Origin of the sequence: Sphingosinicella terrae (genome assembly GCF_003347635.1) — a bacterium.
Classification (GTDB): Bacteria; Pseudomonadota; Alphaproteobacteria; order Sphingomonadales; family Sphingomonadaceae; genus Allosphingosinicella; species Allosphingosinicella terrae.
Genome location: NZ_QDFY01000020.1, coordinates 1 through 48,857, shown reverse-complemented (window position 1 = coordinate 48,857; position 48,857 = coordinate 1). Strand labels below are relative to the sequence as shown.

The following is a 48,857-nucleotide window of genomic DNA, read 5'->3' as shown; positions in this document are numbered from 1 at the left end:
ATCACATTGGCCTTGGCATTGCCGTAGAGACGGTTGTCCAGCGCGTTGCCGGTGGCGTCCGTCACGCCAGCGCCGCCGAGTGCGAGCGCCTCGACATGGTCGGGAAGGCTGTAGCTCACATAGGTGCGGATCGTGTCCGTGCCCTCGCCGGCAGCCTCGATCACCGTGTCGCCCGCATTGTCGACGATATAGGTGTCGTGGCCCCTGCCGCCCCGCAGATCGTCGGCGCCGCCCGCGCCATCGAGCACGTCCTTGCCTGCGCCTCCGCTAAGGACATTGCCCGCGAAATTTCCGATGATGATGTTGTCGGAGCTATTGCCGGATCCACCGGTGGACGATGTTCCGGTGAGGACGAGCTTCTCCACATGCTTCGGGAGCACATAGCTCGTCGAGCTACTGACCTGATCCCAGCCTTCGCCCGCCCGCTCGACTATCTCGTCCGTGGGTTGATCGACGATATAGACGTCGTCGCCAGCGCCGCCCTGCATAAGATCGGCGCCGCCGGCGCCGTCGAGAATGTTCGCCGCGCTATTGCCTACTATCGTGTTTGACTGAGCGTTGCCGACGGCATCGGCAGCGGCGGCGCCCAGGAGAACCAGGTTCTCCACGTCTTCGGGCAATGTATAGGTCACGGAGCTCATGACGGTGTCGGTGCCCTCGGCGCTCATCTCGGTAACGTCGTCGCCGACATCGTCGACGACATAGGTATCGTCACCCGCGCTTCCCCTCATGACATCGGCGCCCCCTCCTCCGTCGATAACGTTGGCGGAGCTGCTCCCGGCCAGAATGTCGTCAAACCGACTGCCGGTAACATTCTCGATCCCAGTCAACACGTCGCCTTCGGCATGGCCGCCCGTTTGGCCGTCGGACCGGCCGAGATCCAGATTGACGCTGCTGTCCGATGCGGCGTAGCTGACCGTATCTACCCCGTCCCCGCCTTCGAGCAGGTCGGATCCGCCATCGCCCGCAAGAAGATCGTCGCCCGCGCCGCCGACGAGGTGGTTGGCCACCGAATTGCCGATGATCGTATCGTTGCCGCCGCCGCCGATCGCGTTCTCGATGATCGTTCCGTAGGCGATGGAGATGTTGTCATGGAGAAGTCCATCGGGCGAATTGTAGGCCGTCCGAAGCGCGTCATACTCCGCCTGCGTGAAGTCCGATGGCACCAGCCCCGCGGCCTTGAGGTCTTCGAGGGGGACGATTCCACTGCCGCCGCCGCTGCTGAAGGCGCCCGGATTGAGATCGATCGTCGAAGCCGTGTTCCAGCCGGAGAAGTCGAGCGTATCGATTCCACCCGCATCGTAGATGGAAATGACGGGCATCGTGTTCAGCCCGAAATCGAAGACGTTCAGATTCGCCGTGGAGTTGAAGCCGTAGATTGTCCCGTCTGCACGCGTCGTCGGATCTGCGCCGTAGATGGCCTGGATCGCGGCGATGTCGTGAAGCAGAGGCGTCTGTCCGTAGACTCGCTCGAGGCGTGACCAATCGACGTGAGCAGCATCGGTGAACTCCGCATTGAAATAGGACATCACGCTGTACTGACGCGAGTCCTGAAAATATTCCGCGTGGCTCGCATAGGTGAACGCCTCGTCGGAGGAAGCGTCATAATCGCCAGGGTGCATGAGGCCGAGCGCGTGGCCGGTCTCGTGCATGAGGGTGAGAAGACCATAGCCGCCATTGTCGAGTTCGAGATTGCTCGATGCCAGTCCATTGACCCAGATGTCGCCGGCCAGTTTCGCGTAAGGCTCGGAATAGCTGTAGGGCAGGAAGGCGAAGGCCTGCGTTCCGGGAAGTTTGGTATAGTTGCTGTAGGTGAGATCGGCTTGGTCGGCCGTCGTCTCGACGATGTCCAGGGCAACAAGTTCATTCCAGAGCGTGATCGTCTTGCGAGCCGCTTCCTGTTGCCCGACCGAAAACGCCTGAAACCCCACGGCGGAACCGAGATCGTAGACCTGGCCGTCGATCTCGAAATGATAGGGTGCGGCAGCGATCGTCTCGACGGTGTGAAAGCCGAAGGTCAGCTGGAGGAGGTCTCCGCTTGCCGGACGGGCATCGAAGCCCTCACTGCTCCAGCCCGCTCCCGGAATATCGGTCCAGGGAAAGGCGCTGCGGTTCAGATGTGCCGTGATTTCCGCGATCGACCAGACAGGCTTGTCGTCGATGAAGCCGCCCTGGCCATCGACATTGGCGGAAACGACGTAAGGTTCAGAGCCGGCGCACGCGCCGCAAACACAATGTACCGGATGGAGCTGCGCTCCCGATGCCACGAGCTGAGTCATGCTCGCGGACTAGAGAAGCATTCCTCCTCAAGAGGTTAATGCCACCCCTAGGTACAATCCGGAGCATCTAGTCTGGCCTTGCGGGCGCCTCCTCGACCATGGTCGATATTCGCGCTTATCCATCTCGACCCAGTCGCCGGCCAGCCGTCGTCACGACGTCCAATGGAGACTCAACTGGCCGGCGAAAGTCGGGTCGATCAAAAGACGGTGAAATCGCTGGCGGCTAGTTCGGCGGGCGGGTTGTCCAGTACCGCGAACCTGACAGCTGCGCCACTGCCGCTCCCATCCGCATCGTAAAGCAACGCGCCGGTCGACGGATCGTAGATGATCCGGTCCGCCGCGGACCCGGCCGCGCTTCCGCTGACGAATGCGCTGGGAGACAGTTCGCCTCTGCTCAGTCCGTCGAATACGGCGTCGTCGAGCAGGATCCGGTCCTCGCCGCGGGTGAAGTCGAGGATCGTGTCTACGTTGGACCCGCCGAGCGCAGCATCGAAGGAAAAGCGATCCGAGCCTTCGCCGCCTTCCAGCCGATCGCTGCCGGAGCCGCCGTAGAGCCAATCCGACCCGTCGCCGCCGAAAAGCGAATCGTTGCCGTCCTCGCCCCTCAATCGGTTCACTGCACGGTTGCCGACGAGCTGGTTGGCCAGCCCGTTGCCTTGGCCGTCGATGCGGGCGCTGCCTTCGAGGACGAGATTTTCGACATGGTCGGAAAGGGTGAATGTGACCGAGCTGCGCACGCGATCCACGCCTTCGCCGGCCTGCTCCACAACCTTGTCGCCGAAATGATCGACCTTGTAGGTGTCGTTGCCGCCACCGCCTTGCATCAGATCCGCACCGCGCTCGCCGTCGAGCAGGTTGGCCGCCGAGTTGCCGACTAGCCGGTTTCCGAGATAATTGCCGGTGCCGTCGATCGCGCTTGTGCCGGTGAGCACCAGATTCTCGACGTTAAGGGCGAGGCCATGGGTCACCGAGCTTCTCACGGTGTCGATGCCCTGGTTCTCCAGCTCGACCACAGAGTCGCCAGCATTGTCGACTACATAGGTGTCGTGGCCGTCTCGGCCATACATGGTGTCGATTCCGGCGCCGCCGTCGAGCACATTTGCCTTGGCGTTGCCGTAGAGACGGTTCGACAGTCCATTGCCCGTTCCGTCGATCACGCCCGCTCCGCCGAGCGCGAGGTTCTCGACATGATCGGGCAGGCTGAAGGTCACATAGGCGTGGATCGTGTCGTTGCCCTCGCCCGCAAGCTCGACCACCCGATCACTGGCATCGTGGACACGGTACTTGTCATGGCCGTCGCCGCCGTACATCGTGTCAGCGCCAGCCCCCCCGTCGAGCTCGTCCCTGCCTTTGCCGCCGCTGAGAATGTTCGCCGCACCGTTTCCGACGATCATATTGTCGCCGTTGTTGCCCGTCCCGTTGATCGCAGCCGTGCCGGTGAGCACCAGATTCTCGACATGCTCCGACAGTCTGAAGGTCACCGAGGCCCTGACCTCATCCGTGCCCTCACCGACCGCCTCGGCCGCTTGGTCGCGCCCATTGTCGACAATGTAGATATCGTCGCCGGCCCGACCCCGCATCACATCGGCGCCGCCCGCGCCATCGAGCGTGTTGGCGGCATCGTTGCCGACGAGCTCGTTGGCATGGCCGTTGCCCGTGCCGTTGAGCCTCGCCGTACCGGTGAGAACCAGGTTCTCGACCTGTGCGCCCAAGGTGTAGCTGATCGAGCTCCGCACCGTGTCGATGCCTCCCCCGGCTATTTCGATCACCTTGTCGCCCGCACGGTCGACCACGTAAGTGTCGCTGCCGCCGGCCCCGCGCATCGCATCGGCTCCACCGGCGCCGTTGAGGATGTTAGCGGCACCATTGCCGACCAGCACGTCGGCAAAGGCGCTGCCGGTGAGGTTCTCGACATTGGACAAAAGGTCACCCTGTGCGTGGCCTCCGGACTGGGCGGCCCGGGTCAGACTGACGTCCACGCCGGCATTTGAGCCTTGGTAGCTGGCCGTATCGATCCCACCGCCGCCGTCGAGGACGTCGGCGCTGGCACCGCCGATCAGCGTGTCGTTGCCGCCGCGCCCTTCGAGCCTATCTCCTGCCGAACCGCCGCGCATCGTCTGATTTGCGTCTGCGCCGATATAGTGGACGGCCGTCGTGGGGGCGGAACCATTGACGATGTAGACGGTCCCCGAGTTGGACCCATTTTCGTCGGAACCGGGCGCGCCGACGATGAGATCCGCGAACCCGTCGCAATTCGTATCGGCGGCACTGACATTCCCGGCCTTGTCTCCATCCTTTGCGCCCTGCAGGATGATGGCGGCATCGCTGAGCGATATGTCGGCGAAGCCGCTGGCTTTGCCGAGGATGACGTAAGAACTTCCCCGCCCGCCGGTCCTTCCGAGGATGATGTCGTCATATCCATCGGAATTGACGTCTCCGGCCGAGCCAAGCGAGGTGATCCCGCCGCCGGAGACCACAAAGTCGCGGGAGTTTGGATTGTCCTTGATGACATTGGCGCCCTTTGGCCGCCCGAGGACCCCATAGATGTCCGTCGCGCTGGCGACCAGAACGTCTGAGTGCCCATCAGCGTTCATGTCACCGGCCAGGGCGACTCCCGTCACCCTTGCTCCTGCGCCGAGATAGATGACAGTGGCCCGCACGTTGTCGAGACTCGTCACGTCCATGTCGGCAATGCCGCGCTTCCCGAAGATGACGTAAGCCTTGGAGTCATTCGCGGCTGCGACAAGCAGGTCGTCTACACCATCACGGTTGAAATCGCCGGCGGACGCAACATGAGTGCCCGCCCCCAAAATGGTGAACCCTTCAGAATCCTTCAGATTGTCGACGTTGATCGTGCCGAAGCCATCCTTCTTTCCGAATATGACGTGCGCGAGATCGATCCTCGTCCCGATGATGATGTCGTCGATACCATCCCCGTTGACGTCGCCCGCCAATGAGATCTGGGCCCCGATCCATTGCTGTGAAGAGGAAATGATCGTGAAGCCTTGGTCGGGGCGCATATTGGCAACGTCGATATCCGCGTCATACGATGGCTTCCCGAAGAATACGTGGACTCGTCCATTGATACCGCCGTAATCGGGATCGGCCATCATGACGTCGTCATAGCCGTCGCGATTGATATCGCCTGCAGACGCGACAACTTCCCCATTGATTGTGTCGCTGCCCCGAACGAAAAAGCCCTGCGAAGGAGAAAGCGACGTCAGATTGATTTCCGGTAGCCCACCGGCCTTTCCGAATATGATTGCCGGTCCGCCGGGCCCTCCGCCACCAAGGGTCTGCAATCTCGCGACGATGAAGTCTTCGACGCCGTCCCCGTTCACGTCGCCGGCCGAACTGACCGTGGAGCCCAACTGCGTCTGGGCACCGTTGCCGACCAGTTTGGTTCCGCGTGACCCGAGATTCCCCAGATTGATAGTTGCCATCGCCATTTCCCCCCCGGGTCTCGCAAGCTTCAACGATGGCTTTGAATGGTCGGATTGCAGCCGCCGCGCGAGCGCACGCGATGCGGAGCCCCGCCATCAATTTCCTGAAGATTGCCCCCGACCCGAATGTCGACTGGATAATATCACACGCGAAGATGCACAACCGGCCGACGAGCCCGCGATTTCGACGTTATCGACCCGTCGAGAACGATCGACCTACGCCAGCGGCAGTTCCCGCTGCTCCGGATCGAAGCGCCGCCATCCCCCAGGCCCTAGCTTCTCGAGCGGGCGGAAGCGGGACTTGTAGGCCATGCGTCGCGATTCCTCGACCCAATAGCCGAGATAGACATAAGGAAGGCTGGCGCGGGCGGCGCGCACGATATGGTCGAGGATGATGAAGGTTCCGAGTCCCGCGCGGCGATCGTCGTCCGGCTCGAAGAAGCTGTAGATCATCGACAGCCCGTCCGACTGGTGATCGGTCAGGCAGGCCCCGACCAGGCGGCCGGGCCGGCCATCGGTCGACGGCTCGCGATATTCGATGACATAGGTCTTGACCGGGCTCTGCTCGACCATGTCGGAGAAATCATGCTCGTCCATCTCGACCATCCCGCCGTCGGGATGTCGGGCGCGAAGGTAGCGGCGGAGCAGCTGATACTGCTCCTCGGTCGCCCAGGCCTTGCACGCGCTGACCTCGAGGTCGGCATTGCGCCGGAGCACGCGGCGCTGGGTCGCGCTCGGCTGGAACTCGCCGGCCACCACCCGAACCGAGACGCAGGCGGTGCAGTCGAGACAGCTCGGCCGATAGGCGACGTTCTGGCTTCGGCGGAATCCGATGCGGCCGAGCGCGTCGTTGAGATCGCTCGCGTGGGGGCCGCTCAGCTCGGTGAAGACCTTCCGCTCCGTCTTGCCCGTCAGATAGGGGCACGGCGCCGGCGTCGTCACGAAGAAGCGGGGAAATCGAAATGGTGCGCTCAAGGCGACTCCAGCCGGTCCAACATGGTTGCCTGAATCTTTATGAGACGTCGCGGCAACGTTGGAAAGGGCGCTTTGTGCCCGGTGCGGGCGATCGCGCCCATCGTTCCAGCCCGGGACGCAGCCGTGGCCGGACCTTACTCCATCGCCACCGGCTGGACGGCGAATCCTTCCGCCCTCAGGGTCTCGATCAGCCGGCTGATCTGCTCGGCATCGCGCGCCTCGCATTCGACGTCGATGGAGGCGTCCTTCGCCGGCAGGTGGGTGAAGATGCGCTGGTGGGAGATCTCGACGATATTGACCTGATGGTCGCTGAACAGCTTCATCACCGCGTGGAGCGCACCCGGCCGGTCCTGCAGCTCGATCCTGAGGCGGCTCATCCGCCCCGATCGGGCGAGGTCGCGCAGCAGCACGTTGGCGAGCAGGTGCGTGTCGATGTTTCCGCCGGTGACGATCAGGCCGACCCGCCGCCCGCGCAGCCGCTCCGGATTGGCGAGCAGGGCGGCGACGCCGACCGCGCCGGCCCCTTCCGCGACCGTCTTCTCGGACCGCACCAGCAACGCGATCGCGCTCTCGATGTCGCGCTCGGCGACGAGGAGGATGTCGTCGACGATATGATTGATGATGCCCGACGTCATCAGACCCGGCGACTTCACCGCTATGCCTTCCGCGATGGTGTCGCCGGCGCAGGGCAGGCTCGCCCGCGCGAACTTGGCGAACATCGACGGATAGAGCTCGGCCTGGACGCCGATCACCTCGATGCCGGGCCGGATCGTCTTGGCCGCGATGCCGGTGCCGGCAATGAGGCCGCCGCCGCCGATCGGGACCAGCAAGGTGTCCAGATCCGGCGCGTCGGCGAGCATTTCGAGCGCCACCGTCCCCTGCCCCGCCATCACCTCGAAATCGTCGAACGGATGGACGAAGGTGAGGCCGCGCGCGTCGGACAGGCGGAGCGCCTCGGCATAAGCGTCGTCGTACATCTCGCCGTGCAGCACCACCTCGGCGCCGTGGCCCTCGGTCTGGGTGACCTTCACGACCGGCGTCGGCTTCGGCATGACGATCACCGCGGGCACGCCGAGGCGCCGCGCATGATGGGCGACCGCCTGGGCATGATTTCCGGCCGACGCGGCGATGACGCCGCGGGCGCGCATCGCCTCGTCCATCAGCAGCAATTTGTTGAGTGCCCCGCGCTCCTTATAGGCGCCGCTATGCTGCAGATTCTCGAACTTGACCCAGATCTCGGCGCCGAAGCGTTCGGAAAGGGTGCGGCTGAGCAGGGTCGGCGTGCGCACCACCGCGCCCTCGATGCGGCGGGCGGCCGCTTCGATGTCGGCGAGGCCGATCGGCAGACCGGGATCGGAGACGAGGCTGGCCATGACAACTTCCGGAAGGGTGTGAGAGGGCGCCCTACCCTATCTGGCGCAACCGGCAAACAAGCCTTATCGCCTCAGGGTCCAAACTCAATCAGGAGGCGGTCGTGACGGGTTCGATTGTGTTGTCCGGCAAGGAGCAAGGAGGGAGCGATGCTGAATGCATCGTGACCGACGCAGTGACGCCGTCCGGGCGGCATAAGCGAGCCCGCCGCTTCGCGGTCGGCCGGAGGCGGCGGCTGGCTTCGTCGATCGGCTTGGCTGGGCGTCCAGCCCGCCCTGCACCTCTCTCCTATCCAGCCGCCGCCTCCGGCCGATCCCGATCCGCCTCCTGATTGAGTTTGGACCCTCTACCATGGCACGTATCGCATTTCTCGGGCTCGGCGTGATGGGCGCGCCGATGGCCCGCCACCTCGCCGCAGCCGGCCACGATCTCGTCGTCTTCAATCGGAGCGCCGACAAGGCCCGCGCGTGGGCGGCGCGCCACGGCGGCACGGCCGCTGTCTCGGCGCGCGAGGCAGCGCAGGGGGCGCAGGCGGTGATCGCCTGCGTCGGCGCCGACCGCGACGTCGAGGAGGTGACGCTCGGCGAAAACGGCGCCTTCGCCGCCATGACCGGCGGTGCCCTGTTCGTCGATCACACCACCGCCTCGGCCCATCTCGCCCGCCGGCTCGCCGACGAGGGCGCGGCGCGCGGCCTCGAGATTCTCGACGCGCCGGTCTCGGGCGGCCAGGCCGGCGCCGAAAAGGGCGCGCTCTCGATCATGTGCGGCGGCACCGACCGGGCCATGGCGGCGGCGCGGCCGCTGATGGAGGCCTATGCCGCCCGCATCGTCCATGTCGGTCCTGCCGGCCACGGCCAGCTCACCAAGATGGTGAACCAGGTCTGCATCGCCGGAATCGTCCAGGGCCTCGCCGAGGCGATCCATTTCGCCAAGGCGGCGGGCCTCGACACGGCCCGAGTGTTCGAAGCCGTCTCCGGCGGTGCCGCGCAGAGCTGGCAGATGGTCAATCGCTGGGAGACGATGGAACGGGGCGAATTCGATTTCGGATTCGCCGTCGACTGGATGCGCAAGGACCTCGGCCTGACGCTGGAGGAAGCGCGCACGAACGGCGCCCGCCTGCCCGTGACGGCCCTGGTCGACCAATTCTACGCCGACGTCCAGGCGATCGGCGGAAGTCGCCAGGACACCAGCTCGCTCATCCGGAGGCTCGAAGATTGAGACAGACACGTTTGCTCGGGCTGCTGGCGCTCCTTCTCGCCTTCGCCTCTCCCGCTTTCGCCGACGCGCTGGTCGACAATGTCAACGGCTACACCGTCCGCGAGGATGGCCGCCTGTTCCGCTTCACCGGCATGATCCTCGACGATGACGGCCGGGTGAAGCAGCTGCTCGGCCGCCGCGACCGCCGGCCCGAGCGGCCGCGCTATTTGCTGAATGGCCGCGGCCGCACCCTCATCCCCGGCCTGGTCGATGCCCACGGCCATGTCATGGGCCTCGGCTTCGGGGCGATCCAGCTCGACCTTTCGGACACGAATTCGCTCGAGGAGGCGCAGCGCCGGATCGCCGAATATGCCGCCGCCAATCCCAGCCCGCGCTGGATCGTCGGCCGCGGCTGGAACCAGGAGCGCTGGGGCCTCGGCCGCTTTCCGACCGCCGCCGATCTCGACGCGGTGGTCGGCGATCGGCCGGTCTGGCTGGAGCGGGTCGACGGTCATGCCGGCTGGGCCAACAGCGCGGCGATGCGCGAGGCCGGCGTGACCGCCCAGTCCGCGGCGCCAGAAGGCGGCCGGATCGAGAGGGCCGGCACCGGCCGCAATGCCGCGCCGACGGGGATCTTCGTCGATGCCGCCATGTCCCTGGTGGGCCAGGCGGTACCGCCGCCTCTACCAGTCCAGCGCGACCGCGCCCTGGTCGAGGCCCAGCGTATCCTCCTCTCCAACGGCATCACCGCGGTCGCCGACATGGGCACCAGCCTGGAGGATTGGAATACGATCCGGCGCGCCGGCGATCAGGGCCGGCTGTCGGTGCGGATCCTGTCTTATGCCTCGAGCGTGCCGGAGATGATCTCGGTCGCCGGGATCCGGCCGACGCCCTGGCTCTATGACGGCCGCCTGCGGATGGTCGGCGTCAAGCTCTACCTCGACGGTGCCCTGGGATCGCGCGGCGCCTGGCTGAAGCAGCCCTATCGCGATGCGCCGGAAGAGCGCGGCCTGCCTCTGGTCAGCGACACCGTGCTCAAGAATCTGATGAGCCGGGCGGCGATGGACCGCTTCCAGGTCGCCGTTCACGCCATCGGCGACGCCGCCAATGCCGAGCTGCTCGCGGCCATCGAGGATCTGTCCGACACTTATGAGGGCGACCGGCGATGGCGGGTAGAGCATGCCCAGATCATCGACCCAGCCGATCTCGCCCGCTTCTCGCGCCACGGCATCATCGCCTCGATGCAGCCGGTCCACCAGACCAGCGACCGGACGATGGCCGAGGCCCGGATGGGGCTCGATCGGCTCCAGGGCGCCTATGCCTGGCGCTCGATGCTCGACCATGACGTTCCCTTGGCCTTCGGCTCCGACTTTCCGGTCGAGAGCCCGAACCCGTTCCACGGGCTCGCCGCCGCGATCAGCCGCGAGGATTCCGAGGGCCAGCCGCCGGGGGGCTGGCTGCCGCAGCAGCGCGTGTCGCTCGAGCAGGCCTTCGCCGCCTTCACCCGCGGCGGCGCCTATGCCGGCTTCGCCGAGGACGTGATCGGGACGCTCGAGCCCGGCCGGATGGCGGACTTCCTGTTCATCGACCGCGACATCTTCGAGATCACCGACCAGCGCCAGCTGCGCGAGACCCGGGTGCTCGAGACCTGGATGGCCGGCCGCAAGGTGTGGGAGCGGGAGGAGTGAAACGGACCCTCGAGCCCGTTAGCGGATCGCTTCGCTCACCTGCCTGACCGGCCGCACATTGGTGAAGTTGGCGATGTCTGCGCCGATCTCCGCCATATGCGGCCCGTTCACGGCGGCGCCGAGCGACTCCATCGTATCGAAGCTGATCAGGGCGATGGCGAGGAACGGCGGCTCGCCGCCGTCCACGGCGACGCCGCGAAGGGCCTCGACGCCGGTGAGGCCGTTCCCCTTCCAGCGTGCCTCGACCAGCGGCAGATGGGTGCGCGCATAATAGTCGAAATCGAAGGTGGCGCCGTCCTGGCGCGGATAGAGAACGGTGATGGTCGGCATGTTTCCCCTCCCTGAGGTTTCCGCCATGAGCGCCTGCCAGCCGGTCCAAGTCAATCGCCGAGCTTGTTCACGCAGCTCGAGCGGGACAGTGGACGAACACTTCGACCGGCGAAATGGTGCCGGCACCCGAAATAAAAATGTGCACTGTCACCGTAATTCTTGCGCTTATCTCGTACGTCTTGACGGTCTCGTCAAATAGCGAGATTGCCTGCGTTCGAGTGATTTCGAAATTGAGGGCATCCAATCGGTAGAGAAGAGCGCGTGCGCCGATCTGCCCTGATCGAACTCCTGCATTGCTGCGAGAACTTGTGGGCTCAAGGGGATTCTCGCAGCCAGGAACTGACTGGTGAAACTTCCTTTCTGTGCGTCGGAATCGAACCCGAAGCCAATGACTGGGCGCCCGTCGCTGAGGTCGTTGTCGTTGTCGTCCGTTTCTGGCCGGAAGGTGCTCGACAAGTTCACAAAGGCCGGAGCATGCTCGTAGCCGGCGATCAGCGCGAATCTGAACCCCTCGTACGTGCGCGGTAGAGAATTCAAAACCGCCAGCAGGTCTGCCCGCAAGGGGTCATTGTCGTATCTGATGTTTGCGAAAGCTGCGTGTAGAGCCGGTCGAAGGCGGCATCGTAACCGGCAGCCGACGTCGTCAGATTTAGATACGGGCCCGTCCCAGTCTCTCTCGAGCGGCTCGTGATTATTCTCGGCATGATTTAACCCCCTGCTCGGTCAAGATCACATAGGGCGTAAGCCGCCTGCCGCTCTGTGTCGCGGAGCCTTGCGACCCAGCCGGATCGCGTGACGAAGTAGGTTGCGTCCGCCGAGCGGCCGAATCTGGTTCCGGCCAACGACACCTCGCCCTCTATTCGGGCACGATCGTTCCCGCACGATTGACAATAGTACCAGCGATCGATGTGATTCGGCGCCGACGTCTTGTTATGGAGGCCCCACATCGGAACTTGGAAGGCGCGGTCCGCGGCGATCTCGATGGCCGCAGCCTCGATTTCGCCTCCGGTTGCCAAGTAGGACGCGACGCTGAGGAAACGGCGTGTGTGCTCATCGGTGACGGTGAGGCCGGGGGGCTCGCCGAGGCCCACGTCGTAGCAAACGAAGTCGCCCCACCAGCGATATCTCGTCCAACAGGTTTCATTCTCGAAATAGCCGACATCGAGGTGAACCTCATCCTCATTGCCCCCACGTAGCTGGATGCGGGCGGATACGTCGACAAGAACAACCGCCGTCTCTCCGTCAGCCCTTGGCAGGTTCGTACGCCAATAGCTCGCGCTCAGAATGCGCCCAACGTCAGACTCCGTTTCCCGGACCGCCGGTAGCAGCGCCTCGCGTGCCTCCTCACAGATTTCCGCTTGCCATCGCTGAGCCGTCGCTTGCTCGGACACACTGCTGCACGAAAGAGCAAGTCCTGTCGTCACGAGCGCCGCAGACTGATGTAGCGAGGAAGTCATTGGCTGACCCTCCGTCTGGCGATGATGCGATCGAGACGCTCCCGCGCCTCGTCGAGACCGCGGCTACTCTGACCGGTTCTGACCGGCACAACTTGGCCGCGGGCGGTTCCGACCGGCGGTAAGTAAACGAGACCGCTGCCGCTACTGTCGCTTGCCGCCAGCCGATATAGATGCTCCGCCCGTGCCAGATTTACCGGCACCCCTCGCCCCTGCTCATAACGGATTCCCAGTTCCAACTGTGCATGCTTGTCGCCTGCCTGCGCACGCATGGCGAGGCCCTGAAGCTCGGAATCGGCCGCGCCGGATGCGAACGAGATGCCGGCAAAGGAGTTCGTCACGCACGCACCCAACATAGCTGACATGCACGCGAGAAGGAGCGCTGCAGCCGCCCCGCGAAGCTTCGAAGTGAAGTCGTTTGTCGATATCAACCGCACCCTCTCTTGATACTGCCAAGGTGCCGACAATTCCGTTGGTATCGTCAGCCACATCATGCGGCGGCGCAGCCAAGGTGGGTCACTGCAGGGCACTATCTCTCCCTCCCCGCCTCACTCACCGTCTCCGAGATCGGCGACAGCAGATACTGGATGATCCGCATCCGCCCGGTGCGCACCTCCGCCTGCACCGCCATGCCCGGTCCGATCGCCTGCCGCCGCTCGCCTAGCATGATATAGTTCCGGCCCAGCCGAACCCGCGCGGTATAGACCAGGCCCAGCTGCTCATCCTGCACGGCATCGCGGCTGATCGTCTCGACCGTACCTTCGATCCAGCCATAATCGGTGAACGGAAAGGCTTCGAACTTCACCCGCACCGGTTGGCCCTCGCGGACGAAGCCGATATCCTTGTTGAGCACCTGCGCCTCGACCTCGACCTCGCTCCCCAAGGGCACGATCACCATCAGCGGCTGGGCCGGCTGGACGACGCCGCCCACCGTGTGGACAGCGAGCTGCTGGACGACGCCGTCGACCGGCGCGCGCAGCTGCTGGAGCTGGCGCCGCCGCGCCGACCGGCGCAGGTCGTCCTCGCGAAGGCCGGACTCGGTTTCGGCGCCGGACAGCTCGGTCGCCGCTTCCTCGGCCAGGGTCGCGCGCAGCGCCGCCATGTCCGCGTCGATTTTGGCGATCGCCGCCTGCGCCCGCTCGGCCGAACTCTCCTGCACCTCGATATTCTGGATCGCTCCACGACCACTATTGTTAACACCTGCCGAGAAGATGACAATCAAGAAGGACGAGACCGCTCACCTGTGGCGGCTTTGTTACATGCGCAGAAACTTCTCTCGCATAAGCTCGCGGTAGTCGGTCCATATTGGACCAGTATCGAAACGGAATTCCGGCAGACGAATTCGGTTTGTCACTCCGATTTATACTTCGGGTATTGGTATCGCACCACGACGCGCGCCCGTGGGTCGAAATGACGCTTGCTCTTCTCCCCGCACGCTTGCGGCGTTCGAACGGCTCGACGCCGGGTCACGGAACCGACCGCCGATTTCGGCCGCACAGGTCAGAGAGATGCGCGTCCCGGACCGGGGCGGCATTGGTTCGATCGAGGCTCAGACTGTCAGCGCCTGCCGCGACGCCCGAGTCAATCGCCGAGCGCGGTGAGCCTGCCGACGGTGAGGATCTGCGGAAGTAATTCGGCCTCTCGCCCGGGCGCGTAATAAAGGTAGAGCGGCACGCCGGAGCGGCCGTGGCGCTCCAGGAAGCGACCGATCTCCGGATCGCCGCGCGTCCAGTCGCCCACCATCGTCCTGACGCCCTTGGCCTCGAACGCGGCAGCGACCTCGGACTGGCCGATCGCCGCGCGCTCGTTGACCTTGCAGGTCAGGCACCAGTCGGCGGTGAAATAGAGGAAGACCGGCGTGCCGGCCGCGCGAAGCTCGGCGAGGCGCCGCTCGTCGAACGGCTCGGCCGCGATTGCCGCCTGCCCGGCCTCCGGGGCAGCCTCCGCGGTCCGCACGAAAGGCAGAGGCGCCACCACCGCGGCAGCCACCAGGAGCAGCGGCAGCAACGTGCCGCCGATCGACTGGCGCCGCCCCAGCCACCACAAGGCGACGCCGAGCAAAAGGGCGGCGGCAAGGCCGAGCGTCATGCCGTCGACGCCGCTCTGGCGGCCGAGGATCCAGCCGAGGCCCAGCGCGGTCGCGAACATCGGCAGCGACAGCAGCCGCTGGAACCGCTCCATCCACAGCCCCGGCCGGGGCAGGCGGCGGCGCAGCGCCGGCACGAAGCCGAGCAGCAGGAACGGCAGAGCGAGGCCCAGGCCCAGACCCGCGAACACGGCGAGCGCCGCCCAGGTCGGCAAGATCAAAGCCGCGCCGAGCGCGAAGCCCAGGAACGGACCGGTGCAGGGCGTGGCGACGAAGGCGGCGAGCGCGCCGGTGAAGAAGGCGCCGCCGGCGCCGCCGCGGCCGGCGAGCGCGTCCCCGGCATTGAGGCTGGGCAGCCGGAACAGGCCGGCGAGGTTGAACGCGATCGCCGTCACCAGCAGCAGCAGCAGCATGATCACCCGCGGGTCCTGGAGCTGGAACGCCCAGCCGACCGCGGAACCGCCCGAGCGCAAGGCGAGCAACAGGCCGCCGAGGGCGAGGCAGGTGAGGATGATGCCGGCGGCATAAGCGAGCGCTTCGGTCCGGGCGGCGCGCGGGGTCTCGCCCGCGCGGGTCAGGCTCAGCGCCTTCAGGCTCAGGATCGGAAAGACGCAGGGCATGACGTTGAGCAGGAGCCCGCCGAAAATCGCACCAGCCAAAGCGAGGAGGATCGTCGCGGCGCTGCCGTCCGCGGCGCCTTCGGCCCCGGATGGAGATACGGGCACGCCGGCCGGCGGCACCGTCCCCAGCGTCGCCCGCAGCGCCAGCCCGACGCCGTCGCCCACCTCCAGCACCGCCTCGATCAGCCGCAGGCCCTCGGCCTGAGCGCCCGCATCGGTCTCGACGATGAGCAGGTCACCGCGCCGCGACAGCGCCTGCGGCGCCGAATGGTCCGCCGCGCCGGGCGTGACTGGATAGAGATAGGGATCGTGGACGCCGACGGTCGCCGGCAGCGGCACCGCCAGCCGCAGCCGCCCGCCGGCGACGGCGAAGCGGCCGTCTGAGCCGAGCGGACGCGGCAGCGCGCGGCGCCAGGCATCGAAGGCGGGATCGGTGCGTCCGGGCCTGCCGATGCGCAGGTCGATCGCGACCTCGGCTGTCTCGGGCACGCACAATTCGTCAGTGCAGACGAGATAATCGAGCCGCGCCCGCACCGGCACCAGGCTGCCCGGGCGCGCGCCCGCCGGCGCCTCGAGGTCGACCAGCAGCGCGTAATCGCGCTCGTAGACATAGTTCATCAGCCCGAGCAGGGTCAGCCGGTCGGGCACGGGATAAGCGAGCTCGCCCGCCTGCCACCCCGGCGGCAGCGTCCAGGTCGGCCGCGGCGCGTCGCCGGCATCGCCCGGATTGCGCCAATAGCCGTGCCAGCCGCGCTCCGGCTCCATGACGAAGGCGAGGGTGACGGTTCCGCCCGGCGCCACCGAGGCGGTTTCCGCACGCAGGTCGACCTGCATGTGCGGCTGCGCCGCCGCTGGGCCGGCGACGAGCAGCGACAGGAGGAAGAGGAAGAGGCCCCCGAGGCGATTCATGCGCCGCCTATAGCAGCACTTTTCCGAAGGGGCGCTTCGAGGACTCAAGATCCTCCCCTTCGAGGGGAGGGGGACCGCCCGAAGGGCGGTGGAGAGGTTTCAGCGCACGTGCCATTGACGGCGGGCGCATCGCGCGCGGAGCTGTTGCGACGCCCTATTCCCGCCGCTCGAACGGCGCGATCTGCGAGTCGAGTCGGTTGCCCTCGAGCCGGATCGCCTCGCCGCTGGCGTCGGCGACGAAGGCGGTGCGGCGCTCGAGGCCCGGCACCAGCCCGGCCTGGTTGTTCGCCACGGTGAGCCCGGCCGAGCTGTGCTCCACCCCTTCCGGCGCGACCATGATGAAGGCGCTGTAATTCTCCTTGTCCTCGCCCTGGACGAAGTGATTGTGGGCGATCGTGCCGGTGGCGCCGTTGGACAGGTCGATCATGTAGTTGGTCGCCCGGCCCTCGCTGTCGTCGAAGCTCGAATCGGTGACCTCGATGCGCGCGCCGCGGCTCTTGAGATAGTGGCCGCCGGTGCCGCGCTCGAAGCGGCTGCGCACTACCGTCAGCGCGCCGGTGCCGCTATTGTAGATCGAATGCGAGCAGCCCTGGTCCTCGGGGCACTGGCCGAGACCGGAGAAGGTCGACTGCTCGACCCGGATGGTGCCGTCATGATCGTTGGCGACGAGGATGCCGTTCTCGCCGTCGCGGAACAGGCTCTCGCGGACCTGGAGGTCGCCTTCCTCGAGCCGGATGCCGGCGCCGTTCGCGTCGGGCACGCGGATGTTCTGGAAGACGATGCCCTCGACCTGGGCCGATCGGCCGCCGAGCACCAGGGCGCCCTTGCCCTCGCAGGCGACGCCGTCGAGGATCACCGTCCCAGGTTCGCGCGCGACATAGGCGATCCGGCCCGCTTCCTGGACCGCGCACTGGCGGTAGCGGCCGGGCGCGATCATGATCGTGCCGCTGCCGCCGCCGATCGCCGCCACCGCGTCGGCGAGCGTGTCGAAGCCCTGCCCGGTCTCCTCGACGATGAACGGCGCCTGCGCCGGCTGGGCGGAGACCGGCAGCGCGAAGGCGAGGATGCAGGCGAGCAGGGTGAGGAGGATGATCCTGGACATGGCCCGATTTTCGCCCAGCGCCGCCCCCCTGTCGATGCGCAAAGGGGGTTAATCCGACGCTGACCCAAGACGGGACGGCACGGGCATGAAGGTTAGCGCAGGATCATCCCGCGACGATCTTCAATCCAGGTTCGGCCGCAGCCAGCGCTCCGCCTCCTCGAGCGAGACCTCGCGCCGCGCCGCATAATCCTCGAGCTGGTCGCGGCCGATCCGGGCGACGCCGAAATACTGGCTGTCGCGATGGCCGAAATAGAAGCCGGACACCGCCGAGGTCGGCAGCATCGCGAAATTGTCGGTCAGCGTCACGCCGGCCGGCTCGCCGCCGAGCATCCCGAACAGGACGCGCTTGAGGCTGTGGTCCGGGCAAGCGGGATAGCCGGGGGCCGGGCGGATGCCTTCGTAGCGCTCCCGGATCAGCTCGGCATTGGTCAGGTGCTCGTCGGGCGAATAGCCCCAGATGCTGTCGCGGACATGGGCGTGCAGCACTTCGGCAAAGCTCTCCGCCAACCGGTCGGCGAGCGCCTTCAGGAGGATGTCGGAATAATCGTCATTCTCGGCCTTGAACCGGGCGAGATGCGGTTCGAGCCCGTGAATGCCGACGGCGAAGCCGCCGATCCAGTCCTCGCCTTCGGGATCGATGAAGTCGGCGAGGCAGAAATTGGCCCGCCCCTCCCTCTTCTTCACCTGCTGGCGGAGGAAGGGGACGCGGGTCCAGTCGTTGCCGGCGAGGATGAGCACGTCGTCGCCCTCGCGCTTGCAGCGCCACAGCCCGACCGCCCCCTTGGGCACCACCCAATGCTCGGCGATCATCCGGTCGAGCATCGCCTCGGCGTCGCGGAACAGGGAGCGCGCGCTTTCGCCGACGATCGGATCGTCGAGGATCGCGGGATAGTTGCCGGCCAGCTCCCAGGCGCGGAAGAAGGGCGTCCAGTCGATCGAGGCGCGAAGCTCCCGCAGCGGCCATTCGCCGAAATGGTGGACGCCGGGCCGCGCCGGCGGCGGCGCCTTGCCGGCCGGATCGAAGGCGAAGCCGTTGGCGCGCGCCTCGTCGAGCGAGGCCAGCGCATTCTGGCCGCTGCGCGCCCGCGCCTCCCTGATCTCCTGATAATCGGCGCGGGTGCGCTCGACGAGCGGCTCGCGCTGGGTATCGGAGACGAGGGCCGAGGCGACGCCGACGGCGCGGCTGGCGTCGAGGACGTGGATGACCGGCCCCTCATAAGCGGGCTCGATTCGCAACGCGGTGTGGACCCTGCTGGTGGTGGCGCCGCCGATCAGCAGCGGCAGCGTGAACCCCTCGCGCTGCATCTCGCTCGCCACCGTCACCATCTCGTCCAGCGACGGCGTGATCAGTCCGGAAAGGCCGATCATGTCGGCCTTGTTGTCATTGGCCGCCTTGAGGATGTCCTGCCACGGCGCCATCACGCCGAGGTCGACCACCTCGAACCCGTTGCACTGGAGGACGACGCCGACGATGTTCTTGCCGATGTCGTGGACGTCGCCCTTGACGGTCGCCATGACGATCCGGCCCTTGCCCTGGGTGGCGCCGTTCGCTTCCTTCTCCGCCTCGATGAACGGGATCAGGTGGGCGACGGCCTTTTTCATCACCCGCGCCGACTTGACCACCTGCGGCAGGAACATCTTGCCCGATCCGAACAGGTCGCCGACGACGTTCATGCCGTCCATCAGCGGCCCTTCGATCACCTCGATCGGCCGGTTGGCGGCCTGGCGGGCTTCCTCGGCATCCTCGACGACGAAGGCGTCGATGCCCTTGACCAGCGCATGTTCGAGCCGTTTCGCGACCGGCCAGCCGCGCCACTCGGCCGCTTCCTTCTCGCGCGCGGGATCGGTGCCGAGATAGTTCTCGGCCAGCGTCACCAGCCGCTCGGTGGCGTCGTCACGGCGGTCGAGGATGACGTCCTCGCAGGCCTCGCGCAGCACCGGGTCGATCGTGTCGTAGACGTCGAGCTGGCCGGCATTGACGATAGCCATGTCCAGCCCGGCGGGGATGGCGTGGTAGAGAAAGATCGAGTGCATCGCCCGGCGCACCGGCTCGTTGCCGCGGAACGAGAAGCTCAAATTGGAGAGCCCGCCGGAGATGTGGACGTGCGGGCAGCGTTGCTTGATCTCTCGGCAGGCCTCGATAAAGTCGATCGCGTAGCGGCGATGCTCGTCGATCCCGGTCGCGATCGCGAAGATGTTGGGATCGAAGATGATGTCCTCGGGCGGGAAGCCGTCGCCGACCAGCAGGTCGTAGGCGCGCGCGCAGATCTCGACCTTGCGTTCCCTGGTGTCGGCCTGGCCCTTCTCGTCGAAGGCCATGATGACGACCGCGGCGCCGTAGCCGCGCACCTTGCGGGCGAGGCGGAGGAACTCCTCCTCCCCTTCCTTCATGCTGATCGAATTGACGATCGGCTTGCCCGACACGCATTTGAGGCCGGCCTCGATCACCGTCCATTTCGAGCTGTCGATCATGATCGGCACCCGGGCGATGTCGGGCTCGGCGGCGATCAGCTTGAGGAAGGTGGTCATCGCCGCCTCGGCGTCGAGCAGGCCCTCGTCCATGTTGACGTCGATCACTTGGGCGCCGTTCTCGACCTGCTGGCGCGCCACCTCGACCGCGGCGGCATAATCGTCGGCCATGATCAGCTTCTTGAACTTGGCCGATCCGGTGACGTTGGTGCGCTCGCCGACATTGACGAAGCTCGACGAGGCGAGCGCCGGCGATGAAGCTTCCGGCTCGGGAAATTCGGACATTGCGGTCGAGGCCATGGGGAATGGATTATCCTGGTAAGATGGGTGCGGACGCGGGGGACGAAGGCTCAGGCGGCGAGGATCATCGGTTCGATGCCGGCGAGCAGGGTGCGGCGCTCGGGCGTCGGAATCCGCCGCGGCGCATAGCCCGACACCGTCTCGCCGATCGCCTTGATATGCTCGGGCGTGGTGCCGCAGCAGCCGCCGACGATGTTGACGATGCCCTGCTCGGTCCAGCTCCTGACCTGCGCCGCGGTCGTCGCCGCGCACTCGTCATATTCGCCGAGGTCGTTTGGCAGGCCGGCATTGGGATAGGCCATGACCAGCGTGTCGGCGATCCGCGACAGGATCGCGATATGGGCACGCAGCTGGGCCGCGCCGAACGAGCAATTAAGACCGACGGTCAGCGGCCGGGCATGGCGGACCGAGGCCCAGAAGGCCTCGATCGAATGGCCGGAGAGGTTGCGCCCGGAAAGGTCGGTGATGGTCATCGACAGCATGATCGGCAGCTCGCGGCCGATCGTCTCCTCGACCCGCTGCGCGGCATGGACGGCGGCCTTGGCGTTCAAGGTATCGAACACCGTCTCGATCAGGGCGAAATCGGCGCCGCCCTCGACCAGCCCCTCGATCTGCTCGACATAGACGTCGGACAGGGTGTCGAAGTCGATCTCGCGATAGCCGGGATCGTTGACGTTCGGCGACAGCGACAGCGTCTTGTTGGTCGGGCCGATCGCGCCGGCGACCCAGCGCCGGCGGCCGTCCTTCGCCTCGGCGGCGTCGGCGACCTCGCGGATGATCCGCGCGGCGGCGACGTTGATCTCGCGCACCAGACCTTCGGCGCCGTAATCGGCCTGGCTGATCCGGTTGGCATTGAAGCTGTCGGTGGCGAGGATGTCGGCGCCGGCATCGGCAAAGTCCTGCGCGATCTCGCGGACGAGCTCGGGCCGGGTGAGATTGAGGAGGTCGTTATTGCCCTTCTGGTCGCGACCGAGGTCGAACGACCCGCGATAGTCGGCCTCGGCGAGCCGGCGGCGCTGGATTTCGGTGCCGTAGGCCCCGTCCTTGACGAGGATGCGGCGGGCGGCCTCGGCCCTAAGCTGATCGGCGGCAGTCGACATGGTCACTTTCCTTGGGCCTGAGGCCGAGCAGGTGGCAGATGGCGTAGCTCAGCTCGGCGCGGTTCAAAGTGAAGAAATGGAAGTGGCGGACGCCCCCGGCATAGAGCTGGGCGCACAATTCGGCGGCGATGGTGGCGGCGACGAGCTGGCGGGCCGCCGGCAGGTCGTCCAGCCCCTCGAACAGGCGCTCCATCCAGGGCGGGATGGTCGCGCCGCAGGCGGCGGCGAACTTGCGGGTCTGGGCGACGTTGGTCACCGGCAGGATGCCGGGGACGATCTCGGCCTCGATCCCCATCGCCGCGGCGACGTCGCGGAAGCGAAGGAAGCTGTCGGGCGAGAAGAAGAACTGGGTGATCGCGCGATCGGCGCCGGCGTCGATCTTGCGCTTGAGATTGTCGAGGTCGGCGCGCTTGGTGAGCGAATCGGGATGCGTCTCCGGATAGGCGGCGACCGAGATCTCGAACGGCGCCACGGATTTCAGCCCGGCCACCAGCTCGGCGGCATCGGCATAGCCGCCCGGCTCGGGGGTGAAGCGCGCGCCCGGCTCGGCCGGATCGCCGCGCAGAGCGACGACGTGGCGCACGCCGGCCTGCCAATATTGCCGCGCGATCTCGTCTATCTCCTCGCGCGTCGCGCCGACGCAGGTCAGATGGGCGGCCGCGGTGAGGGCGGTCTCGCGGGCGATACGCTCGACGGTGGCGTGGGTGCGCTCGCGGGTCGATCCGCCGGCGCCGTAGGTGACCGAGACGAAGCGAGGCCCGAGCGGCGCCAACGTCTCGATCGAACTCCACAGGGTCGCCTCCATCTTCTCCGTCTTGGGGGGGAAGAATTCGAAGCTGACCTCGATGTCGCCGGCGGCGTCCTCGAACATGGCCTTGCCGAATGGCGAGCGCGGATAGGCGATCGGGCTCATGCGACCACCTTCAGCCGCGCATGGCTGCGAACGCCCATCCACAAGGTGACGGTGAGCTCGCCCCCTTCGAGATGCTCGACCACCTCGCCCTCCAGCCCCGCATCGGCGAAATATTTGAGCACCGCCTCGTCGGCGAAGCCCAGGCGGACGTGGGCGTCCCGGCTGCGCAGTTCCTCGCGCTCGTGCAGCGCGAAGTCGACGATCAGCAGCCGTCCGCCGGGACCGAGCAGCCGTGCCGCCTCGGCCACCGCGGCGGCGGGGTTCTGGGCATAATGGAGGACCTGGTGGAGGATCACCGTGTCGGCCGAATCGTCGGGCAGCGGCAGCGCGTACATGTCGCCCTGGCGCAGTTCGACCGCCTCCAGCCCGGCCTGGCTCAACTTGACCCGGGCGAGCCGCAGCATTTCGGGCGAGCGGTCGATGCCGAGCGCCTGGCTCGCGTCGGTCCCGAACAATTGGATCATCCGGCCGGTGCCGGTGCCGATGTCGACGAGGCGGCCGATCGGCGCCTCGCCCAAAGCCCGGCCGATCGCCGCCTCGACCTCGCTCTCGGCGACGTGCAGCGATCGCAGCGCGTCCCACTGGCCGGCATGGCTGGCGAAATAGCGCTCCGCCGCCGCGGCGCGGTCGGCGCGGACCGCGGCCAGGCGGGCGGCGTCGGCGGCGATCCAGGGATTTTCGCCCTGGGTCTCGGACCAGCGGTCGAGCAGGACGAAGAGCGGGTCGACCAGAGCCCGGTCGCCCAGGCTGACGAACACCCAGCTGCCTTCCTTGCGCCGCTCGGCGAGCCCGGCATCGATCAGGATCTTGACGTGCCGCGACACCCGCGGCTGGCTTTGGCCGAGCACCTGCGCGACTTCGCCGACGGAGAGCTCCATCGCCCTCAGCAAGGTCAGGATGCGAAGCCGGGTCGGGTCGGCCAGGGAAGCGAAGATCTTGGACGGAGCAGCCATATTTGCGCATATAAAGATATCTTTATATCCGTCAAGCAAGGATGGTGGCCGCGCTACCGCCTCCGCATGGACGGGTCCCGCCTTTCTTCGCTCCGCCCCCCAAGCGCCTGACCGGCCACCCTTTCCGGGGCGGCGAGAAAATCATCGAGCCGGCCCGAAAGCATTGACAACCGTTCCAGTAGAGAAACTCTGGACACGGCCCCTTCCATCTCATAAAACGGCCGCTTCGCCGCCAATCCGGGGGCCCGGCCGGCAGGTCGGATTCGGGCGCGGCGATAGTAGGAATGGTTCTCCTCGCAACTATTGAAGGAAATTCACGTGAAGAAGATCGCTTTCGCTCTGGTCGCCGTCTCCGCTTTCGGCCTCGCGGCCTGCCAGCCGAGCACCGAAGCCAACAACGCGGCCGACACCAACACCGAAGCGACCGCCAACGAGGCTGAAGCCGACACCACCAACGCCCTCGAGGCTGCCGACAACGCGCTCGACGCGGCCGGCAACGCCCTCGAGAACACCGGTGAGGCGATCGAGAACGCCGCCGAGTCCGCCGGCGACACCGTCTCGAACGCGGCCGAGGACGCGACCCACTAAGCTTTTTCACGAGCTTTCTGTCGGGGCCGCGCGTCGCAGGGCGTGCGGCCCCTTTTCGTTGGGAAGCGATCCGCCATGGCCCGCTCCATTCCGCCGTCCTTGCCCCGGCTGCGCCTGCTCGGCCGGCCCGGCTCGATCAACGTGCGCAAGCTCCTCTGGACCCTGGCCGAGCTCGAGCTCGATTTCGTCCACGAGCCGCAATGGGGCGATCCGCCGTCCAACCTCCTTTCCCCGGAATTCCGCGCGCTCAACCCGAACGGACTCGTCCCGGTCCTTCTCGACGGCGATGCCATTCTCTGGGAATCGAACACGATCTGCCGCTATCTCGCCGCCCGGTCCGGGCGCCGCGACCTGCTGCCGGACGATCCCCGCGCCCGCGCCGAGGTCGAAAGATGGATGGATTGGCAGGCGACCGATCTGAACGCCGCCTGGAATCATGCCTTCATGGCGCTGGTTCGCCGCCATCCCGACTTTGCCGATCCGGCCGCAATCCGACGCAGCGTCGACGCCTGGAACGCGCGGATGATTCTGCTCGACCGGCGCCTTGCCGAAACCGGCGCCTTTGCCGCGGGCGCGGGCTTCACCCTCGCCGACATCGTCCTCGTCCTCTCCGTCCACCGCTGGCGGCAGACGCCCATCGACCGGCCGGACCTGCCGTCGCTCGCCGGCTATTTCGAGCGGCTGTCGGCACGCCCCGCCGTGGCCGGGCTGATGGTGCCCGGCCTTCCCTGAACGGTCGGACGGTCGCCCCAGGGCGGCAAACCACCGAATGTCACCGCCGGCCTTTGGCATCCCGGGCCGATGCCGCTAGGCTATCCCGGTGACAGGAGAAAAGCGCATGAAGATCCCCCTCACTCTGTGCGCGCTCGCCGCCTCGGCGCTGGTCGCCGGCTGCGGAAGCGATGCCGATCGCGGCGGCCTCAGCGCCGAGGAAGAGCGCCAGCTCGACAATGCCGCGGCGATGCTCGACGACAATATGATCGACGTCTCACCCGACAGCCTCGTCGCCAACGAGGCCGAGCTGGACGCGATGGAAGCCCCCGAAGGCAGCGGCGCCGAGGAGGCGGTCGAGAACGCGCAATAGGTCCCCCGCCTCGTCATCCTGGCGAAAAGCCAGGATCTCATTGCCTTGTCGGCTGCCGTCGGAGGTCGAGACGAGATACCAGCTTTCGCTGGACTGACGGGATCGACTTCGAGGCCGCCTTACCGCGTCGCCTTGCCTCGATAGGGCTTGGCCTTGTGCCGCGCCGGCGGCGGCCCGCCCCGCCGCGCCTGCCGGGCGGCCTCGCGCGGCTTGCCGTCGATCGCGCTGATCTCGATCCCCGCCTCGTCGCCGGCGTCCGCCTGGGCCGTGCGCTTCACCGCCGCGGCGAAGCGGGCGGCGGCGGCACGCGGCACCTCGAACAGGGTTTCGTTGGCGGCGATCCGGATCGCGCCGATCTCCTGGCGGGTGATATGGCCACGCCGGCAGAGCAGGGGCAGCAGCCAGCGCGGATCGGCATTGTGCCGCCGGCCGATGTCCATCCGGAACCAGATTGTGTCCTCGAAGCCCGGCCGCGGTCCTTCCCGCCGCACCGGCGCCTCGGCACCCTGGTCGAGCAATTCCTCCGGCGCCGGCATCCGCGCCCGGTGAGCGTGGACCAGGGCGGCGGCGATCTCCTCCGGGCTGCGCTCGGCGAGCAGCCGCGCCGCCAGCGCCCGGTCCTCCTCGTCGACCTCGACCGGCTGCAGCAAGGCGGCGAGCAGCCGCTCGCGGTCGCTGCGGCCGATATCCTCGGCGGTGGGCGGCTTGATCCATTCCGCCGCGATCCGGGCGCCGCGCAGCATCGCCTCCACCCGCTTGCGGCGCGGATAGGGGACGATCAGCACGGCGATGCCCTTGCGCCCCGCCCGGCCGGTCCGGCCCGAGCGGTGCTGGAGCGTCTCGGCGTCGCGCGGCAGCTCGACATGGACGACCAGCGACAGGTTCGGAAGGTCAAGCCCGCGCGCGGCGACGTCGGTGGCGACGCAGATCCGGGCGCGCCGGTCGCGCAGCGCCTGGATCGCCTGGTTGCGCTCGGACTGGCTGTGCTCGCCGGACAAGGCGACCGCCTGGAAGCCACGCTCGACCAGGCTGGCATGGAGCCGGCGGACATTCTCGCGGGTGGCGCAGAACAGCATCGCCGCCTCCGCCTCGTGCAGCCGCAGCAGGTTGACCACAGCCGGCTCGATGTCCGCCGGCGCCACGGCCATCGCCTGGTAGGCGATGTCGCCATGGCCGCGATCCTCGCCCGCGGTCGACAGCCGAAGCGCGTCGCGCTGGTAGCGTTTGGCGAGCGCGACGATCGGCCTCGGCACGGTCGCCGAGAACATCAGGGTCCGGCGCCCCTCCGGCGTCGCGTCGAGTATCTCCTCCAGATCCTCGCGAAAGCCCATGTCGAGCATCTCGTCGGCCTCGTCGAGCACCGCCACCCGAAGCTGGCCGAGATCGAGCGCGCCGCGCTCGAGATGGTCGCGCAGACGCCCGGGCGTGCCGACGACGATATGGGCACCATGAGCGAGGTTGCGCCGCTCCTTGGACGGATCCATGCCGCCGACGCAGGTGGCGATGCGCGCGCCGGCCTTGCCGTACAGCCAGGCCAGCTCGCCACTGACCTGCAGCGCGAGCTCGCGGGTCGGCGCGATCACCAGCGCGAGTGGCGTCCGCGCCGGCGGCAGCGCGTCGGCGCCGCCGAACAGCTGCGGCGCCACCGCCAGGCCGAAAGCGACGGTCTTGCCGGATCCGGTCTGCGCCGAGACGATGAGGTCGCGCCCCTCAGCCTCCGGCTCGAGCACGGCGGCCTGCACCGGCGTCGGCGCCTCATAGCCCCGCTCGGCCAGCGCCTCGGCGAGGATTTGCGGAAGTCGTTCGAATATCAAGGTCATGCGCCCGCCTGAGCCGCCGAGGGCCCCGCGTCAATCCGTGGAAGTCCCGTGCCGGCGATCCTCCTCGCGATTTTGCGCAGAGAGGGATTTCACCAACTCCTCCCCGGCCTTTGCCGGGGAGGGGGACCGCACTGTGCAGACCGGATAGGTTGGTTTCAGACTGGACCGATTGCCTGGGTGACAGTTCTCTGGTGGCGGGGAGGACATGAAGGCCTCGCTTCAACCCTCCAGCACCTGATACATCACATAGACGTCGACATAGCCGAGCCGCGGATGCCGGAACGCTCCCGGCAGCGTGCCGACGATCTCGAACCCGCCCGCTTGCCACAGGCGCACCGCAACCTGGTTGACGCTGACGACGAAGTTGAACTGCACCGCCCGGAACCCGCGCTCGCGCGCCCGCGCCACCGAATGGTCGCGCATCGCCCGGGCGACCCCCTGCCCGCGCGCCTCGGGCGAGGTCATATAGCCGCAATTGCCGACATGGGCGCCGCCGCCCGGCTGGTTCGGCCGCAGAAAATAGGTGCCGAGGACCCGGCCGTCGCGCACTGCGACGAACGTCTCCTTGCCCTCCCCGCCGGTCCAGTAAGCGAGCGCCTCGGCCTCGGTCATGTCGGGATCGAGCGCATAGGTCTCGCCGGCGCGGATCACCGGCTCGAGCACCGTCCATATCCCCGCTTCGTCGTCCTCGCGCGCCAGCCTGATCTCCATGACCGCGGCTTAGGCGAAGCCGAAGCCGCCGCACAAGCCACCGTGCGACCCCTGGCTTCCCCTCCCTGCACGCAGGGAGGGGAAGAGGATCCCCCCGCGCCTCCCGCGCGCAACCGGAACGACCGTCGGGACGTTCACCCTCCGCCGCCCGCCAACCCGAGGAGACGAAGTGGCCGTCCTTGCCGAAACCAGGCCGCTGCATCCGCTCCACGCGATGCTGCTCGGCTTCCCGCTCGCTCTGTTCGCCGGCGCCTGGCTCGCCGACCTGGCTTACTGGTCGAGCTACGAGATCCAGTGGGCCAATTTCGCTGCTTGGCTCAACGCCTTCGGCATGATCTTCGCCACCCTCGTCCTTCTCTGGTCGCTCGCCGGCTTCGTCCGCGGCCCGCGCCGCGGCCGCCGGGCGGTCTATCTTCTGCTGGTGCTGGCCATGTGGGTCCTCGGCCTCGTCGCCGGCCTCGTCCATGCCCGCGACGCCTGGGGGATCATGCCGCTCGGCCTCTGGCTCTCGGCCATCGTCGCTTTGCTCGCTCTGGCCGCGGCCTGGATCGGCTATTCCGGGCTTCCGGCACGGGAGGCCCGCTGATGCGCGCCGTCGCCTTCCCGCTCGCTCTCGCCGCTTTGTCGCTCGCCGGCTGCGGCGGCGATCCCGACCCGGCCCAATATGGGCCCGACCCGCAGCTTCCCGAGCAGGCCCGCGGCCTGCTGCCGAGCATGGAGATCGCGCAGCCGGCCGCCTGGGGCTCGGAGCGGCCGACCGTTCCCGCCGGCTTCGTCGTCAGCGCCATCGCCTCCGATCTCCGCGTTCCGCGCCAGACCCTCGTCCTTCCCAATGGCGACATCCTCGTCGCCGAGGGCGCCGGAGGCAGCGCGCCGCCGATGCGCCCGAAGGACGTCCTCGCCGGCCTGATCAAGAAGCAGGGCAAGAGCGAGGTCGAGGGCGGCGACCGGCTGACCCTGCTGCGCGACGCCGATGGCGACGGCAATTATGAAGGCCGCGCCGTCTTCGCCGACGGCCTGAACGCGCCCTACGGCCTCGCCCTCGTCGATGGCGGGCTGTACGTGGCCAATCAGGACAGCCTCGTGCGCTTCGAATATCGCGCTGGCCAGACCCGCGCCGGCGGCCCGCCGCGCAAGGTCGCCGACCTCCCCTCGGCGATCAACCACCACTGGACCAAGGCGATGGCGGCGAGCCCGGACGGCCGCTTCCTCTATGTCGGCATCGGCTCGAACAGCAACATCACCGAACGCGGCATGGCCGCCGAGGTCGACCGCGCGATGGTCTGGCAGATCGACGTCCAGACCGGCGCCCACCGGCCTTATGCGACCGGCCTTCGCAATCCCAGCGCGCTCGCCATCCAGCCCGGCTCCGGTCGCCTCTGGGCCGCCGTCAACGAGCGCGACGAGCTCGGCCCCAATCTCGTCCCCGACTATATCACCGCGGTGCGCGAGGGCGGCTTCTACGGCTGGCCTTATGCTTATTGGGGCCCGAACGTCGATCGCCGCGCCCAGCCGCAGGACCCGGCCCTCGTCGCCGCGACCATCCGCCCCGATTACAGCCTGGGCTCGCACGTCGCCCCGCTCGGCCTCGCTTTCTCGGTCCCGGCGCTGGGCGCGCGCTTCGCCGACGGTGTCTTCGTCGGCGAGCATGGCAGCTGGAACCGCAGCGAGCCGGTCGGCTACAAGGTCATCTTCATCCCCTTCCGGAACGGCCGCCCCGCCGGCCCGCCGGTCGACTTCCTCTCCGGGTTCCTCGCCGACGGCCGCGCCCGCGGCCGCCCGGTCGGAGTCACCGTCGACCCCCGCGGCGCCGTCATCGTCGCCGACGACCTCGCCAACACGGTCTGGCGCATCACCCCCGCCGGTGCGCGGCCGGCGCCGGCGCCAGCGCCCCCCACGGGCTGATCGTCCGATCCTCCCCTTCGAGGGGAGGGGGACCAGGCCAAGCCTGGTGGAGGGGTGTCAGCGTCGACATTTCTCGGCGACCGCGGTTCGCAAACGCCGACTCCCCTTCACCGCCCGACGAGCGCCCCCCCGCTTGCAGGAGAGGATCGGCGTCATCGCTCCGCCCGCCACCGCATCGCCGGATCCACCGGCACGATCCGCCCGTCGCGCACTATTCCGGCCAGCCTCGGTTCCCCGTCGCCGGCCCCGATCTCCAGCGCGATCCGCTCGCCCTCCAGCCTACCCGTCACCAGCACCGGCGCCGCGCCCTCCGTCTGCAAGTCCCCGCTCACCGCCTGGAAGTGCTGGTCGAGCCGAAGCACCCCCTCGCGCCCGTCCTCGCCGACGAACCGCCACGTCCCCGCCGCCCGCGCCGGCACCGTCCAGCGATAGACCCAGGCGCCGCCGACCCGCGCCGTCTCGTCCGGCCGCCATTCGCCCATGTCGAAGGCGTGGCTGACGATCCGCGCCCCCGGCCGCAGCTCGCCGAGCAGCCGCGGCCGCAGCCGCAGATTCACCTCCGGCAGCAGGAACATCGTCACCACGTCGGCCTGCGAGAGCGTGGTCTCGAACAGATTCTCCACCCGAAATTCCACCCGGTCCGCGACCCCGCTTTGCCGCGCCGCGCCCCGCGCCGCGTCGATCAGCGCCGGGTCGAGATCGACCCCGATCCCCCGCGCGCCGCGCTCGCGCGCCGCCGCGATCAGGATCCGCCCGTCGCCGGTGCCGAGATCGATGACCTGGTCGCCCGGCTGCACCGCCGCCATCTCGAGCATCCGCGACACCACCGCCGGCCGGGTCCCCGCATAAGGCACGTCCAGATCCTCGCGCCCGTTCAGCAGGCTCGAGATCGAGCATTGGGTCTGGTTCAGGGAAAGGCAGCTGATCCCGGTCAGAAGCGACAGCCCGATCAGCAGGGTGAGCCCCGCCGCGGCGAGCCGCGGGACCCACGGCCCCCATCCGGCGCCGGCACCCAGAATCTCTCGGCGGTCATCAACCATGGTCGGCCACCTCGGCCCCAGTTCGTAAGGCCTTTTGCCGCCGATGTGTATCCTCGAGCGGCGCCCATCGCGCCGCCTCCGCGGGCATCGCCTCAAGCTGAGCGAGCCGACATCCCGGCGCTTGGCACGGCACCAGCGCTTTCATCGGCGACGGCGGCCGCGTCTTCCGCACCTGTTTCACCAGCGGCCGCGGCGACGAGCCGATGGGCGATAGCTGGAACTATCTCAATGTCACCGCGCTCGGCCGCCAGGGATCGTGGAAGGACTCGCCCGCGCCCTATCTGCAGACGGAGCCCGGCCGGGTCTGAGCGAGGCCCGAACGCCTCAGAAGGCGACGTCGACCGCCAGCCCGATCGTCCGCGGCTGGAGCGGCACCGCGTTGATATAGGCGGGCTGGTTGAGCCCGTCGGCGATCAGGGTGCGCGAGGAGGGCCCCTCCGATCCGGTCAGGTTGCGGGCGAAGGCGCGCAGCGTGAACCGGTCGTCGAGCGTGACCGAGGCGTTCAGGTCGAGCGCGGTGTAGGCCGAAACGCCCACCGCCAGCGGATTGCTCTCGACCGCCGACAGGCGCCGGCCGACATGCCGCAGCCCCGCGCCGATCCGGGCCTCGGTCCGCGGCCCCGGGCGGAAGCTGTAGTCGGCGGTGAGCGAGCCGCTGAACTTCGGGATGTTTGGGAGCCGGTCCCCCGCCAGGCCGCCGACGCCGGGCGCGTCCTGCGTCAGCTCCGAATCGGTATAGGCGCCGTTCGCGCCGAACGTGAGGCCCGGCGCCGGCTCGATCGACAGCGCCGCCTCGATCCCCTGGCTGCGCGCCGTTCCGCCATTGCCGAGGCCGCCAATGCCGCCCGACTGGATCGGCACCTGGATGTCGGTCCAGTCCATCCGGAACAAGGCGACGTCGATCGACAGCGCCGGATCGGCGAGCCGCGTCTTGAAGCCCAGCTCGTAATTGGTCACCCGGTCGGCATCGACCGTCGCCGGCAGTCCCGGCACGACGACGTTGGGCCCGCCCGGGCGATAGCCGTTCGCCACCCGGGCATAGACCATCATGTCCTCGGTGAAGTGGAATTGCGGGCTGAGGCTGTAGGTCCACACCCCTTCCGACGATTCGCCCGGCCGGTCCGCCGCCGGCACGATCGCCCCCGCCGAGACCTGGCGGAACGTCTGGTCGTTATGCGCCCAACGCAGTCCGCCCGTGACCCGGAAGCGATCCGTGATCCGGAAGGTGGCATTGGCGAACAGGGCATATTCGTCATAGGTCGACGGGATCGCGACGGTCGCCAGCGGATCGAGCCCCGGAATCGGCACGAGGTCCTGGTCGAGGGCGAAGACGAGTTGTTCGTTCAGCGCCTCCTCGCCGGTGTAGAAGAATCCCGCCATCCATTCGAAGCGGCCGCCCGAGGCCGACGTCAGCCGGACCTCCTCGGTCCATTTGTCGAGCGTGATCCGGTTGTCGAACGGAGTCACCCCCGGCGGCACGGCGCCGCCGGTGAGCAAGGGGAAGAGGATCCCGAAGATCCGGCTCGCATCGACGCGCTCGAACCGCTCGATCCGCGAAAAGCTGGTGGTCGAGGACAGGGTCGCCGGCCCCAGATCATAGTCCAGGGTGGCGGAATAATATTCGAACTCGGACCGGAAGGGCTCGGCGACATAGTTGAAGTTGGACCGGCCGTTGCCGACGGGCACGCCGGCCGCGCTCTGGGCGGTCGTGCTGACGCTGTCCTGGTCGAGCTCCTGGTAGAGGGCTGACAGGCGGACGGTGAACGCCTCCGCCGGCCGCCACAGCAGGCTCAGCCGGCCGCCGGTCTGCTCGTAACCATTCTGGTCGCGCTCGCCCGTCTGCACATTGTCGATCCAGCCGGGCGTGCTTCGATGGGCGAGGCTGGCCGTCACCGCCAGCCGGTCCTCGACCAGCGGCACGTTGACCATCCCCTGGACGGCATAGCCGGCCTCGCCGCCATGCCGGATGCCGAAGAGCTCGGCGCCGACCCGGCCGGAAAAGTCGTCGAGGTCGGGCGCCACCGTCACATATTTGATGAGGCCGCCGATCGTGCTCGCGCCGTAGAGCGTCCCCTGCGGGCCGCGCAGGATCTCGATCCGCGCCAGGTCGTAGGGCAGCAGATCGACGGTGAAGTCGCCGCTCTCGGTATAGGGCGTCGCCGATCCGACCGGCGCGTCGTCGACATAGACTCCGACGGTGGCATTGGCGCCGAGCGGGGAAATGCCGCGCAGCGCGACCCGCGTGCCCCCGGCCGTGCCGCGATTCTCGCCGTGGAGGCCCGGCACGTATCCGGCAAAGTCCTGGATCTGCGTCGCCCCCGACCGGACGAGCGCCTCGCCGCCGACGACGCTGATCGAGGCGGGCACGTCCTGCACGTCCTCCTCGCGCTTCTGCGCCGTGACGAGGATGACTTCCTCTTCCGCGCCGGCCGAGTCGGACGGCGCGCCCGCCTGTGCCGAAGCCGCGGCCGGCATCCACGCCAGGCCGGCGGCCGACGCCGCGAGCCATCTCCGCCGCGCGCTACCTGTGCTCATCTCCCCGCTCCTCTTCTGCTCTTGTCCATTCGTCGAAGACCTGTCCCGCCGGCGGCCGCCCCCGGCCCGCGCGGCGCCCGCGGCCGCGGGAGCATCGGGATCATCCCCACAGCTCCGGTCCGAACAGGTGGAGGGCGCGCCCGTCGTGCCGCAGCGCGGCGTCGGCCGGGTCCCTGACCACCAAAGGCGCGTCGAGGTCGACGATTTCGCAAAGCGAGGCGACCATATAGGCCGGCGCCATCGCGACGCCCGTGCCCAGCATGCAGCCGGCCATAAGGCGGAAGCCGCGCGCCTTCGCGGCCTCGGCCAGGGCCAGCGCCTCGGTGAGGCCGCCCGTCTTGTCGAGCTTGATGTTGATGAAGGCGTAAAGGCCGGCGAGCCGGTCGAGATCGGCGCGCGTGTGGCAGGATTCGTCCGCGCAGAGCGGGACGGCGCCCTCATAGCCGCCGAGCCGGTCGTCCTCTTCCGGCGGCAGCGGCTGCTCGATCATGAACACGCCCGCCTCGGCGAGCGCCGGCGCGGCCCGGTTCAGCCGCTCCAGCGTCCATCCCGCATTGACGTCGACGAACAATGGCACCGAAGGCAGCACCGATCGCACCGCCCGGACGCAGTCGAGGTCGTGGTCGCTGCCGAGCTTGAGCTTGACCATCGCCGCATCCGCGATCGCCGCGGCCGCGCGCGCCGTCTCGTCCGGCGGCAGGATGCCGATGGTCACGTCCGACGGGATCGACGGCGGCGCCTCGAGCCCGGCCAGCGCCCAGGCCGATCGTCCGCCGAGCTTCGCCTCCAGGTCCCACAGCGCGCAATCGATCGCGTTGCGCGCCGCGCCCGGCGGCATCGCCCGCTGCAGCCCGGCGCGGTCGACCTCGCCGCCCTCGATCGCCGGGGCGATCGCCGCGATCTCGCGCACGCTGGCCTCGGCGCTCTGGCCGTAGATCGACATCGGGCAGGCTTCCCCCCGGCCCACCTGGCCGTCCTGCTCGGCGCGGACCTCGACCGTCTCCAGCCCGGCGATCGTGCCGAAGGCGACGCGGACCGGCGCCTTGGCTTCGACATACGTCTTCCGGACCGTCAGCCTCACGCTTGCACCCGCCCCTGTTTTGCAGATTGTGCAATAAACCGGATGGCTTTGCGTTTCAAGCAAAAGGTCGCGGCGAACGGCGCCGTCGCCTTACGTCGCCTGGAGCGCGGCCCAGCTTTCCGGGGTGAAGGTCTGCGTCTCGAACGGGCGGCCGCGCGAATCCGGGCCGGGCAGGACGGTGACGAGGATTTCCGCCGGCTGTCCGTTGACGCCCACCACTGTGTGCCAGGCGGGCGCATCCATGTAGAGCGAGTCGCCGGTCTCGAGGACGAGCGGCGGCCGCTTCTCGCAATAGACCAGGGCGGCGCCGGCGATCACGTAGATGATCTTCTCGCCCGGATGGCGGACGAACTCCGATTCCCAGATGCTGACGGCCTGGACGATGAGGTGCATGCAATCGAGCGAGCGCGCGGCGCAACGCTCGAACAGATATTCGATGCTGAGCTCGCGATAGCGGGCGGCCTGCCGCTCGCTCGCCCGGTCGACCGTGAAGCGCAGGGCCGCCGGGGCGCTCGCGGCGGCCGCGCCGCCGGGGGGGGCGCGCGAGACGAACGCCTCGGCCGTCACCCCCAGCGCCCTCGCCAGCGTCTCGACCTTCTCGATCGTCAGGCCGAGCTGCGTGTTCTCGATGCGCGACAGCGACGAGACCGAGATGCCGGTCGCCTCGGAAAGCTGCTCGAGCGTCATCCGCCGCTGCTTGCGCAGCGCCCGCAGGTGCGCGCCGATCGTGCCCTGTACCGACCCTTCCGACGCGGACCCGGCCTTTCGCCTGATCATTCCGATCCACTCTCCTTCGAACGGGGCCTTGGTAGTTGGCGGCGGCGCGCGGCGCCATCCCGGCAATGGCGATGCCTTGCGGCCGAATGGCGGGCGTCCTGCCGGAACGGCCGAGCCGGACCGACCGGCTTGTCGCTTCCTCCGAAGGCGGGGTAGAACCTTGCGGCGGCTGAGCCGTTCGACGGTCATGGGCGCCGCAATCATGAACTGGCTCCGCGTCAGCGCGGATGCGGTGAGGACGAGCTTGTGGCTCGTGCCGGCGCTGATGTTCCTGATCGGCATCGGCTTGGCCGTGGCGGCCCTCGATTTCTCCCTCGGATCGGGCAAGAGCTGGGCAAAGTGGATCGCCAGCGGCAGCGGCGAGGACGCCCGCAATCTGATCTCGACCTTGCTCGCCGCGGTGATCGCCATGGCCGGCATCGCCTTCTCGGTGACGGTGGTGGCGCTTTCGCTGGCGGCGAATTCCTTCGGACCCAGGCTGATCAGGATCTTCCGGTTGGATCGGCGAACGCAGTTCGTGCTCGGCGTCTTCGTCATGACGATCGTCTATCTGCTGCTGGTGCTGCGGGCGCTGCGCGGCGCCGCGCCGGCGGCGGCGGTGCCGGAGGTCGCGGTCGCTTTGGGAAGCCTGCTGGCGCTCCTCTCGGTCCTCGCTCTGCTCGCCTTCATCCAGGGCGTGGCGAGCCTGATCGCCGCCGACGAGGTGGTCCGGCGGGTTCGCCACGAGCTCAATTCGGCCATAAGCGATCTCCCTCCGCTGGGCGCCGCGGACGCGCCGCCGGGCGAGCTGCCGCCGGATTTCGACCGCTGCGCGGCGAAGATCCGGCTTCCCCGCGAAGGCTATGTCCAGTCGGTCGAGTTTGCGAAGATCGTCGATTGGGCCGAGAAGAACGGATCCGTGGTGCGGCTCGATTTCCGTCCGGGCGAGTTCGTCGTCGAAGGCGACCACAAGGTCTCGGTGATGCCGGCTCCGGCGGATGTCGAGGCGGCGCGCAGGGAGATCGGCCGGTTCATCGTCAGCGGGGACGGCCGCACGCCCACGCAGGACCTCGAATTCGCCGTGCGCCACCTCGTGGAGGTGGCTGTCCGCGCGCTCTCCCCCGGCATCAACGACCCGTTCACGGCGATGGCCGTCATCGATCGCCTGCGGGGCGGATTGGCCAGGCTCGCCGGCCGGACGCTGCCGCCCCCGGCGCTCGCCGGCGCGGACGGCGATCTGCGGGTGATCAGGCACGTCACCACCTATGCCGGCGCGGTCGACGCGGCGTTCAACCAGATCCGGCAGGCGGGCTCCTCAATGCCCTCTATCCTCATCCACCTGCTGAAGGCGATCGAGGCCCTGGCCGAGCATATGCGGACGGAAGAGCAGAGAGCGGCCTTGAGGCGCCAGGCCGAGCTCGCCCGGTCGGCCGCCCGCCGCGAGATCGGGGAAGGCGAGGACCGGCAGGACGTCGAGGAAGCCTATGATCGCGCGCGCCGCGCGCTCCTCGCCCCCGCGCCCGAAGGCGGCTGAATATCAGCGTCGGCCGAAGCCGGCTTCGGCCGCTTCGAGGCGGTGGCCACGGCGGTTGCCAATCGTCGCTTCCGTGTACGCTACTGATAATCACTTGCAACAATCCGTTTCGCTGGCTACCCGACGCGCGCTTTTCGGACGGGGGATGTCATGCGTTTCACCTTGCTCAGCAGCTTGTCGGCGGCCGCGTTGCTGGCCGCGGCGCCGGCTTCGGCCCAGACCGAGCCGCCGGCGACCGACACCATCGGGTCGGAGATCGAGACTGAGGACCCGACCGAGGCCGATTCAGCGGAAGACGATGCCGACCCGATCGTCGTCACCGCCGCCCGCACGGCCCTGCCCCCCTCGGCCTTGCCGCTCACCGTCGACATCATCGACAATGAGACGCTCAACCAGCAGGTCGCGATCGCCGGATCGGTGACCGACGCCGTCGCCAACCTCACGCCTTCCTTTTCGCCCACCCGGCAGAAACTCTCCGGCGCCGGCGAGACGCTGCGCGGCCGCTCGCCGCTCTACGCGATCAACGGCATTCCGCAATCGACGCCCTTGCGCGACGGCAGCCGCGACGGCTTCACCATCGACGGCTTCTTCGTCGACCGGGTCGAGCTCATCTACGGCTCCAACGCGCTGCAGGGGATCGGCGGCACCGGCGGCATCGTCAACCAGGTCACCGTCGGCGCGCCCCGCCGCGAAGGGCTTTCGGGGCGCGTGCTCGTCCAGGGCAGCGCTGCCGACGGCTTCGCCGACGACGGCTTCGGCGCCAAGGCGGCGGCCCTGCTCCAATATCGCGCCGGCCGCTTCGACGCCTCCGCCGGCGCCGCCTACGAGGCGCGCGGCCTTTATTATGACGGCGAGGGCCGCCCGGTCGGCATCAACCTCACCCAGGGCGAGACGATGGATTCGGACTCGGTCTCCCTGTTCGGCCGCTTCGGTTACGCGCTCTCGTCCAGCGCCCGGCTCGACCTCATCCTCTCGCGCTTCGAGCTCGAGGGCCGCCACCGCTACGTCCCCGTCGCCGGCAACCGCCTGACCGGCCTTCCGACCAGCTCGCGCCGCGGCGATCCGCCTCTGACTCCCCCCACCAACCTGGCCGAGAGCGCGTCCTTGTCGCTCACCGACACCGATTTGTGGGGCGGCAATTTCGTCGGCCAGCTCTTCGTCAGCCGCACCCAGGAGACGTTCGGCGCCGACGTCAATCCGCAGCCCAGCCAGCAGGACCCGAGCATCGGCCCGGTCGGCACCCTGTTCGACCAGACCGAGAACCGCTCGCGCAAGCTCGGCTTGCGCGCCAGCTACGAGCGCGCCCTTCCGGGCTTCGAGGACCTCACCGCCACGCTCGGCTTCGACGCCCTGTTCGACCGCACCGAGCAGAAGCTGATCGCCACCGACCGCGTCTACGTGCCGCCCACGGATTTCCGCAGCCTCGCCCCCTTCGCCCAGCTCAACTGGCGGCTGATGGACGGCCTGCTGCGCCTCGCCGGCGGCGCGCGCTGGGAGAATATCCGGATCGAGATCGGCGATTACCGCACCATCGCCTCAACCACCCTCTCGACGCTCGGCAGCTATGGCGGCGTCGACGTCGCCGGCGGCAGTCCGGAATTCGACGACGTGCTGCTGAACGGCGGAGCGATCGTCGAGCCGATCGAGGGCCTCCGCGCTTATGCCAGCTATGCCGAGGGCTTCACCGTCCCCGACGTCGGCCGCATCACCCGCTCGATCGGCACCCCCGGAATCGACATCGACAATTTCCTCGATATCAGCCCGATCGTCTCCAACAATCGCGAGATCGGGCTCGAGGTCCGCCGCGGCCCGCTCGACGCCAGCGTCTCCTATTTCTGGTCGTCGAGCGACAAGGGCCAGCTCCTCATCCTCAATCCCGACCGCGTCTTCGACGTCCAGCGCCTGCGCGTCGAGATACAGGGGCTCGAGATCAACCTCGCCGTCCAGACCCCGATCGAGGGCCTGCGCGTCTCCGCCGGCTATGCCGATCTCGAGGGCCGCTATGACAGCGACAGCCCCGAGGACGGGATCGTCGACACCGATCTCGACGGGGTCAACATCTCGCCGGACCGACTGAACCTCGCCGCCACCTTCGATCGCGGACCGCTCTCGCTGCGCCTCCAGGGCCAGTTCTACCTGTCGCGCAGCTTCGTCGGCCGCATCCGCGACCCGCGCAACGATTTCGGCGGCTACGAGGTCGTCGATCTCTACGCCCGCTACGATACCGGCTTCGGCGGCCTCAGCCTCGCCGTCCAGAACCTGCTCGACGCCCAATATATCGACTATAATAGCGACACCCGGCTGCCGAACGACAATCTCGCTTTCTTCGCCGGGCGCGGGCGGACCTTCACTCTGGGCTGGGACTATCTTTTCTGATGCGGCGCTGGCTGGCCTGGCTCCACCGCTGGACCGGCGGCTTCGCCGGCCTCCTGCTGGCCTTGCTCGGCCTCAGCGGCACCATCCTGGTCTGGGAGGAATTTTGGATCGGCCTCCCCGGCGCGAATGACCCGCTTCGCGCCGATCCGGCCGCCGCCGGCGCCGCGATCGAGGCGGCCGTCGCGCTCGATCCCGCGCTCAGCCGCATCACCTTCGCCGATCACGGCTTCGGCCTCCATCAGGCGATCTATACCGATGGCGGCGGCGCCTATCTCGACCAGGCCGGTGAGGTCGTCGACCGCTGGGACAGCCTCTGGGGACGGCCGGAGCTGTGGCTGTTTGACCTCCACCATTATCTCTTCCTCGGCGAGACCGGGAAGATCGTCACCGGCATCCTCGCTTTCCTCCTTTTAGCCTTCGCCATCACCGGCCTGATCCTCTGGTGGCGCGTCCGCCGCACCTTCGACTTCCGCCTCTGGCCGGTGCGGATGACCAGGAGCGCGATCATCCGCCAGCATCGCGACATCGGCGCCGTCGCCTCGCCGATGCTGATCATGAGCGCCCTCACCGGCGCCTTCATGGTCTTCCCGCCTGTGTCGGACACGCTGCTTGCGCCGTGGGCAGCGGAGACACCGACGCCCCCGGCCCGCCCGCAGGCGACGGGACCGGTCGGCCCCGGCACCGACTGGCGCGCCGTCATGGCCGCGGCCCAGGCCCGCTTCCCCGAAGCCCTCCCCCGCCGCCTGATGCTCCCCCGCGAGCCCGGCGCCCCGCTCGTGCTGCGGATGCGCCAGGATTTTGAATGGACCCCCAACGGCCGCACCTACGTCCACCTCGACCCCGCCACCGCCGAGGTGATTGACGTCGACGATCCCCGCACGAGCGACACCGCCTCGGCGATCGAAGAGAAATATTACCCTGTCCACGCGGGCAAGGTTGGCGGCGTCGTGTGGAAGCTCCTCCTCACCTTCTCGGGCCTCAGCCTGACGCTGCTGGGCACGCTGGCGACATGGAGCTTCTGGTTTCCGAAGCGGGCGAAGAATGTGCGGGTAAAGGGGCCCATGGCGGGGATCGCTGCTGATTAGACCATGAACCCATAGATGGCAGTGTCCACCGCGTTGGCCTATCATTCGTTGCTCATCCGCAGGTTTGGGGATGAGAAGAGCTTTCGCGTGACGCACGCGCTCGGGAACATGGGCACATGGCCGCCGCCTAATTACGGTGACAGTGTATTCTATTCGACCCGGCAAGCCGCCGTCATTCGCACCTTTGCCTCACCGCGCCCGCAACAAAGCCCCCTCCCGCCCCACCTTGCTCCCCTCCGCATAAAGCCGCCCTTCCGTTCACAATCACCAGTATTACGGTGACAGTGCACTTAATTCCTTCCGCCTGCGCCCGCGCTTGCCGGGCACGAGCATGCGGCCGCTGACCTGCTGCAGGCGCGCGAGAAAGGCATCGCTCCCGACCGGACGCCCGATCGTCTCGGCGCGGCGCAGGCGCTGCGACAGCGCCTCATCCTCCCCCGCCTCGAGCATCGCCTCGAAATCGGGCCATCGCGAGCGCACCCCGTCAGCCATGGTCAGCCCGTCGTCTCGCCCGTGAAGGTGGGAATGGATGCTCGACCAGGGCCAATCCGTCGCCCGCTCGACCAGGCGCGCGCGCACCGGATTAAGCGCGACGTAGCGAATGGCCGCGCCCAGATGATCCTCATCCATGGCGACGCACCCGAACCTCCCTTGCCAGAAATGGCCGGTGCGCTTCATCCGAGCATGGACGTGCCCCGCATATCGGCGGTGGACCGGCGCCAGCGCCCGCCGCAGTCCATCCTCGTCCTGAGGCACGAGGATGAGATGGACGTGGTTGGGCATCAGCACCCAGGCCCAGACCTCGACACGGGCGGCGGCGGCATGCTCGGCGAGCAGGTCGCGGTAGAAAGCGTAGTCTTGGTCGCTGAAGAAGGTCCGGGCGCGGCCATTGCCGCGCTGGGTCACATGATGCGGGACCCCGGGGAAGACGGCGCGAGCAAGGCGTGCCATGAGCGGAGCCTCTCACGGCTCCGCTGCGGTGTCAATAAAAGTGCACTGTCACCGTATTCCCGCAGCAAACTGCCCTCTCGCCCCACCTTGCTCCCCTCAGCATAAGCCGCCCGCCCGCGTGGCGAGGCGGGCGCCCAGTCAATGTGAGCGACGCGACGCCGTCCAAATCGGACACTCGGCCGCTGCCGCCGGCTGATTCAGTCTTTGACCTATGCTCGACGTCGTGGGATTTCTGGAAGCAGCCCAAATCATTCGGAAGTGCCATTGTCGACCAACTTTGCAGAAGACCAGTTTGTGACAGCTCTCTGAACCAGATTGGGGGCACCGGTTGGAAAGAGCATCTTCGCGATCGCTGGCGATTGCGGCCGTTTTGCTAGGCCCTGGCGAGAGTGCGGCTGCCGCTCCGGCCAACAGCTGTGTTCGAGTTATTCAAGCTTGGCATGAAGCTATAGATTGCCAAGTCACTGAGCAAATCGGGAGGCTGACCTGGTCGGATGGCTTCACGCGTTCAACCGGGCAAGGAAAGTGGACGGATATACGGCTGAATGGTCCGTGTCCGACTTATGTGTCGGAACTTCGAAACTGGCGCGTTTCGCCGGTGCGCAACCACCGCCAGATTGTCCGGGTGCGAGTACGCTACTGGTATGCGGAAAATTACCGGGCCATCGGCTTGCCCATGACCTACCACGCAACCTATACCTGTGAACGCCGCGGGGGGCAGTGGCGGATATTTTCCCAGGCAATTGTCCGATAGCGCGGGCGCAATGCGTTGCCTGCCCTCCCACCGATCCGCGCTGGAACATGGTGCACTCCACGTCATTCGGCTCGGCGAGCGGCGGCGATCTGGGCCCCCTTTCACCGCGCCCGCAACAAAGCCCCCTCCCGCCCCACCTTGCTCCCCTCCGAATAAGCCTCCCGCCCATTCACCATCACCAGGTCGAACCCCTCCGCCCTGGCGAACGGATCGACATAGGTCGCCCGCGCCCGCACCCGGGCCGGATCGAACAGGACGAGGTCGGCCTTCGCGCCGGGGCGGATGGTGCCGCGGTCGGCGAGGCGCAGGATCCGCGCCGGATAGGAAGTCGCCTTGCGGACCATCTCCTCGATCGTGAGCTTGCGGTCGCGCACGACATAGTCCTCGATCAGCATGGCATAGGTGCCGGCGCCGCGCGGGTGGCGCTGGCCGGGGCCGCCGTCGGTCGAGAAGGCGACATGGCGGTCGACCAGCAAGGCGTCCTGCAGCGCCTTGTCCATCGTGAAGTGCGCGCCCATCGCGCCTTCGGGACCCATGTCGATGAGGACGTCGACATGGTGGCGGCCGGCCTCCTCGGCGATCTGCGCAAGCGTCTTGCCGGCATGGGTGCCCGTCCCGATCAGCAACGCGCTTGGGCCGCCGCGCCGGGTCATGCGGCGGTCGAGATATTCGTACAGCTCCGCCCGCCGCTCCCGCACGATGGCGGCATAATCGGTCGGCGGCAGCGCCCATTCCGGGAACAGGATGGCGATGCCGGTGAAGCCGGCCTCATAGGGATATTCGTCGGCGGTGAGGTCGATGCCCTGGCGGCGCTTGGCGGCGAGGAAGTCGAGCAAAGCGCGCGCGCGCGCCTCGCCGCGGCCGAACACCACCTTGAGGTGCGAGATATGGACGCGGGCTCCGCCGGCCGAGGCGACGAGTTCGTCGATCGACGCCTCGATCGCCTCGTCATCTTCCGATCGCATGTGGCTCATGATCACGCCGCCATGGCGAGCGACGACTTCGCCGAGGACGCGATGCTCCGCGCCTTCCGAATAGATGCCCGGCACATATTCGAGGCCGTAGGAGAGGCCGAAGACGCCCGAGCGGAACTCGCCCTCGAGCTGCGCCGCCAGCCGCTGCAGCTGCGCCGCATCGGGCCGGCGGACCGAATCCGATATTCCCGCCGCGTGCCGGATCGTGCCGTGGCCGACCAGCAACGCGACATTGGTGTCGAGCGGCGCGCGCCCCACCGCCCGGCGCCACGCGGCAGTGTCGAGATCCTCGCTCGTCCCCGGGCCGCTGCCGTCGACGCCGAGGGTGACCGTCGTCACGCCCATGGCAAGGAAGCCGTCATAGCGGCTGCGCAGCGGATCGCCGTGGGTGTGGAGATCGATGAAGCCCGGCGCGAGCACTCGCCCGCCGCCCTCGACGACGCGGGTGCCGGACGGCACGCGCTCGCGCGACGGCGCCGCCACCCGCGCGATCCGGTCGCCAGTGACCAGGACGTTCGCCGGCCGCGCCGGCGCGCCGGTGCCGTCGACGAGCAAGACGTCGCGGAACAGGGTCGAGCGGCCGCCCTGCGCGCCGGCGGGCGCCGCCAGGCTCGCCAGCCCGCCGCCGGCGAGCGCCCCCGCGATCATCTGCCGCCGCGTCAGCCTGTCGTCCACGATGCGCCCCCCGGACCTGCCCCAAGCAGAGTCTCTCTTAGGCCGTCTGATCCGGGAGCCGTCTATTCAATGCGGATCGTGCGCCATGCGCCATCGTTCGCGCGGTGCGGCGAAGACGGCGGGCTATGTCCGGCAAGGCCTCGTCCATGAAAGGCCCGCCGCGGGCGAATGAGGGCGGCGACGGCGGGCGGCCACCGGCCAGCTCACAGCCTTGTCCGGCGCCGAGCCGCCGGAATCGGCGCCGTTCATGGCGGCGCCGATTCCGGGCGCAGCCTCCTACTAGAAACGCACCCCCAGGCCGGCCACCACCTGGTTGGTGGTCGCGTCGCCGAAGGTCGCGTCGTTGACGTCCTCGTAGCGGGAGCGGCGATATTCGACGCGCCCCTCGAACGGCCCGGGCAGTTGCACCTGGAGCCCCGCGCCGAAGCGGAGGCCGTCGGCATTTTCCTCGAGCTCGTCGAGCGAGCCCGATGAGGTGAATGCGGTGGTGCTCAGCGACGTGTAGCCGATCTTCCCGTAGGCGGCGATGCCGGGCGTCAGCGCCACGCCCGCGCGGGCGCCGATATAATATTGCCCATCGGCATCGAGGCCGTCGCGCGCGCCGGCGAAGCTGTCGGGGAACTCGGTCGAGCTGCCGCTGGTCGACAACTCGCCCTCGATGCCGACGAAGGCGCTGCCCAGGGCCAGATCGTATCCGGCATTCACGCCATAGACCGCGGAACTGGCATCCGCGCTGATCGAACCGTCCGCCGTCTCGACGTCGATGCCCTCGTAACCGGCGATCGCGCCGACATAGAAGCCGTCTTGCGCCAGCGCCGGGGTGGAGACGGTGCCGACGGCGATCGCGGCAAGGGTAAGCAACTTCTTCATCTGGAGGTCTCCGTCAGGGGAAAAGCCGGCGCGTGGCGCCTGCCGGATTGCCGCCACATGAACCGGCAGGCGAAGCGAGTGCCTTGCGCGATGACCGGCCAAGGGGCTGGATTCGTTCGGCGAGACCTCCGGCGCCGGCCGGGGGGCTTGTCGTCCGCCTCGGGTGAAAAGGGGACATTGGACAGGCGTCGATCAACTGTTACATCTCGGCGTGCGGGGGTGGCCTCCATGGGGACTGCAACGGGTCGGGCCGAGCGGATCGAGCTTCTGGACGCGCTTCGGGGGTTCGCGCTGCTGGGCATCCTGCTGGCCAACATGCTCTATTGGTCGGGCTGGATCATGATGACGGAGGGGCAGCGCCTCACCTTCGCCGGCGCCGACTCCATCGCCTGGCAATATCGCTTCCACCACTTCTTGGTCGATGGGAAGTTCTACACGCTCTTCTCGCTGCTGTTCGGCGCCGGCTTCGCGCTCCAGCTCGCGCGGCTGAGCGACCGCGGGCTGGCGGGCATGCGCATCTATCGCCGCCGGGTTCTCGTGCTGCTCGTGATCGGGCTCGGGCATTCGTGGCTGATCTGGGACGGCGACATACTGACGCTCTATGCGCTGCTCGGCCTCCTGCTGCCGCTGTTCCACGACTGGCGCGAACGCAACCTGCTGGCCGCAGCCGCGATCCTGATCTTCGTCGTGCCACCGGCCGGCATCGCCCTGTTCGCCTGGACAGGCTGGGCGCCGCACGCCCACCTCCTGTCCTTCAGCATGTGGATCGCCCAAGGCTTCGGCATCGACACGGATCCCCGGAAGGTGCTCGAATGGATGCGCCGGGACGATTTCACCGGCTGGCTCGCCTGGGTGCTGACCGGCACGCCGATCTCGTGGGCTCTGCGGCTCGAGAGCTGGCGTATCCCCAAGGTCCTGGGGGTCATGCTGCTCGGCATGGTGGTGGGCCGCCGGCTCGCAGCAGGAACGTTGTTCGACGATCGCAAGCTGCTGCTGAGGGTCCTGGCCGGTGGTCTTGCAATCGGCGTCCCGGCGAGCGCCGCTTACGCCTTGCTCCCCGGCCTTGACCAGAAGAGCTGGCCCTCGCTCCTCGGGACCGTACCGATGGCGCTGGCCTATGCCGCCGCTTTCGCGCTGGCCTGGCCGCGGGCACGGCCGGTCCTGCGGCATCTCTCGCCTGTGGGCCGCATGGCCCTGACGAACTATCTCACCCATTCGCTGATCGGCCTCGTCTTCTTCTACGGGATCGGCTTCGGGCTTGCAGGCACGATGCAGCCCGCCGCCTTCTACGCGGTCGCACTGTCGATCTTTGCCGGTCAGATGATCTTCTCCCGCTGGTGGCTCGCCCGGCACGAACAAGGCCCGGCGGAGGCGCTCTGGCGCATCGCCACCTACGGACGAAGGCCCGCTCTCTCCGCCGCATGATTCCTGGCTGGTTGGCCGCACAGACGAGTGTCCGCAACGCGATTACGGGGACACAATTCTCAATTCCCTTTGTCCACCGCTGCCTTTGACTTCGGTTCCCGGCCTTGCAGGCCTGATCCGTCGCCCCAGCGCCGCCTCCTGCGCCTCGATCCACGGCTCGGTGCCGAGCGGGCGGCCGGTGCGTAGCCGCGCCTCGATCGCCTCGGCCACTTTCGCCCTCCTGGCCGAGATCGCTCGCCTCCAGGCCATGGCCCAGCATCGCCCGCCAGTTCGGCACGTGTGCCGCCAGTGCGGCGACGTCGGTCATCGGATCGTCTTTGGCCCGCCCACCCGCGACACGGCTGCGTGCGCTCGACCAGACCCGGTGCTCGGCCCGCTCGACGATTCCGGCAGCCACCGGCTTGCGCTCGACATGGCGCAAGTGAGGATGACGGGGACAGCCACGTCAGCGACGGCAGCCGGCCGAAAGCGAGCGACTTGCTCGCGACCGGAGCCACCCAGGCGCAGGCATTCGTTCAGGCTGTCGGGGCCTCGTGCGAGGAAAGGCCGCGTCTTCGTGCAAGGGCGATGCCCGCCAGGTTCTGGTTCCGGGGGGTCCAACGCAGGCGCTTCGGCTTCCCTGACGCCATGGCCCCCTGAAATTTGGCACGATGATCCAGCGCGGCCGCGGTGCGGCACCTGGACAGGCCGCTCGCCTGGCTGATGACGTGGGCGCAATCGCCGATCAGCTCGAAATCGGGCTCTTCAAGGGAGTGCGCGACCTGCAGGGCCCTCCGCAGGGCGAGCCATTCGGCATCGCTGCTCGTGCCGCATCCCAGGTCGTCGAAGAAATAGGTCGCACCCCGCGCGACGACCGCCACTTCGATCCTGCCGGGATTGGGCCGGCAGCCGCCGTCGAAGAAGATCTTCAGCCGCCGCGAGCGCATCGCCGCCATCCCGGCTTCAGGCCGCCCACGCGGACAGATCCTCTTCCTGTCCGATAAGCGCGAGGCCGTGGGCGATCGACGTGAACGCGTTTCCGCTCGCGATCCGCATGGGGCCGAAGCGCGTTTCGAACAGGCGTCGGATGCACGGGATGAGCGAGCTGCCTCCGGTGAGGAAAACGCGGTTCACCTCCCCTGCGCGGACGCCGGCGGACGCCAGGGCGCGATCGACGGCCTCTTCGATGCGGACGATATCGGGCCCGATCCAGCGCTCGAACGCGGCGCGGGTCACCTCCGCCTCGATCCTCAGCCCTCCCCCGCTGAACTCGAAGCGCGCCGTCTCTGCCGACGAAAGGTCGCGCTTGACCTGCCCCACCGCCTCATAGAGGCGATAGCCGAGTTCCTGCTCGATGACGGCAATCATCCTATCGATCGGGACGGGATCGACGGCGGCACGGCGCAGACTGGCGAGTTCCGCGAGGGTCTTCCGGTTGCGCATGAAAGCGAGTCGCGACCAATCCGCGAAGTCCGAGAACCAGCCTGCGGGGATCTCCAGCTCCTTGTCGAAGGACCGGTAGGACCCGCCTTTTCCCAGGAGCGGCATCACAAGCTTGTCGAGGATGCGTTGATCGAAGCGATCGCCGGCAATGCCGACGCCGGCATGGCCGAGCGGCACGCAGCGCTTCGCCGCACCGGGCGCCGCGATCCGCACGACCGAGAAGTCGCTGGTGCCGCCTCCGAAGTCGGCAACGAGGACGGTCGCCGGATCACAGGTGCCGAACGCGAAGCTGAACGCGGCTCCCAGGGGCTCGTAGACATAGTGGACCTCGGCGCCCAATCCGGCGAACACGGCATCGTAGCGTTGGCGCGCGAGGATCTCGTCGGGGCGGTGGCCGGCAAAGGAGACGGGGCGGCCGACGATGACGCGGCCAGCACCGCCATCCACCGCGCCGCCGGACCGCTCGGACAGCTTGCGGACGAAGATCCGCCCCAGATCCTCGAATCGATGGCGGCGCTCGAAGATCGTGGCATGCTGGAAGGTCCGCGAGGCCGCGACCGTCTTGAACGACTGGATGAAGCGACTTCCTTCGGGGAATTCGAGATATTCGGCGATCGCCCAGGGCCCTGCTTCGACGGCCACATGACCCCCGTCCTCCCAGAAACAGAGCGCCGACCTGAAGACGGGGTTCCACCCCAGTGGCCCCTCGAGCGGGACAAGCGCCGGCCCGCCGCCCCGGGCGATCGCCGCGACCGTGTTGGTCGTGCCGAAGTCGAGACCGAGGACGGCATGGGGCGCGAGGTTCGTCATGGGCAGCGGTGACTAGCGGCCGCTTGCCCCGATCACAAAGCCGTTCGCTCTGGTACCGTGGGCACCGTTCGGGCAGAAGCATATGGATGCGAACGCGGGAGAGCATCTGCAGGAAGAAGGCACGCTTTGCATTCGAGGAGGACGCGCGTGCGGCGATGCGACGCTCCGGGCTCTCGCTCCTGCCTTACCGCTGCGACCGCTGCCGCCAGTTCCATTTGACCAGCCGGACCAAGGGCAAGTTCCTGCGACGCGTCCAGGCGCTGAACTAGCTCGACCCATTCTGGCCGGGAGCGGACCGTCCGTTCAGGAGCTCCGGGAGCCGATAGGCGACAGTCAGCTTTGTCGAGCCCAGGACTCAGCGGTAAGCGGTCAAATGGGGTGATTATCGGACGTTCGACCAGGCTTGCTCTACAGCCTCGACCCAGTCGGACCACATAGCTGGGTCAAGCGGCATGCCGTCGCTTTCAAGCCGTTCAAGCCCACCGAGCAGGACTGCCAGATCGTCCGAAGCTCGGCCGCCGCGTTCCCAATACGTCTTCAAGAATAGCCGCATGGCATCGAAGCCGATGCTTGCATCAAGTTGCAAATGGGGTGCGGTCTGACCGTTCATCAGCGGAGTTTCGCACCCGGTGCTAATGACCGCAATGGGGTCGTTTTCAGCTTGGCTGGGGTGGGTGGAAGCTGCGACGCATTGCAGACATTGCATAGCTGCAAAAGCGTGATAGGCCGTCTCGAGAGCAATCCCCCCGGAAGGTTCGTCTTGTCCGCTTCGCTTATAACCATTGGCCTGCTTGCTGCTATGCAGAACGTCACAGCAGATGGCGTTGTCCCGGGCGCGCCATCTCCCTCTACCTCTGCGGAGTGGGCTTGCGCCCTTCAGACTTCAACTGGTCAACCGGTCGAGGTCAATGTGACTTATGATGCAAGCAACCGTGAGGTAGCGGTGGACATTCCGTCCCTACGGCACAGGTTTGCCCGGACGGCTGAGTTCGACTCCCGACATATGATGTGGACAGAGGATCCGGAGGTCGGACGCGCTGTTCTCTGGACTGTCGTGCGAGCGACGCTTGAAATTCGTCTGACCCGCATCATTGGTTCCACGCCTCGCGTCACCTCCGGGCACTGTCAGGTCCGACCGGGCGCAGGCTAGAGTTCCGGGGACATGGCGTAATTGAGGTAGGCCCATCCTCCTGCTGATACGAAGTCGGCACGAAGCCGCTTCAAGGAGGAGGATGGACCCATGGCTATGTACCTCGGATTGGACGTTTCGGA

37 protein-coding genes and 1 pseudogene are annotated in these 48,857 nt (G+C 67.8%); 13 read left to right on the top strand and 25 right to left on the bottom strand.

What is annotated here, in order from left to right; all coding sequences use genetic code 11:
• The 4 genes from DDE10_RS22055 to DDE10_RS22040 all read right to left on the bottom strand — a co-directional run.
• On the bottom strand, positions 1-2,267 hold a 2,267-nt coding region (locus DDE10_RS22055; RefSeq protein WP_284734826.1), incomplete at its 3' end, for a M10 family metallopeptidase.
• A gap of 209 nt (positions 2,268-2,476) precedes the next feature.
• Complete coding sequence (locus DDE10_RS22050; RefSeq protein WP_162806792.1) at positions 2,477-5,722, bottom strand: calcium-binding protein; 3,246 nt, start codon at positions 5,720-5,722, stop codon at positions 2,477-2,479.
• Between the two features lie 216 nt (positions 5,723-5,938).
• Positions 5,939-6,697: an arginyltransferase gene (locus DDE10_RS22045; protein ID WP_114954967.1), complete on the bottom strand. Its 759-nt coding sequence runs from the start codon at positions 6,695-6,697 to the stop codon at positions 5,939-5,941.
• A 134-nt stretch (positions 6,698-6,831) separates the two neighbouring features.
• Positions 6,832-8,070: a threonine ammonia-lyase gene (locus DDE10_RS22040; RefSeq protein ID WP_114954966.1), complete on the bottom strand. Its 1,239-nt coding sequence runs from the start codon at positions 8,068-8,070 to the stop codon at positions 6,832-6,834.
• Between the two features lie 349 nt (positions 8,071-8,419).
• On the opposite strand from DDE10_RS22040, the gene DDE10_RS22035 reads away from it, so the two are divergent.
• A complete protein-coding gene (locus DDE10_RS22035; protein ID WP_114954965.1) occupies positions 8,420-9,286 on the top strand; it encodes an NAD(P)-dependent oxidoreductase in 867 nt (288 codons plus the stop codon).
• Positions 9,283-10,953, top strand: coding sequence for an amidohydrolase (locus DDE10_RS22030; RefSeq protein ID WP_114954964.1), 1,671 nt, complete (start codon positions 9,283-9,285; stop codon positions 10,951-10,953). Before DDE10_RS22035 ends, DDE10_RS22030 begins: the two co-directional genes overlap by 4 nt.
• Before the next feature lie 18 nt (positions 10,954-10,971).
• On the opposite strand, the gene DDE10_RS22025 is transcribed toward DDE10_RS22030, so the two are convergent.
• From DDE10_RS22025 to DDE10_RS21980, 9 genes are all read right to left on the bottom strand, one after another.
• Positions 10,972-11,283 carry an EthD family reductase gene (locus DDE10_RS22025; RefSeq protein ID WP_114954963.1) on the bottom strand — a complete coding sequence of 104 codons (312 nt, stop codon included), beginning with the start codon at positions 11,281-11,283 and terminating at the stop codon, positions 10,972-10,974.
• Positions 11,284-12,736: 1,453 nt separating this feature from the next.
• Positions 12,737-13,078 (bottom strand): SEL1-like repeat protein, encoded by a 342-nt coding sequence (locus tag DDE10_RS23650; RefSeq protein WP_162806791.1) that lies wholly within the window; start codon positions 13,076-13,078, stop codon positions 12,737-12,739.
• Between the two features lie 188 nt (positions 13,079-13,266).
• Positions 13,267-13,959 carry an HlyD family type I secretion periplasmic adaptor subunit gene (locus tag DDE10_RS22010; RefSeq protein WP_114954960.1) on the bottom strand — a complete coding sequence of 231 codons (693 nt, stop codon included), beginning with the start codon at positions 13,957-13,959 and terminating at the stop codon, positions 13,267-13,269.
• 359 nt (positions 13,960-14,318) lie between these two features.
• Positions 14,319-16,352: a protein-disulfide reductase DsbD family protein gene (locus DDE10_RS22005; RefSeq protein WP_114954959.1), complete on the bottom strand. Its 2,034-nt coding sequence runs from the start codon at positions 16,350-16,352 to the stop codon at positions 14,319-14,321.
• A 154-nt stretch (positions 16,353-16,506) separates the two neighbouring features.
• Positions 16,507-17,454, bottom strand: coding sequence for a right-handed parallel beta-helix repeat-containing protein (locus DDE10_RS22000; RefSeq protein WP_114954958.1), 948 nt, complete (start codon positions 17,452-17,454; stop codon positions 16,507-16,509).
• A 120-nt stretch (positions 17,455-17,574) separates the two neighbouring features.
• On the bottom strand, positions 17,575-20,208 hold the full coding sequence (gene metH, locus DDE10_RS21995) for a methionine synthase (protein ID WP_432653750.1): 2,634 nt from the start codon (positions 20,206-20,208) through the stop codon (positions 17,575-17,577).
• Positions 20,209-20,273: 65 nt separating this feature from the next.
• Entirely contained in the window at positions 20,274-21,323 is a 1,050-nt protein-coding gene (locus DDE10_RS21990; protein ID WP_114954956.1) for a homocysteine S-methyltransferase family protein, read from the bottom strand.
• The gene (gene metF / locus DDE10_RS21985; RefSeq protein ID WP_284734825.1) at positions 21,298-22,236 is read right to left on the bottom strand and encodes a methylenetetrahydrofolate reductase [NAD(P)H]; all 939 of its coding nucleotides are present in this window, start codon (positions 22,234-22,236) and stop codon (positions 21,298-21,300) included. The genes DDE10_RS21990 and metF overlap by 26 nt, the downstream gene beginning before the upstream one ends.
• Positions 22,233-23,189: an ArsR/SmtB family transcription factor gene (locus DDE10_RS21980; RefSeq protein ID WP_114954955.1), complete on the bottom strand. Its 957-nt coding sequence runs from the start codon at positions 23,187-23,189 to the stop codon at positions 22,233-22,235. The genes metF and DDE10_RS21980 overlap by 4 nt, the downstream gene beginning before the upstream one ends.
• 318 nt (positions 23,190-23,507) lie before the next feature.
• On the opposite strand from DDE10_RS21980, the gene DDE10_RS21975 reads away from it, so the two are divergent.
• The 3 genes from DDE10_RS21975 to DDE10_RS21965 all read left to right on the top strand — a co-directional run bounded on the left by DDE10_RS21975 (position 23,508) and on the right by DDE10_RS21965 (position 24,861).
• Positions 23,508-23,777 carry a hypothetical protein gene (locus DDE10_RS21975; protein ID WP_114954954.1) on the top strand — a complete coding sequence of 90 codons (270 nt, stop codon included), beginning with the start codon at positions 23,508-23,510 and terminating at the stop codon, positions 23,775-23,777.
• Between the two features lie 75 nt (positions 23,778-23,852).
• Positions 23,853-24,509 carry a glutathione S-transferase family protein gene (locus DDE10_RS21970; protein ID WP_114954953.1) on the top strand — a complete coding sequence of 219 codons (657 nt, stop codon included), beginning with the start codon at positions 23,853-23,855 and terminating at the stop codon, positions 24,507-24,509.
• Positions 24,510-24,615: 106 nt separating this feature from the next.
• Positions 24,616-24,861 (top strand): hypothetical protein, encoded by a 246-nt coding sequence (locus tag DDE10_RS21965; RefSeq protein ID WP_114954952.1) that lies wholly within the window; start codon positions 24,616-24,618, stop codon positions 24,859-24,861.
• Between the two features lie 119 nt (positions 24,862-24,980).
• On the opposite strand, the gene DDE10_RS21960 is transcribed toward DDE10_RS21965, so the two are convergent.
• Both DDE10_RS21960 and DDE10_RS21955 read right to left on the bottom strand, forming a co-directional pair.
• Positions 24,981-26,675, bottom strand: a complete 1,695-nt coding sequence (locus DDE10_RS21960) for a DEAD/DEAH box helicase (protein ID WP_114954972.1) — start codon at positions 26,673-26,675, stop codon at positions 24,981-24,983.
• A gap of 225 nt (positions 26,676-26,900) precedes the next feature.
• Positions 26,901-27,392: a GNAT family N-acetyltransferase gene (locus DDE10_RS21955; RefSeq protein WP_114954951.1), complete on the bottom strand. Its 492-nt coding sequence runs from the start codon at positions 27,390-27,392 to the stop codon at positions 26,901-26,903.
• Positions 27,393-27,561: 169 nt separating this feature from the next.
• Here DDE10_RS21955 and DDE10_RS21950 point away from each other — a divergent pair, with 169 nt between their 5' ends.
• Both DDE10_RS21950 and DDE10_RS21945 read left to right on the top strand, forming a co-directional pair.
• On the top strand, positions 27,562-27,978 hold the full coding sequence (locus DDE10_RS21950; protein ID WP_284734824.1) for a DUF2231 domain-containing protein: 417 nt from the start codon (positions 27,562-27,564) through the stop codon (positions 27,976-27,978).
• Positions 27,978-29,297 (top strand): PQQ-dependent sugar dehydrogenase, encoded by a 1,320-nt coding sequence (locus DDE10_RS21945; RefSeq protein ID WP_114954950.1) that lies wholly within the window; start codon positions 27,978-27,980, stop codon positions 29,295-29,297. The genes DDE10_RS21950 and DDE10_RS21945 overlap by 1 nt, the downstream gene beginning before the upstream one ends.
• Positions 29,298-29,449: 152 nt before the next feature.
• Here DDE10_RS21945 and DDE10_RS21940 read toward each other — a convergent pair whose 3' ends face one another.
• The gene (locus DDE10_RS21940; RefSeq protein ID WP_114954949.1) at positions 29,450-30,337 is read right to left on the bottom strand and encodes an SAM-dependent methyltransferase; all 888 of its coding nucleotides are present in this window, start codon (positions 30,335-30,337) and stop codon (positions 29,450-29,452) included.
• Between the two features lie 128 nt (positions 30,338-30,465).
• Between DDE10_RS21940 and DDE10_RS21935 the strand changes: the two are divergent.
• A pseudogene (locus DDE10_RS21935) lies at positions 30,466-30,645 on the top strand (DUF899 family protein); the annotation flags it as partial.
• A gap of 16 nt (positions 30,646-30,661) precedes the next feature.
• Here the strand turns inward: DDE10_RS21935 and DDE10_RS21930 are convergent.
• The 3 genes from DDE10_RS21930 to DDE10_RS23645 form a co-directional block, all read right to left on the bottom strand.
• A complete protein-coding gene (locus DDE10_RS21930) occupies positions 30,662-32,872 on the bottom strand; it encodes a TonB-dependent receptor (protein ID WP_114954947.1) in 2,211 nt (736 codons plus the stop codon).
• A gap of 100 nt (positions 32,873-32,972) precedes the next feature.
• Positions 32,973-33,953, bottom strand: coding sequence for a dipeptide epimerase (locus DDE10_RS21925; RefSeq protein WP_162806790.1), 981 nt, complete (start codon positions 33,951-33,953; stop codon positions 32,973-32,975).
• A gap of 90 nt (positions 33,954-34,043) precedes the next feature.
• A complete protein-coding gene (locus tag DDE10_RS23645) occupies positions 34,044-34,730 on the bottom strand; it encodes a helix-turn-helix domain-containing protein (RefSeq protein WP_162806789.1) in 687 nt (228 codons plus the stop codon).
• A 202-nt stretch (positions 34,731-34,932) separates the two neighbouring features.
• Here DDE10_RS23645 and DDE10_RS21915 point away from each other — a divergent pair, with 202 nt between their 5' ends.
• The 3 genes from DDE10_RS21915 (at position 34,933) to DDE10_RS21905 (ending at position 39,704) form a co-directional block, all read left to right on the top strand.
• A complete protein-coding gene (locus tag DDE10_RS21915) occupies positions 34,933-36,243 on the top strand; it encodes a DUF2254 domain-containing protein (RefSeq protein ID WP_162806788.1) in 1,311 nt (436 codons plus the stop codon).
• Positions 36,244-36,393: 150 nt separating this feature from the next.
• Positions 36,394-38,619 carry a TonB-dependent receptor gene (locus tag DDE10_RS21910; protein ID WP_114954944.1) on the top strand — a complete coding sequence of 742 codons (2,226 nt, stop codon included), beginning with the start codon at positions 36,394-36,396 and terminating at the stop codon, positions 38,617-38,619.
• Positions 38,619-39,704 (top strand): PepSY-associated TM helix domain-containing protein, encoded by a 1,086-nt coding sequence (locus DDE10_RS21905; RefSeq protein ID WP_114954943.1) that lies wholly within the window; start codon positions 38,619-38,621, stop codon positions 39,702-39,704. Before DDE10_RS21910 ends, DDE10_RS21905 begins: the two co-directional genes overlap by 1 nt.
• Before the next feature lie 273 nt (positions 39,705-39,977).
• Here DDE10_RS21905 and DDE10_RS21900 read toward each other — a convergent pair whose 3' ends face one another.
• The 3 genes from DDE10_RS21900 to DDE10_RS21890 form a co-directional block, all read right to left on the bottom strand.
• Positions 39,978-40,655, bottom strand: coding sequence for a transposase (locus DDE10_RS21900; RefSeq protein WP_114954942.1), 678 nt, complete (start codon positions 40,653-40,655; stop codon positions 39,978-39,980).
• A gap of 855 nt (positions 40,656-41,510) precedes the next feature.
• The gene (locus DDE10_RS21895) at positions 41,511-43,058 is read right to left on the bottom strand and encodes an N-acyl-D-amino-acid deacylase family protein (protein ID WP_114954941.1); all 1,548 of its coding nucleotides are present in this window, start codon (positions 43,056-43,058) and stop codon (positions 41,511-41,513) included.
• 279 nt (positions 43,059-43,337) lie between these two features.
• Complete coding sequence (locus DDE10_RS21890; RefSeq protein WP_114954940.1) at positions 43,338-43,928, bottom strand: outer membrane protein; 591 nt, start codon at positions 43,926-43,928, stop codon at positions 43,338-43,340.
• A gap of 228 nt (positions 43,929-44,156) precedes the next feature.
• Here DDE10_RS21890 and DDE10_RS21885 point away from each other — a divergent pair, with 228 nt between their 5' ends.
• Complete coding sequence (locus DDE10_RS21885) at positions 44,157-45,353, top strand: DUF418 domain-containing protein (RefSeq protein WP_162806787.1); 1,197 nt, start codon at positions 44,157-44,159, stop codon at positions 45,351-45,353.
• Between the two features lie 515 nt (positions 45,354-45,868).
• Here DDE10_RS21885 and DDE10_RS21880 read toward each other — a convergent pair.
• The gene (locus tag DDE10_RS21880) at positions 45,869-46,288 is read right to left on the bottom strand and encodes a ribonuclease HI (protein ID WP_349356554.1); all 420 of its coding nucleotides are present in this window, start codon (positions 46,286-46,288) and stop codon (positions 45,869-45,871) included.
• Between the two features lie 7 nt (positions 46,289-46,295).
• Positions 46,296-47,585, bottom strand: a complete 1,290-nt coding sequence (locus DDE10_RS21875) for an Hsp70 family protein (protein ID WP_114954938.1) — start codon at positions 47,583-47,585, stop codon at positions 46,296-46,298.
• 86 nt (positions 47,586-47,671) lie between these two features.
• On the opposite strand from DDE10_RS21875, the gene DDE10_RS21870 reads away from it, so the two are divergent.
• Positions 47,672-47,854, top strand: coding sequence for a hypothetical protein (locus tag DDE10_RS21870; protein WP_114954937.1), 183 nt, complete (start codon positions 47,672-47,674; stop codon positions 47,852-47,854).
• Between the two features lie 113 nt (positions 47,855-47,967).
• Here DDE10_RS21870 and DDE10_RS23640 read toward each other — a convergent pair whose 3' ends face one another.
• Complete coding sequence (locus tag DDE10_RS23640; RefSeq protein WP_162806786.1) at positions 47,968-48,195, bottom strand: hypothetical protein; 228 nt, start codon at positions 48,193-48,195, stop codon at positions 47,968-47,970.
• Between the last annotated feature and the right edge of the window lie 662 nt (positions 48,196-48,857).

What these genes read in the sequence shown, in the direction of transcription:
- DDE10_RS21900 (WP_114954942.1), bottom strand. Translation starts at nt 40,655, where the DNA reads ATGGCACGCCTTGCTCGCGCCGTCTTCCCCGGGGTCCCGCATCATGTG.
- DDE10_RS21905 (WP_114954943.1), top strand. Translation starts at nt 38,619, where the DNA reads ATGCGGCGCTGGCTGGCCTGGCTCCACCGCTGGACCGGCGGCTTCGCC.
- DDE10_RS22025 (WP_114954963.1), bottom strand. Translation starts at nt 11,283, where the DNA reads ATGCCGACCATCACCGTTCTCTATCCGCGCCAGGACGGCGCCACCTTC.
- DDE10_RS21890 (WP_114954940.1), bottom strand. Translation starts at nt 43,928, where the DNA reads ATGAAGAAGTTGCTTACCCTTGCCGCGATCGCCGTCGGCACCGTCTCC.
- DDE10_RS21885 (WP_162806787.1), top strand. Translation starts at nt 44,157, where the DNA reads ATGGGGACTGCAACGGGTCGGGCCGAGCGGATCGAGCTTCTGGACGCG.
- DDE10_RS21980 (WP_114954955.1), bottom strand. Translation starts at nt 23,189, where the DNA reads ATGGCTGCTCCGTCCAAGATCTTCGCTTCCCTGGCCGACCCGACCCGG.
- metH (WP_432653750.1), bottom strand. Translation starts at nt 20,208, where the DNA reads ATGTCCGAATTTCCCGAGCCGGAAGCTTCATCGCCGGCGCTCGCCTCG.
- DDE10_RS21875 (WP_114954938.1), bottom strand. Translation starts at nt 47,585, where the DNA reads ATGACGAACCTCGCGCCCCATGCCGTCCTCGGTCTCGACTTCGGCACG.
- DDE10_RS21940 (WP_114954949.1), bottom strand. Translation starts at nt 30,337, where the DNA reads ATGGTTGATGACCGCCGAGAGATTCTGGGTGCCGGCGCCGGATGGGGG.
- DDE10_RS22040 (WP_114954966.1), bottom strand. Translation starts at nt 8,070, where the DNA reads ATGGCCAGCCTCGTCTCCGATCCCGGTCTGCCGATCGGCCTCGCCGAC.
- DDE10_RS21915 (WP_162806788.1), top strand. Translation starts at nt 34,933, where the DNA reads ATGAACTGGCTCCGCGTCAGCGCGGATGCGGTGAGGACGAGCTTGTGG.
- DDE10_RS22000 (WP_114954958.1), bottom strand. Translation starts at nt 17,454, where the DNA reads ATGTCCAGGATCATCCTCCTCACCCTGCTCGCCTGCATCCTCGCCTTC.
- DDE10_RS22035 (WP_114954965.1), top strand. Translation starts at nt 8,420, where the DNA reads ATGGCACGTATCGCATTTCTCGGGCTCGGCGTGATGGGCGCGCCGATG.
- DDE10_RS23645 (WP_162806789.1), bottom strand. Translation starts at nt 34,730, where the DNA reads ATGATCAGGCGAAAGGCCGGGTCCGCGTCGGAAGGGTCGGTACAGGGC.
- DDE10_RS21910 (WP_114954944.1), top strand. Translation starts at nt 36,394, where the DNA reads ATGCGTTTCACCTTGCTCAGCAGCTTGTCGGCGGCCGCGTTGCTGGCC.
- DDE10_RS21990 (WP_114954956.1), bottom strand. Translation starts at nt 21,323, where the DNA reads ATGTCGACTGCCGCCGATCAGCTTAGGGCCGAGGCCGCCCGCCGCATC.
- DDE10_RS23640 (WP_162806786.1), bottom strand. Translation starts at nt 48,195, where the DNA reads ATGAACGGTCAGACCGCACCCCATTTGCAACTTGATGCAAGCATCGGC.
- DDE10_RS21880 (WP_349356554.1), bottom strand. Translation starts at nt 46,288, where the DNA reads ATGGCGGCGATGCGCTCGCGGCGGCTGAAGATCTTCTTCGACGGCGGC.
- DDE10_RS22050 (WP_162806792.1), bottom strand. Translation starts at nt 5,722, where the DNA reads ATGGCAACTATCAATCTGGGGAATCTCGGGTCACGCGGAACCAAACTG.
- DDE10_RS21970 (WP_114954953.1), top strand. Translation starts at nt 23,853, where the DNA reads ATGGCCCGCTCCATTCCGCCGTCCTTGCCCCGGCTGCGCCTGCTCGGC.
- DDE10_RS21955 (WP_114954951.1), bottom strand. Translation starts at nt 27,392, where the DNA reads ATGGAGATCAGGCTGGCGCGCGAGGACGACGAAGCGGGGATATGGACG.
- DDE10_RS21965 (WP_114954952.1), top strand. Translation starts at nt 24,616, where the DNA reads ATGAAGATCCCCCTCACTCTGTGCGCGCTCGCCGCCTCGGCGCTGGTC.
- DDE10_RS22005 (WP_114954959.1), bottom strand. Translation starts at nt 16,352, where the DNA reads ATGAATCGCCTCGGGGGCCTCTTCCTCTTCCTCCTGTCGCTGCTCGTC.
- DDE10_RS21945 (WP_114954950.1), top strand. Translation starts at nt 27,978, where the DNA reads ATGCGCGCCGTCGCCTTCCCGCTCGCTCTCGCCGCTTTGTCGCTCGCC.
- DDE10_RS21870 (WP_114954937.1), top strand. Translation starts at nt 47,672, where the DNA reads ATGCGAACGCGGGAGAGCATCTGCAGGAAGAAGGCACGCTTTGCATTC.
- DDE10_RS21930 (WP_114954947.1), bottom strand. Translation starts at nt 32,872, where the DNA reads ATGAGCACAGGTAGCGCGCGGCGGAGATGGCTCGCGGCGTCGGCCGCC.
- metF (WP_284734825.1), bottom strand. Translation starts at nt 22,236, where the DNA reads ATGAGCCCGATCGCCTATCCGCGCTCGCCATTCGGCAAGGCCATGTTC.